At 73.6% G+C, this 57,671-nt stretch carries 45 protein-coding genes and 1 pseudogene (2 of these 46 only partly in view); 22 read left to right on the top strand and 24 right to left on the bottom strand.

Going from position 1 to position 57,671, the window contains the following annotated elements; all coding sequences use genetic code 11:
* The 12 genes and pseudogenes from ACH4D3_RS20955 to fxsT (ACH4D3_RS20900) form a co-directional block, all read left to right on the top strand.
* A protein-coding gene (locus ACH4D3_RS20955; protein ID WP_398324023.1) for a trypsin-like peptidase domain-containing protein crosses the window boundary here: on the top strand, positions 1 to 2,205 show its 3' portion. 51 nt of this gene lie to the left of the window's left edge; 2,205 of the gene's 2,256 nt are visible here — the last part of the coding sequence; its start codon lies beyond the left edge, outside the window; it ends in the stop codon at positions 2,203 to 2,205.
* A 169-nt stretch (positions 2,206 to 2,374) separates the two neighbouring features.
* Positions 2,375 to 3,397: an AAA family ATPase gene (locus ACH4D3_RS20950; protein ID WP_398324021.1), complete on the top strand. Its 1,023-nt coding sequence runs from the start codon at positions 2,375 to 2,377 to the stop codon at positions 3,395 to 3,397.
* A gap of 103 nt (positions 3,398 to 3,500) precedes the next feature.
* Entirely contained in the window at positions 3,501 to 6,794 is a 3,294-nt protein-coding gene (locus ACH4D3_RS20945) for an SAV_2336 N-terminal domain-related protein (RefSeq protein ID WP_398324359.1), read from the top strand.
* 40 nt (positions 6,795 to 6,834) lie between these two features.
* Positions 6,835 to 7,029, top strand: coding sequence for an FxSxx-COOH cyclophane-containing RiPP peptide (gene fxsA / locus ACH4D3_RS20940; RefSeq protein WP_398324019.1), 195 nt, complete (start codon positions 6,835 to 6,837; stop codon positions 7,027 to 7,029).
* A 183-nt stretch (positions 7,030 to 7,212) separates the two neighbouring features.
* Positions 7,213 to 8,388, top strand: a pseudogene (locus ACH4D3_RS20935) (FxsB family cyclophane-forming radical SAM/SPASM peptide maturase); the annotation flags it as partial.
* Between the two features lie 389 nt (positions 8,389 to 8,777).
* On the top strand, positions 8,778 to 10,451 hold the full coding sequence (locus tag ACH4D3_RS20930; RefSeq protein WP_398324017.1) for an aKG-HExxH-type peptide beta-hydroxylase: 1,674 nt from the start codon (positions 8,778 to 8,780) through the stop codon (positions 10,449 to 10,451).
* A 128-nt stretch (positions 10,452 to 10,579) separates the two neighbouring features.
* Complete coding sequence (fxsT, locus tag ACH4D3_RS20925) at positions 10,580 to 13,603, top strand: FxSxx-COOH system tetratricopeptide repeat protein (RefSeq protein ID WP_398324015.1); 3,024 nt, start codon at positions 10,580 to 10,582, stop codon at positions 13,601 to 13,603.
* 131 nt (positions 13,604 to 13,734) lie between these two features.
* Positions 13,735 to 14,154 carry a CU044_2847 family protein gene (locus ACH4D3_RS20920; RefSeq protein WP_398324013.1) on the top strand — a complete coding sequence of 140 codons (420 nt, stop codon included), beginning with the start codon at positions 13,735 to 13,737 and terminating at the stop codon, positions 14,152 to 14,154.
* Positions 14,151 to 15,092, top strand: coding sequence for an AAA family ATPase (locus tag ACH4D3_RS20915; protein ID WP_398324011.1), 942 nt, complete (start codon positions 14,151 to 14,153; stop codon positions 15,090 to 15,092). Before ACH4D3_RS20920 ends, ACH4D3_RS20915 begins: the two co-directional genes overlap by 4 nt.
* Before the next feature lie 5 nt (positions 15,093 to 15,097).
* A complete protein-coding gene (locus ACH4D3_RS20910; RefSeq protein ID WP_398324009.1) occupies positions 15,098 to 17,008 on the top strand; it encodes a magnesium chelatase in 1,911 nt (636 codons plus the stop codon).
* Positions 17,001 to 18,323 (top strand): CHAT domain-containing protein, encoded by a 1,323-nt coding sequence (locus ACH4D3_RS20905; RefSeq protein WP_398324007.1) that lies wholly within the window; start codon positions 17,001 to 17,003, stop codon positions 18,321 to 18,323. The genes ACH4D3_RS20910 and ACH4D3_RS20905 overlap by 8 nt, the downstream gene beginning before the upstream one ends.
* A complete protein-coding gene (gene fxsT / locus ACH4D3_RS20900) occupies positions 18,320 to 21,766 on the top strand; it encodes an FxSxx-COOH system tetratricopeptide repeat protein (RefSeq protein ID WP_398324005.1) in 3,447 nt (1,148 codons plus the stop codon). Before ACH4D3_RS20905 ends, fxsT (ACH4D3_RS20900) begins: the two co-directional genes overlap by 4 nt.
* A gap of 97 nt (positions 21,767 to 21,863) precedes the next feature.
* Here fxsT (ACH4D3_RS20900) and ACH4D3_RS20895 read toward each other — a convergent pair whose 3' ends face one another.
* The 4 genes from ACH4D3_RS20895 to ACH4D3_RS20880 all read right to left on the bottom strand — a co-directional run bounded on the left by ACH4D3_RS20895 (position 21,864) and on the right by ACH4D3_RS20880 (position 28,645).
* The gene (locus tag ACH4D3_RS20895; protein ID WP_398324003.1) at positions 21,864 to 25,682 is read right to left on the bottom strand and encodes a multifunctional oxoglutarate decarboxylase/oxoglutarate dehydrogenase thiamine pyrophosphate-binding subunit/dihydrolipoyllysine-residue succinyltransferase subunit; all 3,819 of its coding nucleotides are present in this window, start codon (positions 25,680 to 25,682) and stop codon (positions 21,864 to 21,866) included.
* Positions 25,683 to 25,962: 280 nt separating this feature from the next.
* Complete coding sequence (locus ACH4D3_RS20890; RefSeq protein ID WP_398324001.1) at positions 25,963 to 27,087, bottom strand: sensor histidine kinase; 1,125 nt, start codon at positions 27,085 to 27,087, stop codon at positions 25,963 to 25,965.
* The gene (locus tag ACH4D3_RS20885) at positions 27,084 to 27,818 is read right to left on the bottom strand and encodes a response regulator transcription factor (protein ID WP_003973686.1); all 735 of its coding nucleotides are present in this window, start codon (positions 27,816 to 27,818) and stop codon (positions 27,084 to 27,086) included. The genes ACH4D3_RS20890 and ACH4D3_RS20885 overlap by 4 nt, the downstream gene beginning before the upstream one ends.
* Before the next feature lie 113 nt (positions 27,819 to 27,931).
* Complete coding sequence (locus ACH4D3_RS20880; protein ID WP_398323999.1) at positions 27,932 to 28,645, bottom strand: spermidine synthase; 714 nt, start codon at positions 28,643 to 28,645, stop codon at positions 27,932 to 27,934.
* Between the two features lie 193 nt (positions 28,646 to 28,838).
* Between ACH4D3_RS20880 and lon the strand changes: the two genes are divergently transcribed.
* Complete coding sequence (gene lon, locus ACH4D3_RS20875; RefSeq protein WP_398323997.1) at positions 28,839 to 31,262, top strand: endopeptidase La; 2,424 nt, start codon at positions 28,839 to 28,841, stop codon at positions 31,260 to 31,262.
* Between the two features lie 82 nt (positions 31,263 to 31,344).
* Here lon and ACH4D3_RS20870 read toward each other — a convergent pair whose 3' ends face one another.
* On the bottom strand, positions 31,345 to 32,172 hold the full coding sequence (locus ACH4D3_RS20870) for a lysozyme (RefSeq protein WP_398323995.1): 828 nt from the start codon (positions 32,170 to 32,172) through the stop codon (positions 31,345 to 31,347).
* A 248-nt stretch (positions 32,173 to 32,420) separates the two neighbouring features.
* On the opposite strand from ACH4D3_RS20870, the gene ACH4D3_RS20865 reads away from it, so the two are divergent.
* Complete coding sequence (locus ACH4D3_RS20865; protein WP_398323993.1) at positions 32,421 to 32,915, top strand: MarR family winged helix-turn-helix transcriptional regulator; 495 nt, start codon at positions 32,421 to 32,423, stop codon at positions 32,913 to 32,915.
* Positions 32,916 to 32,936: 21 nt separating this feature from the next.
* Here the strand turns inward: ACH4D3_RS20865 and ACH4D3_RS20860 are convergent, their stop codons facing one another.
* Positions 32,937 to 33,728 carry a protein phosphatase 2C domain-containing protein gene (locus tag ACH4D3_RS20860; protein WP_398323991.1) on the bottom strand — a complete coding sequence of 264 codons (792 nt, stop codon included), beginning with the start codon at positions 33,726 to 33,728 and terminating at the stop codon, positions 32,937 to 32,939.
* A gap of 453 nt (positions 33,729 to 34,181) precedes the next feature.
* On the opposite strand from ACH4D3_RS20860, the gene ACH4D3_RS20855 reads away from it, so the two are divergent.
* Genes ACH4D3_RS20855 through ACH4D3_RS20835 form a run of 5 tightly spaced genes read left to right on the top strand, consistent with a single transcriptional unit; the run spans position 34,182 to position 40,128 of the window.
* A complete protein-coding gene (locus tag ACH4D3_RS20855) occupies positions 34,182 to 37,199 on the top strand; it encodes a nitrate- and nitrite sensing domain-containing protein (protein ID WP_398323989.1) in 3,018 nt (1,005 codons plus the stop codon).
* Positions 37,196 to 37,699 (top strand): roadblock/LC7 domain-containing protein, encoded by a 504-nt coding sequence (locus tag ACH4D3_RS20850; protein WP_398323987.1) that lies wholly within the window; start codon positions 37,196 to 37,198, stop codon positions 37,697 to 37,699. Before ACH4D3_RS20855 ends, ACH4D3_RS20850 begins: the two co-directional genes overlap by 4 nt.
* Positions 37,696 to 38,148, top strand: coding sequence for a DUF742 domain-containing protein (locus ACH4D3_RS20845; protein ID WP_398323985.1), 453 nt, complete (start codon positions 37,696 to 37,698; stop codon positions 38,146 to 38,148). The genes ACH4D3_RS20850 and ACH4D3_RS20845 overlap by 4 nt, the downstream gene beginning before the upstream one ends.
* Positions 38,129 to 38,770, top strand: a complete 642-nt coding sequence (locus tag ACH4D3_RS20840) for a GTP-binding protein (RefSeq protein WP_398323983.1) — start codon at positions 38,129 to 38,131, stop codon at positions 38,768 to 38,770. The genes ACH4D3_RS20845 and ACH4D3_RS20840 overlap by 20 nt, the downstream gene beginning before the upstream one ends.
* 44 nt (positions 38,771 to 38,814) lie before the next feature.
* Positions 38,815 to 40,128, top strand: a complete 1,314-nt coding sequence (locus ACH4D3_RS20835; protein WP_398323981.1) for a styrene monooxygenase/indole monooxygenase family protein — start codon at positions 38,815 to 38,817, stop codon at positions 40,126 to 40,128.
* On the opposite strand, the gene ACH4D3_RS20830 is transcribed toward ACH4D3_RS20835, so the two are convergent.
* The 4 genes from ACH4D3_RS20830 to ACH4D3_RS20815 all read right to left on the bottom strand — a co-directional run bounded on the left by ACH4D3_RS20830 (position 40,041) and on the right by ACH4D3_RS20815 (position 43,298).
* Positions 40,041 to 41,186 (bottom strand): NlpC/P60 family protein, encoded by a 1,146-nt coding sequence (locus ACH4D3_RS20830; RefSeq protein WP_398323979.1) that lies wholly within the window; start codon positions 41,184 to 41,186, stop codon positions 40,041 to 40,043. The genes ACH4D3_RS20835 and ACH4D3_RS20830 overlap by 88 nt on opposite strands.
* A gap of 103 nt (positions 41,187 to 41,289) precedes the next feature.
* Entirely contained in the window at positions 41,290 to 41,613 is a 324-nt protein-coding gene (locus ACH4D3_RS20825; RefSeq protein ID WP_398323977.1) for a hypothetical protein, read from the bottom strand.
* 30 nt (positions 41,614 to 41,643) lie between these two features.
* On the bottom strand, positions 41,644 to 42,297 hold the full coding sequence (locus ACH4D3_RS20820) for a TetR/AcrR family transcriptional regulator (RefSeq protein WP_398323975.1): 654 nt from the start codon (positions 42,295 to 42,297) through the stop codon (positions 41,644 to 41,646).
* A 62-nt stretch (positions 42,298 to 42,359) separates the two neighbouring features.
* Complete coding sequence (locus tag ACH4D3_RS20815) at positions 42,360 to 43,298, bottom strand: diiron oxygenase (RefSeq protein WP_398323973.1); 939 nt, start codon at positions 43,296 to 43,298, stop codon at positions 42,360 to 42,362.
* 236 nt (positions 43,299 to 43,534) lie between these two features.
* Between ACH4D3_RS20815 and ACH4D3_RS20810 the strand changes: the two genes are divergently transcribed.
* Positions 43,535 to 44,134, top strand: a complete 600-nt coding sequence (locus ACH4D3_RS20810) for a Uma2 family endonuclease (RefSeq protein WP_398323971.1) — start codon at positions 43,535 to 43,537, stop codon at positions 44,132 to 44,134.
* Here the strand turns inward: ACH4D3_RS20810 and ACH4D3_RS20805 are convergent.
* The 6 genes from ACH4D3_RS20805 to ACH4D3_RS20780 all read right to left on the bottom strand — a co-directional run bounded on the left by ACH4D3_RS20805 (position 44,109) and on the right by ACH4D3_RS20780 (position 50,282).
* Positions 44,109 to 45,599, bottom strand: coding sequence for a penicillin-binding transpeptidase domain-containing protein (locus tag ACH4D3_RS20805; RefSeq protein WP_398323969.1), 1,491 nt, complete (start codon positions 45,597 to 45,599; stop codon positions 44,109 to 44,111). The genes ACH4D3_RS20810 and ACH4D3_RS20805 overlap by 26 nt on opposite strands.
* Positions 45,596 to 46,957 (bottom strand): FtsW/RodA/SpoVE family cell cycle protein, encoded by a 1,362-nt coding sequence (locus tag ACH4D3_RS20800; protein WP_398323967.1) that lies wholly within the window; start codon positions 46,955 to 46,957, stop codon positions 45,596 to 45,598. Before ACH4D3_RS20800 ends, ACH4D3_RS20805 begins: the two co-directional genes overlap by 4 nt.
* A 43-nt stretch (positions 46,958 to 47,000) precedes the next feature.
* Entirely contained in the window at positions 47,001 to 47,495 is a 495-nt protein-coding gene (locus ACH4D3_RS20795; RefSeq protein WP_398323965.1) for an SH3 domain-containing protein, read from the bottom strand.
* A gap of 107 nt (positions 47,496 to 47,602) precedes the next feature.
* A complete protein-coding gene (locus ACH4D3_RS20790) occupies positions 47,603 to 48,847 on the bottom strand; it encodes an ATP-binding protein (protein ID WP_398323963.1) in 1,245 nt (414 codons plus the stop codon).
* 7 nt (positions 48,848 to 48,854) lie between these two features.
* Positions 48,855 to 49,649 (bottom strand): hypothetical protein, encoded by a 795-nt coding sequence (locus ACH4D3_RS20785; RefSeq protein ID WP_398323961.1) that lies wholly within the window; start codon positions 49,647 to 49,649, stop codon positions 48,855 to 48,857.
* Positions 49,650 to 49,775: 126 nt separating this feature from the next.
* On the bottom strand, positions 49,776 to 50,282 hold the full coding sequence (locus ACH4D3_RS20780) for a dual specificity protein phosphatase family protein (RefSeq protein WP_398323959.1): 507 nt from the start codon (positions 50,280 to 50,282) through the stop codon (positions 49,776 to 49,778).
* Between the two features lie 108 nt (positions 50,283 to 50,390).
* Between ACH4D3_RS20780 and ACH4D3_RS20775 the strand changes: the two genes are divergently transcribed.
* Positions 50,391 to 51,194: an NERD domain-containing protein gene (locus ACH4D3_RS20775; protein ID WP_398323957.1), complete on the top strand. Its 804-nt coding sequence runs from the start codon at positions 50,391 to 50,393 to the stop codon at positions 51,192 to 51,194.
* A gap of 44 nt (positions 51,195 to 51,238) precedes the next feature.
* Here the strand turns inward: ACH4D3_RS20775 and ligD are convergent, their stop codons facing one another.
* Entirely contained in the window at positions 51,239 to 52,120 is an 882-nt protein-coding gene (ligD, locus tag ACH4D3_RS20770; protein WP_398323955.1) for a non-homologous end-joining DNA ligase, read from the bottom strand.
* A 66-nt stretch (positions 52,121 to 52,186) separates the two neighbouring features.
* Between ligD and ACH4D3_RS20765 the strand changes: the two genes are divergently transcribed.
* Entirely contained in the window at positions 52,187 to 53,245 is a 1,059-nt protein-coding gene (locus tag ACH4D3_RS20765; RefSeq protein ID WP_398323953.1) for a Ku protein, read from the top strand.
* A gap of 11 nt (positions 53,246 to 53,256) precedes the next feature.
* On the opposite strand, the gene ACH4D3_RS20760 is transcribed toward ACH4D3_RS20765, so the two are convergent.
* From ACH4D3_RS20760 to ACH4D3_RS20730, 7 genes are all read right to left on the bottom strand, one after another.
* Complete coding sequence (locus ACH4D3_RS20760; RefSeq protein WP_398323951.1) at positions 53,257 to 54,078, bottom strand: hypothetical protein; 822 nt, start codon at positions 54,076 to 54,078, stop codon at positions 53,257 to 53,259.
* The gene (locus ACH4D3_RS20755) at positions 54,065 to 54,763 is read right to left on the bottom strand and encodes an ABC transporter ATP-binding protein (RefSeq protein WP_398323949.1); all 699 of its coding nucleotides are present in this window, start codon (positions 54,761 to 54,763) and stop codon (positions 54,065 to 54,067) included. Before ACH4D3_RS20755 ends, ACH4D3_RS20760 begins: the two co-directional genes overlap by 14 nt.
* Complete coding sequence (locus ACH4D3_RS20750; RefSeq protein ID WP_398323947.1) at positions 54,678 to 55,424, bottom strand: TetR/AcrR family transcriptional regulator; 747 nt, start codon at positions 55,422 to 55,424, stop codon at positions 54,678 to 54,680. The genes ACH4D3_RS20755 and ACH4D3_RS20750 overlap by 86 nt, the downstream gene beginning before the upstream one ends.
* A 22-nt stretch (positions 55,425 to 55,446) precedes the next feature.
* Positions 55,447 to 56,061: a hypothetical protein gene (locus tag ACH4D3_RS20745; RefSeq protein WP_398323946.1), complete on the bottom strand. Its 615-nt coding sequence runs from the start codon at positions 56,059 to 56,061 to the stop codon at positions 55,447 to 55,449.
* A gap of 240 nt (positions 56,062 to 56,301) precedes the next feature.
* A complete protein-coding gene (locus tag ACH4D3_RS20740; RefSeq protein ID WP_398323944.1) occupies positions 56,302 to 57,048 on the bottom strand; it encodes a DUF4142 domain-containing protein in 747 nt (248 codons plus the stop codon).
* A 106-nt stretch (positions 57,049 to 57,154) separates the two neighbouring features.
* The gene (locus ACH4D3_RS20735; RefSeq protein WP_398323942.1) at positions 57,155 to 57,589 is read right to left on the bottom strand and encodes a PPOX class F420-dependent oxidoreductase; all 435 of its coding nucleotides are present in this window, start codon (positions 57,587 to 57,589) and stop codon (positions 57,155 to 57,157) included.
* Positions 57,590 to 57,668: 79 nt separating this feature from the next.
* Positions 57,669 to 57,671, bottom strand: partial view of a DUF3152 domain-containing protein gene (locus ACH4D3_RS20730; RefSeq protein ID WP_398323940.1) — the end only. Its footprint extends 909 nt past the window's final position; 3 of the gene's 912 nt are visible here — the last part of the coding sequence; its start codon lies off the right edge, out of view; its stop codon occupies positions 57,669 to 57,671.

Here is a 57,671-nt window from a genome sequence, read left to right as displayed (position 1 = left end):
CGTGCGCTGCGTGGCCTCGTCATGGCGGCGACGGTTCGCATTCATCGGCCGGACGCCGGGTATGCCCTGGACGAACCCGCGACGTTCCTCGGAAGCGGCTACTTCGTCGCCCCGAGCTGGGTTCTGACCTGCGCACACGTGGCATGCGGCGGTGAGGGGGGCGAGGTCGTGGTGGTGTACGAGCCCGCACCGGGCCGCGGCATGTCCGCGGTCTCGGGCCACGTGGCGGCGGCCCTTCCCGAGGGCGCCGGATCCGTGCCCGGCAACTGGCCCGCCCCGGACCTCGCGCTGGTGCGGCTGAGCGAGCCGGTCGACCACGAGTGCGTGTACCTCTCCGAGCGCCCGGCGGCCTACTTCGGCGAGGGCAAGGTCCTGTACGCGGGCTGGACGGTGGTCGACGGACGGCTGAGGATGCTCGACGGCACCCTCACCGTGCAGGGCACCATCGGCGGCTGGAACGCGGACGTCCAGATGCGGCTGGGGGACAACGACCTCCCGGACGGCGTCTCCGGCGGCCCCGTGATCGATCCGGAGCGCGGCGAGGTCATCGGCGTACTGAAGTCGCGTTCCGACCACGCGCGCGGGGGCACCTCCACCGGGCTGGAACAACTGCGGACGCTGCCCGTGCCCGCCGGAGAGCTGACGACCGAACCCGACGACCTGTACCAGGCGGTGGTGCACGCCCACGACCGCTACCACCGCGACCGGCAGCGCCATCCGGACGCGCGCCGTCACACCTGGGCCGACGTGCAGGGCCGGCTCGGGTCCCGGCCCGGTCAGACGCTGAGCCCCGACGAGCGCGTCCAGTTGCTCGGACGCCTCGCGGACCTGCCGCCGCCCGCCAGCACCCGTTCCCTGCTGGACCTCCTCGACTCCCTGCAGGACTTCGAGGCACCGGCTCCGCTGCCCGCCCCGCGCGGCTGGCGCGACGGACTCGGTGCCCTGTACGAGTACGCGCGCGACGACGGCGCCCTCTACCTGGTGCTCGACTACGCGGTGCACGCCATGACCGCGGACCGCCCGTTCCTCGCGCCCAGTACGCCGGCCGCCGAGGAGGCCCTGTGGGCCGGGATCTGGCAGGCCGCCCAGCGGCTCGGTCCCGGCCGCCGGAGTGCCCTGGTCGAACGGCGGATGGCCAGGATGACGGCGCGCCGGCCCGCCCCGGGCCCGGTCGGCGGACCGCGCGGGGCGCCCGCCGGCGGTCCGGAACGGTCGGCGGCCGGGCAGTCGTCCGTGCTGGTGGAGATCGTGCGGCGGGGCTGGGAGCCGGACCGCTGCGACTGGTCGGTCTTCGTCGTGCGCTCCGACGGAGAGGCGAAGCGGCTCAAGGAGGTCCAGCGCGTCCCGCTGGCCGACCTGCCCACCCATCTGTCCGCACCGCTCAAGGAGGCGTTCCGGCAGTGCGACACGCCGGGCCGGCCGGCGGTTCTGCAGGTGGCTACGGAGCACTCACTGCTGGCACTCGACGTGGACGAATGGCGGCTCGGTCCCGAGGACGAGCGACTCGGCACACAGCGCCCGGTCGTCCTGCGCTGCTCCGACCGCGACCAGCTGACCGAGAACGGCGAGAACTCCGGGTACGGTGCGAACTCCGGGTACGGCGAGAACTCCGGATACGGCGCGTACCCCGGATACGGCGCGTACGGCGGGAACGGTGAAGGCGGCGGAATCGGCCGGAGCCGTGGGACCGAAGCAGGCGGCGGGCAGCCGGCGGCCGCTCAGGACGCCGACCACCGCCTGGACATCGACGAGGAACGCAGAGCCCGCTGGCGCTGGCTGCACGCCCACCCGGTGACGGCCGCGGTCCTGGACTGCGACGACGGGCTGCGCAAACCGGTGCCGCCCGTCGAGGAGTTGCGGGGCCTGTCGCACGGCACGGTTCCGGTGCTGTGCCGCTTCGACGCCCGCGTCGGCGAGGGCGACGCGGAGGGCCTTGCCCGGCTCGTGCGCGGCGGCTTCGGCGTGGCGCTGTGGCGCCGTGGGTACGGGCTGCCGGAGACGGTCTGCGGCGAGTTCCACCGCGGCACCCTGGACCAGATCGCGGGCCCGGCCGGAGCCCACCGACTGCCCGAGGCGGTGCGCGACCTGCGCCACAGACTGCGGTCGGGACGGCCGGAGACCTTCTGGGCCCACGGCATAGCGCTGCTGTACGACGACCCGCACCAGCCCCTGCCCGGCGCGGGCGACCTGCTGGAGGCGCCTTGACCGCGGCCCGCGCGGGTCCGCGTCGACCGCGCGCTCATGCGTTTCAACTCCCCTTGACGAGGCACCCCTTGGGCGATGTGCCTCTTACCAGTCCCGTTCAGGATCGATACCGTGATGGACGCCCCACGACGACAGCGCCCCCCGGACGAGTGACGACGAGGATTGGATCATGAGCGAATCCAGCGAGTGGCTCATCTACCGGGGCGCCGGCGAACCCCACGACGGCATCGACCGCCTTCCCGACCCGCCCCCGTGGCGGGACTTCACCAGCCGGGACGCGGCGGATTCCGGCGACGGGTCCGAGGACCGCAGGCTCGGCGCCCACCGGCACCTGGCCGAACTGCACCGGCCGGGCGCCGAGGAACTCGAGATGATCAACGCCGCGCTGTACCTGCGCCGGCCGCTCCTCGTCACCGGCAGCCCCGGCGCGGGCAAGAGCACCCTGGCCCACTCGGTGGCGTACGAACTGGGCCTGGGCAACGTACTGCGCTGGTCCATCGTCAGCCGCTCCGAACTCCAGGACGGCCTCTACCACTACGACGCCATCGCCCGTCTGCAGGACGTGCAGATCGCCGCGCAGGCGGACAACGGCCCGGGGTCCGGGACGCCGGGCGCGGTCGACGGCATCGGCGGTTACATCCGGCTCGGCCCCCTCGGCACCGCGCTGCTGCCCTCCGACCAGCCGCGCGTCCTGCTCATCGACGAGCTGGACAAGAGCGACATCGACCTGCCCAACGACCTCCTGAACGTACTGGAGGAGGGCGAGTTCGCCATCCCGGAACTGGAACGCATCGCGGACCGGCTGCCGGACCGCACGGCCGAGGTGCTCACCGCGGACGGCGTGAAGGTGCCGGTGCGCGACGGCCGCGTGCGCTGCCGCGCCTTCCCGTTCGTGGTGCTCACCAGCAACGGCGAACGCGACTTCCCGGCCCCGCTGATGCGGCGCTGCATCCACCTGGAGCTCGGTCGCCCCGACCACAACCGGCTCGCCACCTTCGTACGGGCCCACCTGGGCGACGAGGCGGCACGCGCGGGCGACGACCTCGTCACCCGGTTCCTGGAGCGGTCCCGCAGCGAGCTGCTGGCCACGGACCAGTTGCTCAACGCGATATACCTCACCGACGCCGCCGCCACGCCCAGCCGCGACCGCCTGGCCGACCTGCTCATCCAGCGGCTCGATCGTCCGAGGTGACGCGATGCCCGACGAGACGGCGCGCCACGGTCCCGGCCACCACCGCACCCCCGGCGGCCCCGGCGGCGAGGGTTCCGAGAGTTCCGAGGCAGGGCGCGCCGCCGTGCCCGCCGACGACCCGCTCGCCCGGCTCGTCCTGAGGCTGCGGGAGATCGGCCTGGATCCGGACGCCGAGCAGCTCTGCGACGCGCTCTGGCTGGCCCGCTGGACCCGCTCCGCCGACGCCACGGACGCTCCGCCCGCCCCGAACGCCCGCGCGGCGCCCCCGGTGGGCCGGCCGCCCGCCGGACCCCCGGCACTGCCACCGGACCGGACCCGGCCGCCCGAGCCGGAGCCGCCCGCCGCACCGGCCGCCCGCCGCGTGGCCCTCTACCCGCTGCCGCCCGGCGACGGGCCCGGTGCGCACGGCGCCGGCCCGGCCCGCGCACTGCCGGTGGGTGTGCCCGCCGCCCCCGTGCTGCCCGCGCCGCTCGAACTCCAGCGAGCCCTGCGCCCCTTGCAGGGGTACCGGAGCCCGGCCACCCCCCTGCGGTCCGAGCTCGACGAGGTCGGGACCGCGGAGGTGAGCGCCCGGGCCGGCGGACTGATCCTGCCCGTCCGCCGGTACCTGTCCCGCCGGGACGCCCGGCTGCAACTGGTGCTGGACGCCTCCTCCTCGATGCGCGTGTGGGGCCGGCTGTTCGCCGAACTGGCCCAGGTCTTCAGCCGGCTGGGCGCCTTCTCGGACGTCCAGGTCAGCCATCTGCACCAGGGGCCCGACGGGGGTCCGGCCGTCAGCCGCAGCGCCGACCCGTACGGTGCGCCGCTGCACGCCGCCGACCGGCTCAGCGATCCGACCGGACGCCGGATCGTCGTCCTGGTCAGCGACTGCGCCGGCCCGCTGTGGCACGGCGGCCACGCCCACCGGCTGCTCCACCACCTGTCCCGGCAGGGCCCCGTCGTCGTGCTCCAGCCGCTGCCGCAGCGCATGTGGAACCGCACCCGGCTGCCCGTCACCTTCGGTGGCCTGTCGCGCGGTGACACCCTGGGCGGCGGCGCCGTGCTGCGGGTGCGCACGGCCTCCGGCGCCGCCGCCGAGGCCCGCCGCGGTGCGCTGGCCGTCCCCGTACTGCCGCCGGAGCCGGTGGCCCTCGGGTCGTGGGCCCGGCTGCTGGCCGGTGCCGGTCCGGTGCCCGGCGCCGTGGGCTGGGTGCGTGCCGACCAGCCGCCCGCCGCGGCCGCCCGCCCGGACCGCCGCCGCACACCGCTGGAACGGGTCAGCCGATTCAGCGCCGGAGCGTCTCCGGCCGCCGCGCGCCTGGCCGTCTACCTCGCGGCGACCCCGCTCTGCCTCCCGGTGATGCAGCTGGTCCAGCGGACGATGCTGCCCGGTTCCGGCCCGTCCGAACTCGCCGAGGTCCTGGTCGGCGGCCTGGTCAGCCGGGTCCGCGCGGACCACGGCGGGGACGGCTCCCAGTGGTACGACATCGACCCCGAGGTGCGCGAGGCCCTGCTGTCCCGGCTCGGGCGGGACGAGGCCATGCTGGTCCTCAAGCACTGCTCGGAGTACATCGAACAGCACTTCGGCAAGGGCGGCCCCAACTTCCCGGCGCTCGCGCTGGCCCAGCTCGGCGACGGCGGTCCAGGACGCCCGCACCCGCACCCCTCCGGCGCCGAACCCGGGTACCCGGGCGAGAGCGGCGGCGACGCCGGGACCGCCCCGGTCCCGCAGCCCTTCGCGGAGGTCGCGGCCCGGATCCTGGAGCGGTTCATGCCGTTGCCCGACCAGTTCGCGACGTACGACAGCCGCACCGGCCCGCAGGTCGCCGCGGAGCGGCCCACGCACCGGGCGGTCGTCCGGGCGCGCGCCCTGCTCGCCCGGTTCGACGGCGAAGGCATGGTCCAGGACGTCATCGACGCCGTGCAGCTGCTGCGCGGCGCCACCGAGCAGGAACGGCCGCCCGGCGCCGACCCCGAACTGTGGGGCGAGTACGCGCGCTGCACCCTGCGGCTGTGGGAGGTGCAGGGCGGGGCCGCGCTGCTGCGGGAGGCCACCGGAGCCGCGGAACGGGCCGCCGCGTCGCCGCACGCCCTGCGCGAACGCGCCGTCCTCGCACGCGTACTGCACGCCGCCGCCACCGACGCGCGACGGCGCGGAGACCGGTCCGGCGCGCTCGACCTGCTGCGCCGCGCCGACCGGGAGTACGCGGTCGCCTGCGCGGCACCCGGCCTGGACGAGGGGGAGGCGCTGCGGCTCACCCTGGAACGGGTCGCCTCCCTGGAGACCCAGTGGCGCCTGGGCGGCGACAGCGCCCTCCTGCAGAGTGCCGTCGGCATGCTGGAGGCGTTCGCCGACGCCTGGCCCGACCGCGGCGACCGCCCCTTCGAGTTGCTGCTGGCCCACGGCCGCACCCTGCTGCGCCTGTCGGAGGTGACGGCGGACCCGGTCCAGGTCCGGCAGTACGCGGAGCAGTCGGCGCGGTCGCTGCGCCGGGGACTGGACTCCGGCCCGGCACCGGACACCAACGAGTCCGTCCGGGACCGGGTCCGGGTGCTCCTCGACCTCGTCGACGCGCTGCTGTCGGCGGGCGGCCCGCTGGACGACGCCCAGGCCAGGACCGACGAGGCCCTCGGAGTGGTCCGCGAGCAGGGGCAGCGCGCGGCGCTGCTGGTCCGCGCCGGGCGGGTGGCCGTCGCACGCTACGCCGAGTCGGGGGAGCCGCCCGAACTGCACGGGGCCGCCGACCGATTCGCACAGGCGGCGCACTGGATGTCCCGGGACGCGCCCGCGCACGCGGACGTGCTCGCCGAGTGGGGCGGCGTACTGCTCCGGCTGGCCACGCTGGAGCCCGCCGACCGGCGCCAGGGCCAGTTGTCCCGCGCGATACGGGTGCTGCGGGACTGCCGGATGGAGACCCCGGCGGGCAGTCGGCGCGTCGCCCACCGGCTGCTGCTCCTCGGGCAGGCGCTCATGGTCCGGTACCAGGCGCGCGGCGACCGGGTCGACCTCCGGGAGGCGGAGCATCTCTTCGGGCTCGCCGCGGCGGACGCGGAGGACCCGTTGCTGGCGGCACGCTGCCGACTGGAGCTCGGGCAGGCCCAGTTCGAGGCGTTCCAGAGCCTGGGCCGCGCGGCGCGCCTGGACGTGGCGGTCGACGCCTTCCGGGCGGCCGCCGAGTCGGCCCGACGGGCCGAGGAGGAGGCCGAAACCGAGCGCCGGCGCCAAGAAGCCGTGGAGCTGGCCGCACAGGCGCACCACTGGCGGGGTATGTCCTTCGAGGCGGCCGTGCGGCCCCGCGCGGCCAGGGAGGCCTACGCGGCGGCGCGGGCGCAGTGGGACCGGTTGCCGGACGACCGGCTGGCCACGGGGGAGCCGACCGCACGGCAGACGGCACAGCGGCTCGCCGACCTGGAGTGAGGGCGGAACAGCGGCGCGGAGCGCGGGAGAGGAACGGGGCATGGACATACGGGACGAGGCCGGGGCGGAGCAGGCGACCGAGGGCGCCGGGGAGCCACTGCCGGATCTGCTGGAACTGGACCTCGCGCAGCTGGGCACCATCGAACATCCGGTGCTGCGCGAGGTGCTGGGGGAACTGAGGGCGCGGGCCGCGGAGCCGAGCGAGATGCTGTGGGGCTTCGACAACTCCTTCTGACCGGCGGGCGCGGTCATCCGGGCGCATGAAGACATGTGAATAGGACAACTTTCGCGGCGCCGAGTTTCGGGCACCCGCCGCGCCGGGAATGCGGCTTCGTGCGGCACGGTGCCGTGGCGCCGACTCGCGGCGACGCCGGCGGACCGTTACGGCATGGGGGGTGCTGGAGTGTCGGAACAGGCCATGACCGGTCCGGCTCCGGTCGTACCCGGTCGGCGGGCCGGACCCGAAGAACCCTTTCCCTTCCGGCAGTTCATCGTCAAGATGCACGGCCGCTGCAACCTCGCGTGCACCTACTGCTACCTCTACGAGGGCCCCGACAGCGGTTGGCGGGACCGTCCCGCGGCCGCCTCCGCCGCCGTCCTGGACCGCACCGCCACCCGCATCGCCGAGCACGCCGACCGGCACGCGCTGCGTGACCTCGCCCTGGTGCTGCACGGGGGCGAACCGCTGCTCGCGGGGGCCGGTCCGCTCGCCGAGGTCACCGGGCGGGTACGGGAGCTCGTCCCGCGAGGATGTCAGGTCCACGCCACCGTGCAGACCAACGCCACCCTGCTCACCGAGGAACGCCTCGCCGTCCTGGCCGACGCCGGTATCCGCGTCGGCATCAGCCTCGACGGAGGCACCGCCGCCCACAACCGACGGCGGGTGGACCACGCCGGCCGCCCGTCCTGGCCCGCGGCGGCACGGGGAGCCCGCCTGATCGCCGAGCGCTTCCCCACGTCGTACGCGGGGCTCCTGACCGTCGTCGACCCGACGCTGGACCCGGTCGAGACGTACGAGTCGCTGCTCGGCCTGCGCCCGCCCGCGCTGGACCTGCTGCTGCCGCACGGCAACTGGACCGCGCCGCCGCCGGGCCGGACCGGCGTCCGGTACGGCGACTGGCTGTGCGCCGTCTTCGACCGCTGGTGGTCCGCCGGGCGGCGGGAGGTCCGGGTGCGGCTCTTCGAGGAGTGCGTGGCGCTCCTGCTGGGGCTGCCCGCGGCCACCGAGGCGCTGGGGCTCACGCCGTTCGACGCGGTCGTGGTGGAGACCGACGGGTCGATCGAGCAGGTCGACTCCCTCAAATCGGCGTACCCCGGCGCGGCGCGCACCGGCCTCGACGTGTTCCGCCACACCTTCGACGACGCGCTGCGGCACCCGGGCGTGGCCGCCCGGCAGGCCGGGCCCGCGTCGCTCGCGGGGGAGTGCCGGGCCTGCCCGCTGCTGCGGGTCTGCGGGGGCGGGCACTACGCGCACCGCTACCGCGCCGGGCACGGCTTCCGGAACCCGTCCGTGTACTGCGCGGACCTCCAGCGCTTCATCCGCCACGTGTCCTCGCGGCTCACCGCCGCCACGGGGGGACCGACTCCGGGCGGGCCGGTTACGACCGGCGCGCCGGAGAGCGGTCCCTCCGGGAGCGGTCCGGCCGCGACCGGTCCGTCCGCGACGGCCCCGGACTCGGCTGGACCGTACGCCATCGGCCCGGGGTCAGTCGGTCCGGTGGCAATCGTTCCAGCGCCAGCCGGTTCCGCCGCCACCGGCGGCCCAGCGCAATCCGGGCCGGCTTCGGCTGGTTCGTCGGCGACCGGCCTGGCGTCGGCTGGTTCCTCCGCCGTCGGACCGGCGTCGGCCGGGCCGACCGCGACCACTCCAGCACCCGCTGGGCCGGTGACGGCCGGTTCGGGTGTCTCGGGCAGTCCCGCGTCGGCGGGCGTCAGTGGTTGGGCTGCCGCCGGGACGGGCCCGGCCGGAGGGGGTGCTTCGTGATGTTTCCAGCCGTTCCCGAGCGGGCCCTTCTCGAACTCGCCCGGACCGAGGGCGGATCCGACACCCTGACGCTCCTCGTGCGGGACCAGGACACGCGACGGCTGCTCCTGCTGCGCGCGGTGCTCGACGCGGCCGAGTCGGCGGAGCGGTCCGTCTGCACCGCCGCGCAGAAGGCGAGGCTGCGCGCGGACTGGGCGCTGCTGACCGAGGCGGACCGGCTCCCGGCGCCGGGAGCGCCGACCCCGGAGCACCGGCCCGGCCGCGCGGCAACGCGCAGCGACCACGACGCCCGGCCCGGTGCGTGGAGTACCCGGGCGGCCGCCGAAGCCGATACTCCGCCCGGTGCGCGGCGTACCAGCGCCGACGCCGATGCTCCGCCCGGTGTGTGGACCCGGGCCGCCGGTGAAGACGAAGCCCCGACCGGTGCGTGGAGGAGCCGGGCGGGAGCCGGTGCGGTTCCGGCCGGTGGCGACGCGCGGTTCGCGAACCCGGCGCGTGCCCGCCTGTTCCATCCGCTCACCGGCCCCTGGGCACGCTCCTGTCTGCGCGGCCTCGACGCCGCCCCGGGGCCCGCGGGCGGCGAGCGGGAGCGGCGGCTGCGGCGCGACCTCGCGCACTTCAGCGCGATCGCCGCGGTGGTCGCCGCCGGTGCCGGAATCCCGTTCAGCACCCGGCTCACCGCCCGCGCCGGAGTCCTCGCCCTCCCCTCGCTCGGCGCCCTGCACACGGCCCGGTCCGGTGACGTGCCCGTCGACGTCACCTGCGCCGAAGGCCGGCTGGTCCTGCGCCAGGCCGACGCCCCCGACGTGACCGTCCACCTGGAGAGCGGCGTCGGCGCCTGGTCCGGCGCCCTCGCCTGGACGCCCGCCCACGCGCTCCCCGGCCTCACCCCGACGGCACCGCCCCTGCCGCTCGACGACCTCGACCCGTACCGCGAACTGCCCGACGGCCCCGGCCACGGCGACCTGCGCACACCGCTCGCACTCGACGACGCGGAACGCAAACGGTGGCTCCAGGCCTGGTCCGGCACGGCCCTCGCGCTCCGCGCGGGCGGCGCGCAACGCCTGGCCGAAGCGGGCGCGCTGCTGCGCTGCCTCGTCCCGCTGGAGACGCCGCCCGAGGTCGGCACCGGCCGCGGCAGTTGCAGCGCCACGCGCCGCGAGGCGTTCGGCGCCCTCCTCAGCAGCACCCCGCCCGACCCCGTGACCCTCGCCGCCACCCTCGTGCACGAGCTGCAGCACGCCAAACTCGCCGCCCTCAGCGACCTGGTGACCCTGCACCGGGCAGGTCCCGCGGCGCGGTACTTCGCCCCCTGGCGCGCCGATCCCCGGCCCTACGACGGCCTGCTCCAGGGCACGTACTCGCACCTCGCGCTGGCCGCGTTCCACCAGCGCCGGGCGCTCGTCGGCGGGCTGCCGGACCGGGACTGGGCGTGGGCCCAGCACGCGCGCTACCGCGCCCAGGTCGGGGCCGCCCTGCCCGCCCTCGTCGGCTCGCCCGACCTCACCGTGCGAGGACGCCGGTTCGTCGACGAGATGGCCGCCACCCACGAACGGATGGCGGAACACCCCGCGCCCAGGGGCCACGTCGCCCGCGCACAGGCGTACGTGGCCGCCGCGCGCACCCTGTGGACCCGGCGGCACGCCTCCACGCTCCCGCCCTCTAACGGATGAATGCCCACGCGCGGCGCCCGGGTACGGAAAGATCGTCCGTACAGGGGGTGTTGCCGTCGGTCGGCGGACTTACGCGCGACGCTCCGGGGTCCTAGGATTTTGTGGTACTACGTGCTGGAGGCCACTGCATGTCTGGAGCTCGCAAGCCGGTCGAGACGGCCGAGAGGGGGACCGCCAGGCAGACGGTCACGATCCATTTCGCAGGCTTCAACCGCGCCTGGGCGGCCTGGATCGGGGACCGGCTGGAGCGGCGCGGCGTACGGGTGGTGCCGCTGCGCTGGGACTCCCCGGCCGATGTCCCGCTGGTGGACCTGCTGCGCGACCTGACGCTCGCCGAGGGCCGGGTCCTCATCATCGTCAGCGAGTGGTACTTCCAGCTCGGACCGCGCACCCACGAGGAGTGGAACGCGGCCCTGCGCGAGATCGTCGCCCCCGATCCCTCCCGGTTCGCGGCCGTGTCGGTCACCACGGCGGCGGTCCCGGCCGCCGCGGCCGTACTGGCACCGGTCGCCCTGACCAACATGGGCGCCGAGGAGGCGGAGCGCCGCCTGCTGGACCGGCTCGACCTGTCGCCCGAGGCGCTCGCCGAGACCCCGGCGGAGTCACGGCGCGCGCCGCGGTTCCCGGCGGCGATGCCGGACGTGTGGGGCGTGGTGCCGCGGCGCAACACCCGATTCACCGGCCGCGAGCCGCTGTTCAACGAGGCCTACCACCTCCTCCAGAGCGCCGAGTCCGGCGCCGGCGTGCTGACCCTGCACGGCATGTCCGGGGTGGGCAAGACCCAGTTCGCCGCCGAGTACGCGCACCGTTTCGGGTCCGAGTACGACGTGGTCTGGTGGGTGAACGCGGAGAAGCGCGTCACCTACCGGCGGCAACTGGCCGAACTGGCCCCGAAACTGAACCTGCGGACCGGTCAGGAGTACGGTGAGCGGCTGCGCGCCGTACGCGACGCGCTCCGTCGCGGGGAGCCCTACTCCAGGTGGTTGCTGGTCCTCGACGGGGCGGACGAGCCGGACCAGATCTGGGACCTGCTGCCCACCGGCCCCGGACACGTCATCGTCACCTCGCGCAACCCCGAGTGGAGCGAGCACAACAGCAAGCTGCTCGAAGTCCGGGTCTATCCCCGCGACGAGTCGGTCGCGTTCATCCGCCGCCGCGCCCCCCGCCTGTCGGAGGCGGACGCCGACCAACTGGCCGAGGCGCTGGGCGACCTGCCGCTGCTGCTCGACCAGACGGCGGGCTGGCTGAACGACTCCGACCTGTCGGTCGACGAGTACATCGCCCTGCTGGAGGGCGGTATCGACAGCGATGTGGTGAAGGTGTCGGCGGACTTCCCGCTGGCCTTCCAGACCGCCTGGTCGATACTGCTGAACAAACTCCGGGAGACCGTCCCGGAGTCCGTCGACCTGCTGCGCCTGTGCACCTTCTTCGCGCCGGGTTTCATCCCGGTACGCCTGCTGAAGGAAATGCCCGTCGACGAGCTGCCCGAGCAGCTCGCCGGGCTGCTCAACGACCCGCTGCTGTGGAACAAGGCGATCAACCAGCTGCGCACCTACTCGGTGGTCCGGCTGGAGTCCCACGAGGCGTCCCTCGACGAACCGGTGTCCGCCGGGGAATCGCTCTACCTGCACCGCATGGTCCACCAGATCGTGCACAAGGACATGCCGGACGCCGACCGCGGCGAGTTCATCGACGTCGTACGGCGGGCCCTCGCCGCGGCCGATCCGGGCCGGCCGACCGAAACCCGGCTGTGGCCCGGCTACGCGGAGATCGTGCCGCACCTGAAGTACGCGGACGTCCTCAAGAGCAAGGACACGAAGGTCCAGCGCATGGTCCTGAACTGCCTGCGCTACATGTACTTCTCCGGCGAGTACCGGGCCGGCATCAAACTCGGCGAGCGGGCCCTCACCGCCTGGCGCCGGCTCCTCGGTCCGACCCACGCGCGGATCTGGGAGCTGACCCACCACTACACCAACCTGCTGCGGGTCATGGGCGACTACGCCCGCACCGAGGCCCTCAGCCGCGACGCGGTCGAGCACCTCAAAGAGGAACGCGGACCGCAGGACCTCGACCACCTGCGCGCCGCCGCGGGCCTGGGCGGCGACCTGCGCGGCCTCGCCCGCTACGACGAGGCCCTGGAACTCTCCCAATGGGTCCTGGCGGCCTACCGCGAACTCCTCGGCGACCAGGACTCCCGGACCCTGAACGCGCAGAACAACCTGGGTGTCTCCCTGCGCCATCTCGGCCGCTACGAGGAGGCGCTGGAGACCGACCGGAGCACCATGGAGGCCCGCCGCCAACTGCTGCGCGCCCGCCATCCGTGGGCGCTCAGCTCCGAGATCTCGTACGCCACCGACCTGCGCCTGCTGGGCCGCTACGCCGACGCCGAGTCCCTCCAGGCGAAGAACGTGCGCGAGAACCGCATCGTGATGGGCTCGGACAACCCGCAGACCCTCAAGGCCGAGTACAACCTGGCGCTGAGCCGGTACCGCCTCGGCGAGCGGGCACCTCGCGGCGAGGAGCCGGGAACGATGCTGAGCAGTGTTCTGGAGCGCGGAGAACGGGTACTGGGCGAGACCCATCCGCACACGCTGATCTTCGCGACCGGCCAGAGCTGCTACGCCCGCGAACACGGCGACATCGACCAGGCCCGCGAGCTCAGCGAGGCGGTCGTCGCCCGCTACGAGATGATGCTTCCCGCGGGTCACCCGTACATCGCCGGGTCCCGCGCCAACCAGGCACTGATCCTGCGCAACGTCGGTGAACGCGAGCACGGCCACGTCCTGGTCGAACAGGCGCTGGCCGAGATGACGCAGGCCGTCGGCGAGAGCCACCCCTGGACCGTCGGCTGCGCCCTGAACGCCTCCGCGCTGCGGAATCTGGTGGGCGACACCGAGGGGGCCGCCGAACTCAGCCGGGACACGGCGGCGCGGGCCATCGAGTCGCTCGGGCGGACGCACCCGCTCACGCTGTCGACCCGTATCGCGTACGCGGCGGACCTGCGCGGCCTGCGGGACCGCCGGCAGGCGGAGAAGGTCGAGCAGGAGGCCCTGTCCGACCTCGACGCGACCCTGGGCAGCAAGCACACGCACACCGTCTCCGCCCGTTCCCGCAACCGTCCGTACTGGGACTTCGAGCCCCAGACCCCCTGACATCGCGAAGGACGAGACCGGTCGGTCACGTTCGTTGCCCCGGGGCGCATAACCCCCCGCGCCCCGGGGAAGAACACGGGTCCACTCAACACACCTGTAACACACACGAGTTGGGCCAGGGGGAGCGTGTGGTGATCTTATTGGGTCCCGTGCCGGAAGGCGCGGACGGGCCCATACCGGTCGAGGTCGACGCGCGCCTCGACCCGTCCGCCGCCGACGGGCTCGACCTCGTCTTCGGCGACGAGGAGACCCGGGACGGCGCCGGACAGCGGGTCGTCCGGGTGGCCCGGGACGTCTACACCGACGGGCTGGACCTCGCCCGCAGATGCGCCGCCCAGGCCGTACGGCGCTTCGGCGAGCTGCAGGAGGGGCTGCGGCCGGACGAGATCGAGATGCAGCTCGCCATCAAGATCGACGCCGGGGTGGCCACCCTCGTCAAGAGCGGGGCCGAGGCCCAGCTCCAGATCACGCTCCGCTGGCAGACCGCCCCCGCTCCCTCTCCCGCCCCCGACGGTCACAGGACCGGCGCGGCGGACGGGGCCGGTTCGTGAGCGGCGCGGTGCCGGGGCCGCGCATCCTGCCGTACTCCCGTGTCGTTGCCCAGGACGAGCTCAAGCTGGCGCTGGAGCTCCACCACGTCGTCCCCCGCATCGGCGGCGTGCTGATGGCCGGACCGCGCGGCACCGCCAAGTCGACCCTCGTACGGGCCTTCGCGCTGATGGCCCACGGTGAGCTGCCGGTCACCCTGCCCATCAACGCCACCGACGACCGCGTCGTCGGCGGCTGGGACCTGGACGCGCTCATCCGGGGCGAGACCCGGCCGCAACCCGGGCTGCTGGAGGACGCGGCGGACAAGGGCCTGCTCTACGTCGACGAGGTCAACCTCCTCGACGACCACCTCGTGGACATCATTCTGGACGTCGCCGCCACCGGAGTCCTGTCCGTGCAGCGCGAGGGGCTGGACACCGCCAAGTACCTGTCGTTCGGGCTGGTCGGCACCATGAACCCGGAAGAGGGCGGGCTGCGGCCCCAACTGCTGGACCGCTTCGGGCTGATGGTCACCGCCGAGACCCTGGACGCGACGGCGCGGCACCGGCTGCTGCGCACCGTGCTGGACTTCGAGCAGGAACTCGGGCGCGAGGACTCCGCGTGGCTCTCCGCCGCCCGGCGGGACGACGCGCGCACCCGGGACCGGCTGACGGCCGCCCGGCGCCGGGTGCGTGACGTAGATGTCCCCGACCAGATCCTGGAGCTGTGCGCCCGGGTCGCGGAACGGACCGAGGCGGTGGGCCAGCGGGGGGAGATCGTGGCCGTGCTGGCGGCCCGGGCACTCGCGGCCCTGGAGGACGCGGACCGGGTGACCCCCGGGCATCTGCGGCGGATCCTGCCGATGGCCCTGCGGCACCGGCGGCCGGAAGCGGTGCACGGCGACACCTTCGACTGGGAGCCGGACGACGAGGCCCGTCTCCAGGACCTCTTCGAGGTCTGACCGGGATGCCAGCCGCCCCGTACGACGACCCGGCGCACCGGCTCGGCCTCGCACTGGTCTGCGCGGCGGCCGATCCGGCCCTCTCCGGGATCCTGCTCCTCGACCTGGATCCCCGGCTCGTCGACCCGGTCGCCCGGCTGTTCGGCGCCGTCCTCGCCGGAGCCGCCGAACCGGCGCGCCCGCCGCTCGTACTGGGTGCCTCGGACCGGGACGAGGACCTGTGGACCCGTACCAGGATCCGCGGCGGCGAGCACGGCATCACCGTCCGCACCGATCCCGGCCCCCTGACCGAGGGGGACGACGCCGACGGTGCGCCGCCGTTGGTCGTGGTGCCCGACCTCGCACGGTTGAGCGTCGCCGGGATGCGCGCCGCGGTGCAGCTGCTCGGCGCCGACGTCGTGACCGTCGAACGCGGTGGACCGCGCCGGACGGTCCGGCCCCGGGCCCGCTGGCTGGCCGTCTGCCGCAGCGCCGACGTGGGACGGGTCAGCCGGCACCTGCTGGACCGGTTCGCCGTACGGCTGTCGGCGGTGGGGCTGCGGCCGCCCGGTGTGCGCGAGGCACTCGCGGAACCAGGACCCGTACCGCGGCTGGGGGCGGCGGGCGAGGGGGAGGCGCGCGAGGAACTGTTCGCGGGGCTCCCGGCCGCCTGGCGTTCGGCGGCCGAAGGAGGCATCCGGCCCGTGCCCGTCGGCGACGCGGCGATCGACCGGGCACGGGAGCTGCTTGGACCCGACGCCGGGGTCCGCCGGGAGCTGGCGCTCCTGCGGCTCGCCCGCACCCTGGCGGCGCTCGACGGCCGCCCGTCGGCCTCGGCCGACGACAGCGACGCCGCGGCCCGGCTCATCGGGGTGGCCGTGCCGCAGAGCGCGCCGGGCCGCCCGGAGAGCGACCCGGAGCCGTCCGGTCCGGCGCCGGAACCGACGGGCCCGCCCGGCACCCTCCCGGAACGTCGCACCGCCGGCGGGGACGGACGACTCCGGACGCGCGAGGGCGACCGGGGGCTGCTGGACACCGGACCCGCCGAGGGAATCGGCACCGCACCCGGCGCCGCGCCCGCCCCGGCCGAGGGGATCCCCTACCCGGAGGACGAGCCGGCCGCGGCGTGGGACGCCGTGCCGTTGAGCGGTCCCCGGCGGCGCACCACCGGGCCGGTCTCCACCCGGGGCACCGTGATCGGCACCCGCCGTGCCACGGACCTGCGGGACATCGCCCACGTCCGCACGGTGCGCGAGGCCGCCGTGCACCAGCGGGCCCGGGGCACCGACCGGTTCACCGTCGCCCCCGTCGATCTGCACAGCAACGTGCGCGCCGCCGCCCCCGAGCGGGTCCTGGTACTGCTCCTGGACCACACCTGCCGGGGCGGGACCGGGGACGGAAACTGGCCGGAGGTCCTCGCCCCCTTCCTGCAGTGGGCGTACACGAGCCGGGCCGCGGTCCAGGTGATCGAGGTCGGCGCGGCGGACGCGGCCGACGAGCTGCGCGCGGGGTCCTTCACGGCCCGCGGCGTCCTGGACCCCCGGGTGCCGGGCGCGCTGAACCGGCGGGCGGGCCGGGCGACGCCCCTCGCCCACGGAGTCGAACTCGCGGCCCAGGCGCTGCGCAGGCTGCTGCGCCGACAGGGCGCAGGCCCGGCGGAGGCGTGGCTGGTGGTGGTGACCGACGGCCGCGGCAACGTCCCGCTGCGGGCCAGCCACACCGGACGTCTCGCGGGCCCGGTGGCCGCCGCGGGGGTCGAGGACGCGGTGGAGGCCGCCGCCCGGATCGGCGCCATGGACCGGACACGGCTGCACGTGGCGGTCGTCGACCCGGGCCGGGAACCGTACGGCGACCTGCCGTACGTCCTCGCCGACCGGCTCGGGGCGATCGTCGTCGACGGGCGTCAAGCGCCCGGGGCGGAGGCCGCCGGTGAGTGATCCGCGCCGAGGGACCCCCAGACTCCCGGGCAACGGCACCGCCGGACTCCGGGCGGCCCTGCCGGGACTGAAGGCCGTGGCCCGCCGTCCAGCCGCTACGGTGCTGAACCTGCGCCGCGCCCCGGAGCCGCCCGCCGGACTCGGCGGAACCGACGCTCGGCCCGGTGCCCGCCTGGAGGACGGCTTCGCCGTGCTGCGCGTCCTGCGCGCGGACGGGGCCGACGGGCTGCCGGGCTACCGGCTGCAGGGCTGGTGCGGCGACCTGTCGGTGAACTGCGCGGCCGGACCCACCCGCAGGCCCGCTCCCGCCGTCAGCCTCGCCCGGCTGCGGCAGGACGGCGACGGGCACTACCCCTCGGAGGTGCTGCGGGGCATCCGCCTGTGGTCGGACAACCAGTACGAACTCGCCGGCTGGATCAACCGGATCCGTGCCCGGCACGGCGACCGCCTGCGGCTGGTCGTGTGGGACGACACCGGATACGACCTGCCCTGGGAGCTGCTCCTGCTGCCCGGGGACGCCGGGGCCGGCCTGGCGGGCGGCCCGTTGGGGGCGCTGGTCGCCGTGGCCCGCTGGACCACCGTGCGCGATCTCGGTCAGGGCGGCCTGCCCGCCGAGACCGGGGACTGCCACGGCCGGGTGCTCGGCTACCTCCACCAGGACATGGCGGACGACGGCCGTGTCTTCACCTCGTACGCGCACCGGCTGCACCCGCGCATGACGCCCTTCCTCAGAGACCTCGACAGCCAGGACGACCGCACCGGACTGGTCTACCTGGGCTGTCACGGCACCTACGGCGAGGCCGTGCCGGGCCTCACGCTCGGTGATCGCACCTGGGCCGAGCTGAACGGCGAGCCGATGTCGGTGCTGCGCCGGGACGGCTCGCTGGTCTGCCTCAACGCCTGCGACTCCGGCCGGTTCGTGGACAACCGGGCCCAGGGGGAGGAGGCGCTGCGCGGATTCGCGGAGCTGTTCCTGCGCAAGGGCGCGGGCGGCTGCATCGTCAGCTCCGGGAAGGTCGGTGACCTGGAGGCCCGGGCGATGGCGCGGCGCCTGGTGCGCGAGGTGGCCGAGCAGCCCCGCCGCCCGGTGGTGCGGACACTGCGGGACTTCCGGGTGCGGGCCCTGGAGGAGTTCGGGTCCCTGGCGGAGCTGCCCCGGGTCCGCAACGATGACGGACAGGTCGACGTCGTCGGCCAGAAACGGGTACTGCGGCTCCTGTACGCGTTCATGTTCCACTACTACGGGCATCCGGGAACGGCGCTGCGGCTCACCGCGGTGGACGTGCTCAGCACCGAGGGGGGAGGCGGCCGGTGAGCGCCGCCGGACGGCCGGCCGGGCAACCGCTGCTGATCGAGCCCGTCGTCGCGTGGCCCCGGCAGGCGGAGGCGGGCGCCGACTACCTCGTCACCGTCGATCTGCGCGGCCCCCTCCCCTCCGCGGACGGCGCGCCGGACCAGTGGCCCCACCCCGAGGAGGAGTTCACCTTCACCGTCACCCTGGACGGCGCCCCGCACCTGGACTGCTCCGCCCTGGGCGAACCGAACGTCGTCCTGCACCGCTTCGGCGGCACCTACGGACCCGCGCGGTTCCGGGTCTGTGCGGGCACGGACCTCGGACCCGCTTCGCTCTGGCTGACCGTCAGCAACCAGTGGGGCGTGCCGGTCCGCAAGGCGGAGCTGCGCTGCGAGATCCACGCGGCCACCGGCGCCGCGGCCGCACCGGCCCGGGGCGGACCGACGCCCCCGAACGTCCCCCGGACGCCCCTGCCCCGCCCGTCCCCGGCCACCGTGCGTCCCGACCCGGACCGGCAGCCGGTCTCGATCAGCTTCGCCGGTCTCGACCGGGCCTGGGCGGCCTGGATCGGGGACCGGCTGGAGCGGCGCGGGGTGCGGGTGGTGCCGCTGCGCCTGGGTTCCCCGGCCGAGGTCCCCCCGGCGGCCCTGCTGCGCGACCTGACCCTCGCGCCCGGGCGGGCCCTGCTGGTCCTGAACGCCCCCTACTTCGGTGACGGCACGCACTCGTACGAGGAGTGGAACGCGGTTCTGCGCGAGGTCGTCGCCCCCGACCCGGACCGGTTCGCGGCCGTGTCGGTCACCGGGGCCACGCTCCCCTCGGAGGTCTCCCTGCTGGCGCCCGTCGCCCTCCACGGCCTGAGTGCCGAGGAGGCCGAGCGGCGCCTGCTGGAGCGGCTCGGCCTGCCGTCCGAACCGGTGACCGAGGACGCCGAGGCCGGGACCGGGCCGCGGTTTCCGGCGGACGCGCCGGGCGTGTGGGGCGCCGTGCCGCGTCGCAACCGCCGTTTCACCGGCCGTGAGGCCCTGCTGGACGAGATCCACGACCTGCTGGGCGGTGCGCGGCCGGACACGGGAATGCTGACGCTGCACGGCATGTCCGGGGTGGGCAAGACGCAGCTCGCCGCCGAGTACGCGCACCGGCTCGGGCCCGAGTACGACGTGGTCTGGTGGGTCAACGCGCAGGACCGGGCCGACTGCCGCCGCCAACTGGCCGACCTCGCCCCCAGACTGGGCCTGCGGACCGGCCAGGAGTACGGGGAGCGGCTGCGCGCGGTGCGGGACGCGCTGCGCCGCGGCGAGCCCTGCTCCCGGTGGCTGCTGGTCCTGGACGGTGCCGACGAGCCCGAGGAGATCGAGGACCTGGTGCCGAGGGGCCCGGGACACGTCCTGGTCTCCTCGCGGAACCCGGAGTGGAGCCGCCACGGCAGCGGGCTGCTGGAGGTCCCCGTGTACACCCGCGACGAGTCGATCGCCTTCATCCGCCGTCGCGCGCCCGGTCCCACACCGGCCGAGGCCGACCGGATCGCCGAGGCCCTGGGCGACCTGCCGCTGCTGCTCGCCCAGACGGTGGGCTGGCTGAACGACTCGGACCGCTCGGTCGACGAGTACCTGGCCCTGCTGGCGGACGGCGACAGTACGGAGGGCGACGCGCGGAACGCGGCGGAGGACTTCCCGCCGGCCTTCCGGACGGCCTGGTCGATCCTGCTGGCCGAACTGCGCGCGAGAGCCCCGGAGTCCGTCGTCCTGCTCCGGCTGTGCACCTTCTTCGCGCCGGGCCTCGTCCCCGTCCACCTGCTGCGGAGCATGCCGCACGACGGGCTGCCCGACTCCGTGGCCGGACTGCTGAGCGACACCCGGCGCTGGGACCGGGCCCTCGGCCACCTGCGCAGGCACTCCCTCGTCCGGGTGGAACCGGACCCGGCGGAACCGGAGCGCGAGCACCTGTACGTGCACCGGGTCGTGCACCAGATGGCGCACAAGGCCATGCCGGAAGAGGTCCGGCGCGAACTCGTCGACGTCGTACGGCGGGCCCTGGCCGCGGCCGGGCGCGGCCGGCCCTCGGCCCCCGAACAGTGGCCCAGGTACGCCGAGATCGTGCCGCACCTCAAGTACGCCGACGTCCTCGCGACCACCGACGAGGCCGTGCAGACGCTGGTCCTCGACTGCCTGCGCTACCTGTACCTGTCGGGCGAGTACGGACCGGGCGTCCGGCTCGGCGGCCACGCCACCCGGATCTGGCGTTCGCTCCTCGGCGACCAGCACCCCCTCGTCTGGGAACTGACCTACCACTACGCCAACCTGCTGCGCGCCGCCGGAGACTTCCACCGCACGATGGAGATCGAGCGGGCGGCCGTCCGGCACCTGAGCGAGCAGCGGGGGGAACGCGACCCCGACCTGCTGCGGGCACTCGGCGGACTGGCCGCGGACCTGCGCGGCCTCGGGCACTACGCGGAGGCCCTGGACATTTCGCGGCGGGTGCACGGCACGTACCGCGAACTCCTCGGCGACCAGGACACCCGCACCCTGAACGCACGGAACAACGTGGCCGTCTCGCTGCGGCTGCTGGGCCGCTACGAGGACGCCCTGAGCGTCGACCTGCCCACCCTCCGGGAGCGCCGCCGGCTGCTCGGGGACCGGCACCCGTGGACGCTGAGTTCCGACACGACGTGCGCCGTCGACCTCCGGCTGCTCGGCCGCCACGAGGAGGCCCTGTCGAGGCAGGACGCCAACTGGCGGCTGGTGCGCGAGACGCTGGGCGCCCACCACCGGCAGACTCTGCTCGCCGCGCACAACCTCGCGCTGTGCCACCACGCCGTGGGCGACACCGACGAGGCGGCCCACCACGTCGGCCGGGCACTGGAGCTGGCGGAGCGGGTGCTCGGCGACAGCGACCCGCTGGTGCTGATGCTCCTCGCCGGCCGGAGCTGCCTCGCCCGGGAGCAGGGAGACCTCGGCCCGGCCCGGGGGCTGAGCGAGCGCGTCGTCGGCCGCTACGAGGAGACGCTCACCGCAGGTCACCCCTACGCCGCGGGCGCCCGCGCCAACCACGCCCTGCTGCTGCACCGGGCGGGCGAGCACGACCGCGCACCTGCCCTCGCCGCCGCCGCGCTGGCCGACATGGACGCCGTCGTGGGGCACGACCACCCCTGGACGCTGGGCTGCGCGCTCAACGCGGCGATCCTGCACGGGGACGCCGGAGACGCGGAGCGTGCCCTCACCCTGAGCCGGGACACGGCCGACACCGCGGCGCGCGTCCTCGGCCCCGCCCATCCGTTCACGCTCTTCGCGGGGGTGGCCCTCGCGGCCGCACTGCGCGTGCGGGGGCGGCGCGGGCAGGCCGACGCGGTGCACAGTCAGGCCCTGGAGGGCCTGGTCGCCGCCCTCGGCCCCCAGCACCCGCGCACCCTGTCCGCCCGTGCCGGGCGCGCTCCGTTCTGGGACTTCGAACCCCAGCGCACCTGACCGGGCGTCCGCCTGCGCCGGGGACGCCGAAGGGCCCGGCCCCGGGGAGTTCCGGAGCCGGGCCCTGCACGGTGCGGCCGTGGCAGGCGTCAGAGGCTCACGCCTCGAACACCTCACGCACCAGCTGCTCCTGCTCGGCCTGGTGCCGCTTGGCGGAGCCGACGGCCGGGGACGAGCCGTGCGGGCGCGAGATGCGGCGCAGGCGCTCGCCGTGCGGGACGTCGGCGCCGACCGCCAGGTCCAGGTGGTCGATCAGGTTGAGCGCGATGAACGGCCAGGCACCCTGGTTCGCCGGCTCCTCCTGGGCCCACAGGTACTTCTCGGCGTTCGGGTACTTGGCGATCTCCGCCTGGAGCTCGGCACCCGGCAGCGGGTACAGGCGCTCGATGCGGATGATGGCCGTGTCCGTCAGGCCGCGCTTCTTCCGCTCGGCGTCCAGGTCGTAGTAGACCTTGCCGGCGGTGAAGACGACCTTCTTGACGGCGGCCGGGTCGACCGAGTCGTCGCCGATGACCGGGCGGAACTGGCCCGTCGTGAACTCCTCCGCCTTCGAGGCCGCCGCCTTCAGGCGCAGCATCGACTTCGGGGTGAAGACCACCAGCGGCTTGTGGTGCGGGTTGTGCACCTGCCACCGCAGGAGGTGGAAGTAGTTCGACGGCAGGGTCGGCATCGCGACCGTCATGTTGTTCTGCGCGCACAGCTGCAGGAACCGCTCGGGGCGGGCCGAGGAGTGGTCCGGGCCCTGGCCCTCGTAGCCGTGCGGGAGCAGGAGGGTGACGCCGGAGGTCTGGTTCCACTTCTGCTCGGCCGAGGAGATGAACTCGTCCACGACCGTCTGCGCGCCGTTGACGAAGTCGCCGAACTGCGCCTCCCACATCACCAGCGCGTCCGGGCGGGCCAGCGAGTAGCCGTACTCGAAGCCCATCACCGCGTACTCGGAGAGCAGCGAGTTGTAGACGTTGTACCGGGACTGGTCCTCGGACAGGTAGAGCAGCGGCGTGAACTCGTCGCCGGTCTCCCGGTCGATGACGACCGCGTGGCGCTGGCCGAAGGTGCCGCGCTGCGAGTCCTGGCCGGTCAGCCGGACCGGCACGCCGTCCAGGAGGAGGGAGCCGACGGCGAGGGTCTCGCCCATGCCCCAGTCGATCGTGCCGTCCTCGACCATCGCCGCACGGCGCTGCAGCTGCGGCAGCAGGCGCGGGTGCACGGTGATGTGGTCGGGGATGTTGACCTGGGACTCGGCGATGCGCTTGACGGTCTCGGCGCTGATCGCGGTGTTCACGGCGACCGGGAACTCCGCCTGCGGCTCCGAGGGCTCCGCGGACGCCGGCTGGGAGACGGCCTCGCGGACCTCGGTGAAGACCTTCTCCAGCTGGCCCTGGTAGTCCTGCAGCGCCTGCTCGGCCTCTTCCAGGGTGATGTCGCCGCGACCGATGAGGGACTCGGTGTACAGCTTGCGCACCGAGCGCTTCTTGTCGATCAGGTCGTACATCAGCGGCTGGGTGAAGGCCGGGTTGTCGGTCTCGTTGTGACCGCGGCGGCGGTAGCAGATGAGGTCGATCACCACGTCCTTGTTGAACGCCTGGCGGAACTCGAAGGCGAGCCGCGCGACGCGGACCACGGCCTCCGGGTCGTCGCCGTTCACGTGGAAGATCGGGGCCTCGATCATGCGGGCCACGTCGGTCGCGTACATCGAGGAGCGCGACGACTCCGGGGCGGCGGTGAAGCCGACCTGGTTGTTGATGACGACGTGGACCGTGCCGCCGGTGCGGTAGCCGCGCAGCTGCGACATGTTCAGGGTCTCGGCCACCACGCCCTGGCCCGCGAAGGCCGCGTCGCCGTGGATCGCCACCGGCAGGACGGTGAAGTCCGTGCCGCCCTTGTTGATGATGTCCTGCTTGGCGCGCGAGACGCCCTCCAGGACCGGGTCCACCGCCTCCAGGTGCGAGGGGTTGGCGACCAGCGAGACCGCGATCTGCTCGCCGTCCAGGCCGGTGAAGGTGCCCTCGGCGCCCAGGTGGTACTTCACGTCGCCGGAGCCGTGCATCGACTTCGGGTCGAGATTGCCCTCGAACTCGCGGAAGATCTGCGCGTACGACTTGCCGACCACGTTGGCCAGCACGTTCAGCCGGCCGCGGTGGGCCATGCCGATGACGACCTCGTCCAGGCGGGACTCGGCGGCCGAGTCGATGACCGCGTCGAGCAGCGGGATGACGGACTCGCCGCCCTCCAGGGAGAACCGCTTCTGGCCGACGTACTTGGTCTGCAGGAACGTCTCGAACGCCTCGGCGGCGTTCAGGCGGCGCAGGATGCGCAGCTGCTCCTCGCGCTCCGGCTTGGTGTGCGAGCGCTCGATGCGGTCCTGGATCCACTTGCGCTGCTTCGGGTCCTGGATGTGCATGAACTCGATGCCGGTGGTGCGGCAGTACGAGTCGCGCAGCACGCCGAGGATGTCGCGCAGCTTCATCAGGGACTTGCCGGCGAAGCCGCCGACCGCGAACTCGCGCTCCAGGTCCCACAGGGTGAGCCCGTGCTCGGTGATGTCCAGGTCGGGGTGCTTGCGCTGCTGGTACTCCAGCGGGTCGGTGTCGGCCATGACGTGGCCGCGCACCCGGTAGGAGTGGATCAGCTCGAAGACGCGGGCGGCCTTGGTGACGTCGTCGTCGTGCGAGGCGTCGATGTCCTTGAGCCAGCGGACCGGCTCGTAGGGGATGCGCAGCGCCTTGAAGATCTCGTCGTAGAAGCCGTTCTCGCCGAGCAGCAGGTTGGCGACCTGGCGCAGGAACTCGCCGGAGGCGGCGCCCTGGATGACCCGGTGGTCGTAGGTCGACGTGAGCGTCATGACCTTCGAGATGCCGAGCTTGTTCAGGGTGTCCTGGCTGGTGCCCTGGAACTCCGCCGGGTAGTCCATGGAGCCGACGCCCAGGATGACCGACTGGCCGGGCATCAGGCGCGGCACGGAGTGGACGGTGCCGAGGCCGCCGGGGTTGGTCAGGGAGACCGTGACGCCGGTGAAGTCGTCCATCGTCAGCTTGTTGTCGCGGGCGCGACGGACGATGTCCTCGTAGGCCTGCCAGAACTCGAAGAAGTTCAGCGTCTCGGCCTTCTTGATCGCCGCGACGACCAGCTGGCGGTCGCCGTTGGGCTTGACCAGGTCGATGGCGAGGCCGAGGTTGATGTGGGCCGGCTTGACCAGGGTCGGCTTGCCGTCCTTCTCGCCGAACGAGTGGTTCATCGTCGGCATGGCCTTGATGGCCTGCACCATCGCGTAGCCGATCAGGTGCGTGAAGGAGATCTTCCCGCCCCGGGCGCGCTTGAGGTGGTTGTTGATGACGATGCGGTTGTCGAACAGCAGCTTCACCGGGACCGCGCGCACGGACGTGGCCGTGGGCAGCTCCAGCGAGGCGTTCATGTTCTTCGCGACCGCGGCGGCCGGGCCGCGCAGGGTCACCAGCTCCGGGCCCTCGGGGGCGGCACCGGCGTCCTTGGCGGGCGCGGCGGCCTTCGCCTGCGGCTTGGCGGCGGGCTTGGCCGGCGCGGCAGCGGGCTTGGTGGCCGGAGCGGCCGGCGCCGCCGGGGCGGCAGCGGCGGGCTTCGCGGGGGCGGGCGCCGGGGCGGCGGCCTGCGGCTGCGCCGGGGCCTGCGCCTGCGGGGCGGGGGCGGCCGGTGGCGTGCTGCCGGCATCCGTGGTCACGGCGCCGGAGGCGGTCGGGGTCGCCGCCGCTCCGGGCTTGTAGTCGGCGAAGAAGTCCCACCAGGCTCGGTCCACGGAGTTCGGGTCCTGGAGGTACTGCTGATAGATCTCGTCGACGAGCCACTCATTGGCACCGAACGCGGCCGCGGGGTTCTTTCCCGCGGTGCCCGCTTGGTCGGTGTCGGTCGAGATGCTCGAGTTACTGGGGGACTGTGGCGACACGGCGAGAACCGCCCTCTTCCGCTTCACAAGATGGTGGACAGCGGGAATCAAGGCTACGCCTACCGGCCCCGGAAGGTCAGACTGGGCCCGTTCATCGTCGCGTAAGTCACATTGCAGACTGCGTTTCGGCGCTGGAAATGGCGGGAAACAAGCGAGGTTCTGCTGCGTGCGGGATCGGGAGACCGGGACCCGGCGCCTCTCCGACGCGGGCCTGTGCCTGATCACACGTGTCCGCCAGCGCGGATGCAGTGGATCTTGACGCTCCGCTTCGAACCCTACGTCAACCGGACGTCGACGGCAGGCCCGGAAGAGTGATGAGAATCCGGCAGCCCCGCTCGGATTCGGCCACTCCGATCCGGCCGCCGTGCAGATCCACCGCCCAGCGCGCGATCGCGAGGCCCAGACCGGTGCCCCCGTCGCTGCCCGGACCGTGCGGCCGCGACACCGAACCGCGGTTGAACCGCTCGAACACCCGGCGCCACTCCGAGCGCGGGATGCCCGGTCCTTCGTCGAGAACTTCCAGCTCAAGCGATTCCGGCAGCTCGCCGCGGCGCGCCCGGACCGTCACCCGGCCGTGCGGCGGGCTGTGCTTGACGGCGTTGTCGATCAGGTTGGCGACGACCTGGTGGATGCGCTCGGGGTCGGCGTGCGCGGTCAGCTCCGGCGGGAAGACGTCCAGGGCCAGATGCACGTCGGTGCGGGAGTGGCTGCCGGACCCCGAGGCGATGCCCGCGCGCGCGGAGGCGACCATGTTGGCCTCCTTCAGTACGCCCGACAGGTACGGCCACACCTCGAAGCGCCGCTTGCGCAGCGGTATGACGCCGTTGTCCAGGCGGGAGAGGTCGAGCAGCGTCTCCACCAGCCGGCCGAGCCGCTCGGTCTGCCCGAGCGCGGTGCGCATGGTCTCCGGGTCGGCCTCGGTGACGCCGTCGACGATGTTCTCCAGCACCGCGCGCAGGCCCGCGATCGGGGTGCGCAGCTCGTGCGAGACGTTCGCCACCAACTCCTTGCGCTGGAGGTCCTGGGCCTCCAGGTCGTCGGCCATGCGATTGATGGTGACGGCCAGGGCGCCCAGCTCGTCCCGGCGGTTCTCCCGCACCCGGCGGGTGTAGTCGCCGTGCGAGATGGACCGGGCCACCGCGTTCATCTCGTCCAGCGGCGCGGTCAGCGAGTGCGCCACGAACTGCGTGATCAGCAGCGTGGCGATCATCGAGAAGACCGTGATGAACCGCAGCTCCGTCTTGGTGTGCACCGCTATCACCGACAGGCCGGTGGTGATCAGCACCGACGTGACGACCAGCGCGCCCAGCTTGGTCTTGATCGAGAACGGGCGTACGCCACCCCAGGGATCCCCGGTTCTCCGGGGGCCGGGGTTCCTCCGTGCGGCTTCCCGTCCCCGGCTCATGGCGTCGGTGTCTCCAACGCGTAGCCCACGCCGTGCACGGTACGGATGCGCTCGGCGCCGATCTTCCGGCGCAGCGCCTTGATGTGGCTGTCCACGGTCCGGGTGCCCGAGGCGTCGGCCCAGTCCCACACCTCGGCGAGCAGCTGCTCGCGGGAGAGCACCGCCCGCGGGGTGTTCGCCAGGCAGACCAGCAGGTCGAACTCGGTCGGCGTGAGGTGCACGTCCTCGCTGCGCACCCGCACCCGGCGCTGGGCGTGGTCGATCTCCAGCTCGCCCAGGCGCAGGATGCCGCTGCGCGGCGTCGAGGCGGCCACCACGGCCCGCTCGACCCGCCGCAGCAGCACGTGCACGCGGGCGGCCAGCTCGCGCATCGAGAACGGCTTGGTCATGTAGTCGTCGGCGCCCACGCCGAGGCCGACCAGCATGTCCGTCTCGTCGTCGCGCGCCGTGAGCATCAGCACCGGCACCGGCCGCTGGGCCTGCACGCGCCGGCAGACCTCCAGGCCGTCGAAGCCGGGCAGCATGATGTCGAGGATCAGCAGGTCGGGCTGCCAAGCCTCGGCGGTGTCGACGGCGGACGGACCGTCGCCCGCCGTTTGCACCAGGAACCCTTCGGCGCGCAGACGGGTCGCGATGGCGTCCACGATCGTCTGATCGTCCTCGACCACCAGCACCCGGCGCTGGGCGCCCTGGGTGGCCGTGCCGTTGTGGGAGGTCTGTGTCTGCTCCATCGCCCGCCCCTGAGGTGTGCTTTCCGGAATCCGTGGGGTGATCCCATGACTGCGCTCGACGCTTGAATGATCCGCGTCAGGGCAGCAGCGTACGGGGAGTCACCGCGGCTTTGCTATCCAGGCCCGACGCCGATGTGAACGACGTCCGGAACGCCCCGGGCAACGGGGATCTCTTCGGTACGCACCTGCTGGAAACCGGCATTACGCAAGGTTTCTTCGAATTCCGGAGAGGGCTGCGCGGACCATACGGCAAGCACCCCGCCGGGCCTCAACAGCCGTGCGCAGCCCGCCAGTCCGGACGGCGCGTACAGCCCGTCGTTGCCCTCGGTGACGGTCCAGCCGGGTCCGTTGTCGATGTCCAGACACAGGGCGTCGTACGTGTCGGATGTCTCATTGACGTACTCGACCAGGTCCGCCTCGACGATCTCCGTGCGCGGGTCGGCCAGCGCCTCGGCGGAGAGCGCGCCCAGCGGTCCGGCGCGGTGCCAGTCGATGACGGCGCCCTCGCGCTCGACGACCGCGATCCTGCCCCAGCGGGGGTCGGCGGCCGCGTGTGCGAGGGAGAAGCCGACCCCGAGACCGCCGATGAGCAGGTGCGGAGCGGTCCGCCCGCCGGAGGCGGCCAGCGCGTCGGCCGCCGCGTCGACCAGGCGCCGCTCCGAGCGCCCGTCGGAGGTGTCCATCAGGAAGCAGCCGTTCGCGATGATCTGCAGCAACGTTCCGTGCCGGCGCAGGACCACCTCGCCGTACGGACCCTCGCGGCGGTCCAGCACCTCGGGCGCGTCGGGGAAGTCCGCGTCGGGGGAGTCGTGGGTAGTGAGGGGCATCGGCCCATCCTGGCACCCGCCCGGCGGAGGAATGCCCGCCGGTACGACGGTGCTGTCACCGGAGGCGGGACGTAAGAGGCGGGACGTACCCCCTCGGGACTTGATCGCTCAGAGCGAACACACCCGGGGGAACAATCCGGGGCTCCCTTTCATTGAGTCGATGTAACTCAACTTGACTGCCGAAGGGGAGATCATGGCTGCTGAGTCCGCCGCCTTCACACCGCTCACCCTGCCCGTGCTGCCGCTCGACGACGAAGTGGTCCTGCCCGGCATGGTCGTCCCCCTGGACCTGAGCGACGCCGAGGTACGGGCCGCGGTGGAGGCCGCCCAGGCCGCCGCCAGGTCCGAGCCCGGCAAGCCCCGCGTGCTGCTCGTCCCGCGCATCGACGGCGCCCACGCCGCCACCGGCGTGCTCGGCACCGTCGAGCAGGTCGGCCGCCTGGCCGACGGCGACCCCGGCGCCCTGATCCGCGGCCGGGGCCGGGTGCGCATCGGCGCCGGCACCACCGGTCCCGGCGCCGCGCTCTGGGTCGAGGGCACCCGGGTCGACGAGACCGTCCCCGAGCCGCTGCCCGGCCAGGTCGCCGAGCTGGTGAAGGAGTACAAGGCGCTCGCCACCGCGTGGCTGCGCAAGCGCGGCGCCTGGCAGGTCGTCGACCGGGTCCAGGCTATTGACGACGTGTCCGCGCTCGCCGACAACTCCGGCTACTCGCCGTTCCTGACCACCGAGCAGAAGGTCGAGCTGCTGGAGACCACCGACCCGGTGGCCCGTCTCAAGCTCGCCACCCAGCAGCTGCGCGACCACCTCGCCGAGCAGGACGTCGCCGAGACCATCGCCAAGGACGTCCAGGAGGGCGTCGACAAGCAGCAGCGGGAGTTCCTGCTGCGCCGCCAGCTCGACGCGGTCCGCAAGGAGCTGCGCGAGATCAACGGCGAGCAGGAGGGTGAGGAGTCCGACGACTACCGCGCCCGGGTGGAGGCCGCAGACCTGCCCGAGAAGGTCCGCGAGGCCGCGCTCAAGGAGGTCGACAAGCTGGAGCGGTCCTCCGACCAGTCGCCCGAGGGCTCCTGGATCCGCACCTGGCTCGACACGGTCCTGGAGATGCCGTGGAGCGAGCGCACCGAGGACGCCTACGACATCCAGGGCGCCCAGGCGGTGCTCGACGCCGAGCACGCGGGCCTGGAGGACGTGAAGGAGCGCATCACCGAGTACCTGGCCGTGCGCAAGCGGCGCGGCGACCGTGGCCTCGGCGTGGTCGGCGGCCGGCGCGGCGGTGCCGTACTGGCCCTGGTCGGCCCGCCCGGCGTCGGCAAGACCAGCCTCGGCGAGTCCGTCGCCCACGCGATGGGCCGCAAGTTCGTCCGCGTCGCCCTCGGCGGCGTCCGCGACGAGGCCGAGATCCGCGGCCACCGGCGTACCTACGTCGGCGCGCTGCCCGGCCGGATCGTGCGGGCGATCAAGGAGGCGGGGTCCATGAACCCGGTCGTCCTGCTCGACGAGATCGACAAGGTGGGCTCCGACTTCCGGGGCGACCCGGCCGCGGCCTTGCTGGAGGTCCTCGACCCGGCCCAGAACCACACCTTCCGGGACCACTACCTGGAGGTCGAGCTGGACCTTTCCGACGTGGTCTTCCTGGCCACCGCCAACGTCCTGGAAGCCATCCCGGAGGCCCTGCTCGACCGCATGGAGCTGGTCCGCCTGGACGGCTACACGGAGGACGAGAAGGTCGTCATCGCCCGTGACCACCTGCTCCCGCGCCAGCTGGAGCGGGCCGGACTGGACGCGGACGAGGTCACCGTCGACGAGGGCGCGCTGCGCAAGCTGGCGGGTGAGTACACCCGCGAGGCGGGCGTGCGCACCCTGGAGCGGGCCATCGCGCGGCTGCTGCGCAAGGTGGCGGCCCAGCACGAACTGGGCGAGCGGGAGCTGCCGTTCACCGTCACCGAGGCCGACCTGCGCGGTCTCGTCGGCCGGCCGCACCACGTGCCCGAGTCCGCCCAGGACCCGGCCGAGCGGCGCACCGCGGTGCCCGGCGTGGCCACCGGCCTCGCGGTCACCGGCGCGGGCGGCGACGTCCTGTACGTCGAGGCCTCGCTGGCCGACCCGGAGACGGGCGCGGCCGGACTGACCCTGACCGGTCAGCTGGGCGACGTGATGAAGGAGTCGGCGCAGATCGCGCTGAGCTTCCTGCGCAGTCACGGCGCCGAGCTGGAGCTGCCGGTGGGCGACCTCAAGGACCGGGGAGCGCACATCCACTTCCCGGCGGGCGCGGTCCCCAAGGACGGCCCGAGCGCCGGCGTCACCATGACCACGGCCCTCGCCTCGCTCCTGTCCGGCCGGCTGGTGCGCACCGACGTGGCGATGACCGGCGAGGTCTCGCTGACCGGGCGGGTGCTGCCGATCGGCGGGGTCAAGCAGAAGCTGCTCGCCGCGCACCGGGCGGGGATCACCACGGTGATCATCCCCAAGCGCAACGAGCCCGACCTGGACGACGTCCCGGCCCAGGTGCTGGACAAGCTCGACGTCCACGCCGTCACCGACGTCCGCCAGGTGCTGGAACTGGCGCTCGCACCGGCGACCAACGGTGCGCGGCCGGAGGTTCCGGTCGCGGCGTGACGGACGCGACCGGATGAGGAAAGGGGGGAAGGCCCGGGTTCTTGAAAAGGAACCCGGGCCTTCCCTGTGCCGCTGGGGCCCGTCAGCCGTTGGCGAGCGCCTGGACGCGGTCCAGCGCGCCGTTGAACTTGTTGTGGTCGCCGACCGTCGGGCCGGACGACGTGTACTGCCACATCGTGTAGTAGCCCCAGCCGGCCGGCAGCGTGCCCACCGTCGAGGCGTAGCGGGCGACCCACAGCGGGTTGTTCGAGGCGAAGCCGCCGTAGTTGCCGGTGCACTGGGTCCACCAGCTGGTCGCCGTGTAGATCACGGCGTCCCGGCCGGTACGGGCCTTGTACGTGTTCAGGAAGTCCCGGATCCAGGAGACCATCCCGCTCTGCGACTTGCCGTAGCAGGTGGCGCCGTACGGGTTCCACTCGATGTCGAGCGCGCCCGGCAGTGTCTTGCCGTCCTTGGACCAGCCGCCGCCGTGGTCGACGAAGTAGTTGGCCTGGGTGGCGCCGCTCGTGGTGTCCGGGGTGGCGAAGTGGTAGGCGCCCCGGATCATGCCGACGTTGTAGGAGCCGTTGTACTGCTGGGCGAAGTAGGGGTTCGTGTAGTACGTCCCCTCGGTGGCCTTGGCGTAGGCCCACTTGACGCCGCTGTTCCACAGGGTCGACCAGGCGACGTTGCCCTGGTGGCTGGAGACGTCGACGCCCTCCGTCTGGGCCGCGCGGCCCGGGACGGGGGTGCCGTGCTCGCCGTCGTGGGCCGCGACGCCCATGCCCATGTGGGCGGAGCCGCGGGCCGGGACGTCCGCGGACGACGCGGCGTCGGCGGGAAGGGTGAACACGAGGGAGAACGCGGCGAGCAGGATCCCGGTGACGGCGAACCGCCGTCCGCGGGCCGATCCGGATCTGTGCACGAGCATGACGTGCCTCCGATGGCTCGGTGGTGCTCCGTGGGGGATGCGCGAGTGGGGAGAACCCCTGGATGGCGTAGGGATGGCGTGCGCATGCCATCAGGAGGTCCGGTGAAGACTCTACGCACGTAGAAACGGCGGGTGGAAGAGGACCGGGAGCCGCCGTTGGTCTAAGCCTGCGAAATACTTGGCGAGCTGCGGCGATGGCGGCCCGTGGCGGAAACTTTCAGGACCGGAAAATCGAGGCAGGGGCTGACGTGCACGAAGACGGGAACGGCGACGGTCGCGGAGGCGAATCCCACCTGTCCGGCAGTGGTGTGAACCAACCGGAGTTCCTGGCCCTGGAGCGGGAGTTGACCGTCCTGCTGCGGCGGGCCCGGGCCAACCAGGGCGAGATGGCCCGGGAGGTCCACCCCGACCTGGAGTCGTCCGCGTACGGCCTGCTCGTCCGGCTCGGCGAGTGCGGCGGCCAGCGCGCCACCGACCTCGCCGCCTTCATCGGCGTCGGCAAGGCCACCATGTCCCGCCAGTTGCGCGCGCTGGAGGAGCTCGGGCTCGTCGCCCGCGAGCCCGACCCCGCCGACGGCCGGGCCTGGCTGGTCACCCTGACCCCGGAGGGCCAGGAACGCGTCGGCCGGGTCCGGGAGGCCCGCCGCGCCCGGTACGCCCGCCGGCTCGCCGGCTGGGACCCGCGCGAGGTGACGGAACTGGCCCGGCTGCTGCACGAACTCAACCGGGGGATGGAGAAGTAGTACCGGCGCCGTCCGTCCGTCTCACAACTCGGCGTAGACCACCGTCGCGTCGTCGTGCGTCTTGCTGCGCCCGAGGAACGCCCGCCCGTCCGCCGCGTCCGCGCGCTCCAGCTCCCGCACCCGGTCCACCAGCGCCTGCGCGCCCTGCTTGCGGACCAGGGCCAGGCAATCCGCCCAGTCGCCCTCCCCGAACTTCTCCACCCACCGCGCGGCCCCGTCCGTGAGCGCCGCCAGCGTGCGCACCTCGCCGCGCGGGAGCACCCCCGTCACGGCGCGGGCCGCCACGGCGGGGTCGGCCGCGGCCGTGAAGAAGCCGCCCTCCTTGTTGCGCAGCCCGGCGTCGATCACCGCGTCGCTCACGAGGGCCGAGCGGGGCAGCCGGGCCAGCCGGTCGTCCAGGACAGGGGTGAGGGTGCCGTCGGGAGCCTCCAGCAGGAGCGCGGAGTCGGACAGGACCAGGTACTCGACGGCGGCCGCGGACCAGCGCGCGAGGACCACGGTTGCCTGCGGCGTGCGCGGGTGAGAAAGGTCACAGGTTTCCGCGTGTGCCGCCGCGGTACGCGCGACGGCGCGGGACAGGGCCTCGGCGAGGGGGAGATCCGGGAGTGAAACGGTCAGTTCGGTCAGCGCCCCGCCCAGGCGCGCCGTGAACCAGGGCACGGAATGCAGACACCCCGTCGCGGTCCGTGGCGGCGTCACGCCGTCAAGGACGACGAGTGAACCACCCTGTCCCGAGGCGGGTAGTCCGACGCTCGCGAAGTCCTCGTTGGGCTGGTCGGCGAGGCCTGGTTCCGAGACGAGTTCCGTACGCATCCGGCCAGTCTGCACGACCCCTTCACAGCGTTCGCAAAAGGCTGGCACCTTCCTCGCGTTCTCCCGGAATCGAGGCGGCGGCGCAGGTCAGGCGCCGGATTTGGGGTGGAATTCCAAGATCGGGCGGCGCGTGGCGGCACATAGTGCCACCGCCCGTCGCAGACGTCCAACCGGCTCGCCGGGCTGCCGGGCGGCACGCGCCGGGGGAACTTGCTCCCCAACTCCCCTCCGGGGTTCACTCCTTCGGGTGGCGGGTCGGATGATGCGCGCTCACCGCCCACCGGCACTGGGAGGGTCGGGAACCGGTGGGGGGACTGCCCCGCTCACGCGGTCTCCCCGCCCGACGCGCTGCCGGCGGCCGGGGAACAGCCCAGCGCCCGGCAGTGGGTGCACGCGCCCCCGGCCGGCCAGTTGACGGAGCGCCACCCGGGCCCACGGGTACACGAGTCAGGAATGCGAGCACCGGTGCAGAAGACGCGGCCTCGTCGCACAGGCAAGCAGGCGGCCCCCGCGGGGAGCGCGGAGCGCACCCCCGGCACCTCCACCCCTCCGCAGCCGCCGGAGGCTCCCGTCGGCAAGGGCCGTGCCACCCACGTACGCAACCGACTCATCGTCGCGGTGGCCGTCGTGGCAGCCGCCGTCGCCGGGGCCGGAGCCCCCTCGGTCGTGGCCGCCTCCGGGCAACTGCACGACTCCCAGAAGCTGGTGACGCTCGCCGAGCAGACCCAGGGCGCGCTGACCCTCGCCCACTCCCTCGCCGACGAGCGCGACGAGGTCACCCCCTACATCGCGGCCGGCCGCCCCAAGTCGAAGGCGCCCTCCGAGCAGCGCGGCGCCCGCGTCGACCGCCAGGTGGAGGAACTGCGCACCGACACCGACACGCCCGCCTCCCTGCGCGAGGACCTCGACGCCGTCGCCGCGCTGCGCCGCGCCGCCCTCACCGGCAAGAGCACCGCGCTGGAAGCCCACCAGGCGTACTCGGAGGCGATCACCGAACTCCACGCCCTGGCCGAGAAGCTGGCCGAGGAGATGCCGCCCCGCGCGGGCTCCGGCGCGTACGCGCTGGCCGAGCTGGACACCGCCGTCCAGCAGGCCGCCGCCACCCGCGGCCTGCTGCTGGCGGCCCTGAACGTGCCGAGCAGCACCGAGACCGTCATCGACCCGGTCACCGGCCTGCCCACCGAGACGACCACCTCCTCGGACGCCGACGCCGAACAGCGCGACGCCCTCGCCGCCGCGGCCCAGCAGGCCCGGGTGCGCTCCGAAGCGGCCCTCGCCGACTTCCGCGAGGGCGCCCCCAAGGAGGCGCGCGGCAGTTTCGACGCCACGGTCGCCGGGCCCGAGGTCAACTCCGCCGAGAAGTACCTCGCCGGCCTCACCGACGAGCCGACGCTCTCCGACGGCGACCTGCGCACCAGCACCAAGCGGCTGGAAGCCGCCCTCTCCGCCCGCGTGGACGCGATGCGCGGCGCGGAGTCCGCCCTGTACGAGAAGCGCGTCGAGGCCCTGGAGCAGTTGCGCGACGACGACGTCACCGCGCTGGAGATCCGGATCGCCGTCCTCGGCGCCCTGATCCTGCTCACCGTCGGCATCGCCACCGCCCTGGCCCGCACCCTCACCCGCCCGCTGTCGGTGCTGCGCCGCGGCTCGGCCCGGCTGGCCGAGGCGGAGGACCCGACGACCGAGGAGGCGGTCGCCTTCACCGGCCGCAACGACGAGTTCGCGCAGGTCGTCCGCTCCGTCAACGCCCTGCACACGCACGCCGCCACACTCGCCGGACGGGTCGCCACGCTGGAGTCCGACCGCAAGCACCTGGTCGGCCAGCGGCAGAAGATGGCCGACGCCCGCGAGGAACTGCGCGCCGAACTCGCCGAGTCCGCCGCCCAGCTGGACGTGGTGCGCAAGAGCATCGGCTCCACCTTCGTCAACCTCGCGCTGCGCACCCTGGGCCTGGTCGAGCGGCAACTCGCCGTCATCGAGAGCCTGGAGGAGCGCGAGCAGGACCCGGACCGCCTCGCCACCCTGTTCAAGCTCGACCACTTCGCCACGGTCATGCGCCGGCACAGCGAGAACCTCCTCGTCCTGGCCGGCACCGAGCACGTCCAGCACAGCGCCACGCCGGTGCCGCTGGTCGACGTGGTCCGCGCCGCGGTCAGCGAGATCGAGCGGTACGAGCGGGTGCGCATCGCCGCGCTGCCGCCGCACGCCCACGTGGCCGGGTTCGCCGCCGACGACCTCTCCCACCTGCTGGCCGAGCTGATGGAGAACGCCACCTCCTTCTCGCCGCCGGACCTGCCCGTCGAGGTCTCCGGCTGGCTCCTGGAGAACGGCGAGGTGATGCTCTCCGTCCAGGACGAGGGCATCGGCATGGCCACCGAACGCCTCCAGCGGCTCAACGCCCGCCTCACCGACTTCGACCCGGACGCGCCGTACGACCAGGAGGGCGAGGACGGTCTGGGGCTCGGCCTCTACGTCGTCGCCCGGCTCGCCCACCGGCACGGGGCGCGGGTACGGCTGCGGGAGCAGAAGCAGGGCGGGGTCGCCGCCGTCGTCGTCCTGCCGAGCCCGCTGCTGGCCGCCGCCCCGCCGGCCGCGCTGGCCCCGACCGTGCCGGTGTCCGACGGCACCGGCACCTTCTCCCTGCCCGGCGCCGACGCGGAGGCCAACTCCAACGTCCTGCACGGTCGGGCGGAGAAGACGGAGAAGGCTCACAAGGCTGACCAGGCGGGCAAGCCTGAGAAGGCCGACCAGGCGGAAGAAGGCGCCGGGGAGGAGCCGGGCCGCCCGGATCCCGAGCCCGGCGTCGACCCGCTGGTCGCCTCGGCGGAGGAAGCCGTACGCCGTGCGGAGGCGGACGCGTCCCACGTGGACGCCTCGGGGACTCCGGAACCGGACGAGCGCGAAGAGCCGGCCGGGGAGGTGGCCCCGGAACCCGCGGGGGAGGCGGTGCCCGCCCAGGACGATCCCGCACCCGGCAGCGACCTCCCCGACGACGCCACGATGGCCCTCTTCCTCCCGGCCGTCGCGGAACCGGAGACCCGGCCGGAGACCGTCCCCGATCCCTACGCCATCGGCCCCGACGCCCACGACCGCGCACCGGACACGGGCCATGTACCGGACACGGGGGATGTACCGGACACGGACCACGTACCGGACACGGTCGAGGCGAGGGGCGGGCAGCAGGAACCGGCTCCGTCCACGCCGGCCGAACCGGTCACCGACAAGGGCCTGCCCAAGCGGACCCCGCAGCTCACCACCCCCGCCGCGGTGCCGCGTCCGCGCACCGCGGGTTCCGTCGACGCCGACGCGCTCCGTCGGCGCCTGGGCGGATTCCGCCGCGGGGCGGAGGCCGGCCGCCGGGACGTCGAGGCGGAGATCGCCGACCGCACCGGGCGGAACCCGGCGCCGGACGCCGGGGCGGACACAACCGAAGAAGCCACGGGGGGCACCGTCGAGGAGGCAAGCAGTTGACCGCTCCCAGTACGTTCGGACTCAGCAGTGAAGCCCGCAATCTCCACTGGCTGCTGACCAACCTCGTCGAGGAGGTGCCCGGCATCCGGTCGGTCGCCGTGGTCTCCTCCGACGGGCTGCTGCTCCTGTCCTCGGACCCCGGCCGCAACGAGGAGGCCCGGCAGGCCCGCGAGACGCCCCGGGCGGGCCCGCGCGGCTCCGCCGCCGACCTGGCCACCGTCGTCTCCGGCGTGGGCAGCCTGACCGTCGGCGCCGCCCGGCTGATCGACTTCGGCCCGGTGAAGCACACGATGGTCGCCATGGACGAGGGCAGCCTGTTCGTGATGTCGATCAGCGACGGCTCGCTGCTCGGCGTGCACGGCTCGGCGGAGTGCGACATGAGCGTCGTGGCGTACCACATGGCCCTCTTCGTCGGCCGCGCCGGCCACGTCCTGACCCCCGAACTCCGCACCGAGCTGCGGAAGTCCCTGGAGTCCGAGCCGACGGGGAGCGCCCGATGAGCAGCAGTCCCGAGAAGCCCGGGAAGAACGGCCGGGGGCAGCTCCCCGTCCGCGGCGCCGACCGCAAACCGGCCCGCGTACGCCCCTACTCGCTCACCGGCGGCCGGACCCGCTTCGGTCACGTGCTGCTCGTCGAGACGTTCGTCGGCGCCACGGCCGGCACCGCCGCGCTCGAAGCCGCCGAGGAGCGCAAGGAGTTGACCAACGGCGGCCTGACCTCCCGGGTGATGCCGGAGATGCGGGCCATCGTCGAACTGTGCCGCCGGATGCGTACGGTGGCCGAGATCGCCGCGCTGCTGAAGATGCCGCTCGGCGTGGTCCGGGTGCTCCTCAGCGACCTGGCGGACCAGGGAAAGATCCGTGTGTACGGCACCGGGACCGGCCACGGCACGGGCCGCCCGGACCGCGCTCTGCTCGAAAGGGTGCTCAGTGGACTCCGTCGTCTCTGACGCCGCCGCGTTCGGCGTCCCCCCGCTCGTCGACACCGACGGGCCCGTGCAGCCCTGGCAGACCGATCCCACCCGCGCGCCGGTCGCCACGAAGATCGTCGTCGCGGGAGGTTTCGGGGTCGGCAAGACCACGCTGGTCACCGCCGTCTCGGAGATCACGCCCCTGCAGACCGAGGCGCTGATGACCGAGGCGAGCGAGGAGACCGACGACCTCACCGCCACCCCGGGCAAGCTCACCACCACCGTGGCCATGGACTTCGGCCGCCTCACGCTCGACGACGACCTGGTGCTGTACCTGTTCGGCACCCCGGGCCAGCAGCGGTTCTGGTTCATGTGGGACGACCTGGTGCGCGGCGCGATCGGTGCCGTCGTGCTGGCCGACACGCGCCGCCTGAAGGACTGCTGGCCGGCCCTCGACTACTTCGAGAGCTGCGGACTGCCGTACGTCGTCGCGGTCAACCACTTCGACGGCAGCGAGCTGTTCGAGGCGGAGGACGTGCGGGAGGCGTTGACGATCCCGGCGCACATACCTGTCATGATCATGGACGCGCGCCGTCGGATCTCGGCCATCGAGACCCTGTTGTCCCTCGTGGGCCACGCGCTCGACGAAACACCCGAGTAGACGAACTCTCGATCAGACGCCCTCGACCAGGAGACGGAAACCGCATGCGGAAGATACTCGTCGTCGGAGCCGGCCAGTCCGGCCTCCAGCTCGCCCTCGGCCTGCAGTCGCACGGCTACGAGGTCACCCTGATGTCCAACCGGACCGCGGACGAGATCCGCACCGGCCGGGTCATGTCGACGCAGTGCATGTTCCACACGGCACTCCAGCACGAGCGCGATCTCCAGCTGAACTTCTGGGAGTCCCAGGCCCCGAAGATCGAGGGACTCGGCGTCTCGGTGGGAGCCCCCGGCTCCTTCGACCCGGGCCCCTCGCAGCGCGCGATCGACTGGCTGGGCCGCCTCGACGGCTTCGCGCAGTCGGTCGACCAGCGGGTGAAGATGGCAGGCTGGATGGAGACCTTCGCCCAGCGCGGCGGCCAGCTGGTCATCCACGGGGCGGCCGTCGGCGACCTGGACTACTTCTCCCGCGCCTACGACCTCGTCCTGGTCTCGGCGGGCAAGGGCGAGCTGGTCCAGATGTTCGGCCGGGACCCGGAGCGGTCGCCGTACAGCGAGCCGCAGCGCGCCCTCGCCGTCGCCTACGTGCACGGGATGGGCCCGCGTCCCGAGCACCCGGAGACGGAGGCCGTGCGCTGCAACCTGGTGCCCGGCGTCGGAGAGCTGTTCGTCATGCCGACGTTCACCACCTCGGGCCGTGCCGACATCCTGTTCCTGGAGGGCATACCCGGCGGCCCGCTCGACGTCTTCAAGGACGTCAAGGACCCGGCGGAGCACCTCTCCCTGACCCTGGAACTCATGGAGAAGTACGTTCCCTGGGAGTACGCGCGAGCCACCAAGGTCGAACTGACCGACGCCGGCGGCACCCTGGCCGGGCGGTACGCCCCCACCGTCCGCAACCCGGTCGGCCGCCTCCCCGGCGGTGGTCTCGTCCTCGGCGTGGCCGACGTGGTGGTCGCCAACGACCCGATCACCGGCCAGGGCTCCAACTCCGCGTCCAAGTGCGCGGCCTCCTACCTCGCCTCGATCGTCGAGCACGGCGACCAGGAGTTCGACGAGGCCTGGATGCGGCAGACCTTCGACCGCTACTGGGAGACCGCCCAGCACGTCACCAAGTGGACGAACGCCATGCTGGCCCCGCCGCCGGAGCACATCCTGAACCTGATCGGAGCCGGTACACAGCTCCAGCCGGTCGCCGACCGCTTCGCCAACGGCTTCAACGACCCGGCCGACTTCGAGAACTTCTTCTACGAGCCGGCGAAGACCGAGGGCTACCTGGCCGAACTCTCGGCCGCCGCGGGCGCGTACCCCGCGTCCGGCCCGTCCGTCGCCCCCAGGGGGAGCCGCGGTGGCGTGTAGCGCCGTACCGGCTCCCCGCCGGGGTCGGGGCGGACGGCGCCCAGCACCGGATTGGCGGCGATCGGCGACACCTTGACGTCGGCGCCGGGGCGGGGGGCCTGGACGACCATGCCGTCCCCGAGGTACATCGCCACGTGGGTGGCCTCGGGGAAGTACACGACCAGGTCACCGGGGCGCAGTTCGTCCAGGGGCACGTGGTCGAGGCGGGCCCACTGCTCCTGGCTGGTGCGCGGGATCGGCGTCCCGGCCCGCTGCCAGGCCACGGAGGTCAGCCCCGAGCAGTCGTACGACGCCGGGCCCTCGGCGCCCCACTCGTACGGCTTGCCGAGCTGCTCCACCGCGAAGCGCACCGCGCTCTCGCCCCCGGCGGACGGCTTGGCGTCGTCGCCGAGCGCGCCGGACGCCAGGAACCGCTCCTGCTCCCCGGCGATCCCGCTCTTCTCCAGCTCCGCCACGGCGGCCAGCTGCTCGGGGGTGAGGGAGGCGAGCAGCTCCTCGACGGCGCGCAGGCGTTCGCGCACGCCGTCCCGCTCCCGCTCCTGGCGCTCGGCGAGGGCGGCCTGCCGGGCCAGGGCCTCCCGGGAGCGCCGGGACAGCTCCTGAGCCTTCTTCTCGTCCCCCGTCAGGCGGCCCACGGTCTCGACCCGTTCCCGGGCCAGCCGGCCGATCACATGCCCCTGGTCGACCGCGTGCTGCGGGTCGCGGGCCAGCAGCAGCCGCAGGTAGGGGGAGAGGTCGCTGCTGCTCTGGTACTGCTGCCGGGCCAGCCGCCCGGCCGCGCCCCGGCTGTCGTGCAGCGACGTCCGGGTCCGGGCCAGCTCGGCGTCCAGCCGCCGCACCTCGGCGCGCTGCTTGTTCAGGCGCTCCTCGGTGCCGTTGTAGGTCTCGGCGGCCGCCTCGGCCTCCCGGTAGAGCCGCTGAAGGTCCGTCAGCAGCCCGGCCACGGTGCGGTCGTCGGCCGCGCCGGGTGCCGGTTCGGCCGCGGCGGGCGCGGGCGCGAGGACGATCCCGGCCGCCACCGCCGCCGTACACACCAGACGCAGAAGCCTTCCTGACACGCCATCACCTCCGCTGCGGGGCGGCGGGTCCGCTCCGCACGGTGAGCATGTGGCGGGCCGGCGGGCTCCGCGCGCCGAGTGTGCGCGGATCGGCGCAACGGGGTCACCCGTCCGCGTCGTCCGGCTTGCCACCCGGCGTGGCGTCTGGATCGGCGGCCGCCGGGCGCTCCGGTTTCGACCAGGGCCACTTCCGGCCGGTGCCCTTCCTGCCCGAGGGGTCGTACGTGTACTTCCACCGGGCGAACCGCAGCCCGCCCCGGGAGTCCCGGGGCACCCGCCGGTACACGAGCACGGTGGGCGGGCCGCCGTCCGGGTCGGGTACTGGGATGCGGTACGTCTTCGGCGGGTGGCCGGTCATCCCGACCAGGACGGGCAGCACGCGCCCGTCCATGGGGCCGCCCTCGAAGGGGGTGTCTTCGCTCTTCACGGGACCAGTGTCGGTGATCGGCGTCCGGTGTCAGAGGTCCGCCGCCAGCGCCTCGACCAGCGCCGCGGTCTGCGGGTCGCGGCGGGCGGTGACCGTCAGTACGGCGAGGAACTGCTCCACCAGCCAGTCCCGCAGCTCGTCGAAGGGCGGCTGCTTGTCCTCGTCCAGCCAGATCAGCGAGGCCGCCTCCACCGCCGTGATCCACATCCGGACGGTCATCCGCAGCCGGGGGCCGGGCTCGGCGACGTCCAGGTGGCGCATGATGTGGTCGGCGGCGGCCCGGCGTACGCCGTCCACGATGCCCGAGGTCTGCGAGGTCTCGACCACGCTGCCGCCGCGCAGCAGCGCGCTGAAGCCGGTGTCGTGCTCGTCGACGAAGGTGAGATAGCGGTCCAGGGCGCGGGAGAGCCGGGCCAGCAGCGGGCCCTCGCGGGGCTCGTCGAAGCAGAGCCGCAGCTCGTCGGCGGCGGAGCTCAGCGCGGCCTCGTACAGCTGCTGCTTGCCGCCGGGGAAGTACCGGTACACCAGCGGCCGCGAGACCCCCGCCTGCTCGGCGACGTCGTCCAGGGAGACCTCCTCCGGGGGCCGGTGCGCGAAGAGGGCGAGCGCCGCCTCCAGCAGCTGGACGCGGCGCTCCTCCACGCTGAGGCGGCGGTAGGCGGGGGTGGGGGCCTGCGGGGTCATGAACCGCAGCGTAACCCGCACGAGCGGGCGCCCACCCACGCCGGCGAGGCGGACCGGCCGGACTAGGCCAACAGGCCCGAGGACCGCCACAGCCTGCGGCCGACGCCGCGCAGGACGCCGATGTCGTCCAGGAAGTCGGTCAGGCGCTTCGCGCCGGTCTGCATGATCTCCTTGCGGTGGCCGCTGGCCTGGACCTGGGCCAGGGCCTCCTGCTTGTCCAGGCCGACGTTCGAGTAGACCTCGGGGTTGATGAAGGCCTTGGAGAAGACGCGGGCGAACTCGCCGGAGGTGACCCGGGTGAACTCCTGGGACCACTTCGGGGCCGTCACCATCTGCCGGCGCAGCTCCTCACGGGCGTACCGCACGTGCCGGGCCTCCTCGACGACGTGGATGCGCGTGACGCCCCGGATCAGCGGCTGGATCCGCTCGTCCGGGAAGGTCAGCCGCTGCATCCAGTCCAGGACCTCCTCGCCGAGCAGTGTGGCGGTGAAGGAGCCGGGGGTGGTGGAGATCGTCTTGAACAGGCGTCCCAGGTGCTGGTGGACCGGGCTCACCGGGTACCAGGGGGTCTCCCCGCGGGATATCAGCCGGGCGAACATCTTCGAGTGCCGGCACTCGTCCTCGATCTCGGTGAGCGCGTAGCGCACGTGGGCGCTCGTCGCCGCCTTGTCGTAGATGTGCCGGACCAGCAGCTGCATGAGGATCAGCTCGAACCAGATGCCGAGCGAGGCGAGCGCGGCGGCCTCGTGCTGGGACAGCGCGATGCGCTGCTCCTCGCTCATCCGCTGCCACATCGGCGTGTCGTACAGCGACACCAGCTCCGGCGGCCAGAACCACTTGCCGTCCTCGAACGGCGCGTCCCAGTCCAGCTCCTTGTCCGGGTCGAAGGAGTGCTTGGCGGACGAGTCGAGCAGCCGTTCGGCCACCTGCTCCCGGTCCTTGAGCAGGCCGAGCGCGTCGCGCAGGCCCTCGAGCGCGTCGGCTTCCGTCAGGGTCGTCATGGCTGTGTCCCACCTCGTCGAACGTGTCGTGTTACCCGCGGTCACTCCAGCGTGCTGCGTCTTATGAGACTGCGTGTCAGTAAGCTCGTCAATCCCCTGCGCGGAACTTGTTGACCGCGAGTAAAGGTGGTGCGCCGTCAATGTCTCGGCGCGGGACCGCTCGATGGAGCGCTCCGCCGGCGTTCGTCCTGGGTACGCTGGCCGTGTCCGTCAGACTCCGCTACATGGGAGCGATCATGAGCGCCGCACGTGACTACGGGCTGGACGACGACTACGAGTGGCCCCGTCCGCCGGAGGGCGGCTGGACGGCGGACGACCTCGACGAGCTTCCGAACCTGCCTCCGCACACGGAGCTGATCGACGGGAGCCTTGTTTTCGTGAGTCCGCAGACCGCTTTTCACATGCGTACGATCCGCTTGCTGGACCGCGCCCTCAGCGACCAGGCGCCGGACGAATTCGAGATCTACCGCGAGTTCACGGTGACGCTCAACGACCGGAACCGTCCGGAGCCCGACGTGCTGGTGGCCCGGGCCGGTGCGGACCTGGGACCCAAGCAGACTCGTCTCCTCCACGGTGACGTTCTTCTGGCCGTTGAGGTGGTCTCCGAGGACTCGATTGACAGAGACCGGGAGACCAAGCCCCGCAAGTACGCAGCTGCGGGCATTACGCACTACTGGCGGATCGAGCAGAACAACGGACTGCCCGTGGTCTACGTGTACGAACTGGAGTCGACGGCGAAGACCTACGTGCCCACTGGCATCTTCCACAACCGCCTCAAACTCACTGTCCCCTTCCTCATCGACATCGACCTCACCGCCGTGAACCGTCGCCGATAGCCCCGCCCTCACCCCCGAGAACCGCCTCCATCACCGCCCGTGCGATCGGCGCCGCCAGTCCGCCCCCGCTGATGCCCTCCCGGTCGGAGGCCGAGCCCTCGACCACCACCGCGACCGCGACCTTCGGCTCCACGTCGGCGGCGCCCCGCGCCCAGGAGATGAACCACGCGTACGGCGTGCCCGAGTTGCCCACGCCGTGCTGGGCGGTGCCGGTCTTGCCGCCGACGGTGGCGCCGGGGATCGCGGCCTTCGCGCCGGTGCCGTTGTCCACCACGCCGGTCATCAGCTCCTTGAGCAGCGCGGCCGTCGAGGGGCGCATCACCTCGCGGGAAGGGCGTGACCCGGCCGCCGCCACCAGGCTGCCGCCCGCCCGCAGCGTGCGTTCCACCAGGTACGGCGCGCGCACCTGGCCGCCGCCCGCCACCGCCGCCGCCACCATCGCCATCTGCAGCGGCGTCGCCCGGGTGTTGTACTGGCCGATCGACGACAGGCCGAGCTGCGCCCGGTCCACGCTGGTGTCGAAGGTGCTCCGGGCGACCGGGAAGGGGACCCGCAGCCCCTCGTCGTTGAAGCCGAAGGCCTCCGCCATCGCCGTCATGCCGCGCACGCCCACGTCCACGCCGAGCTTGGCGAACACCGTGTTGCAGGACCACTCGAACGCCTCCCGCAGCGAGGCGTTCCGGCACCCGTCGGCCTCGTTCGTGAGCTTCGTCCGCGTCCCGGGCAGGGTGTACGGGTCGGGGGAGCGGGTCGGCGCGTCCAGGTCGCGGATCACGCCCGCGTCCAGCGCCGCCGCCGCGGTGACCACCTTGAACGTCGAACCCGGCGGATAGGTCCGGCTCACCGCCCGGTTGAGCATCGGCTTGTCCGGGTCGGCGTTCAGCCGGTTCCAGACACGGGTGGCGGCCGCGCTGTTGCCGGAGAGCAACTGCGGGTCGTAGGAGGGGGTGGAGACCAGGGCCAGGACGCGGCCCGTGGCCGGCTCGATCGCGGCCACCGCCCCCTTGCGCCCGCCCAGCCCGTCGTACGCCGCCCGCTGCGCGGCCCCGTCGATCGTCGTCACGACGTCGCCGCCCGGGTTGTGGGCGCCCGTGACGTCGTTCCACAGCGGCAGCGGCGCGAGCATCGGGTCGGCGCCGGACAGCAGGCCGTCCTCGGCGTGCTCCAGGAGCGTCGTCCCGTACGCCTGGGAGGCGAAGCCGGTGATCGGCGCGTACATCGGCCCCTCGGCGTAGGTCCGCTCGAAGCGCAGGTGCTCACCGGTGTCCCGGGAGCCGGTGACCGCCCTGCCGCCGACCAGGATGTCGCCGCGCGGCTGCTGGTAGCGGGCGATGTCGGGACGGCGGTTGGCCGGGTTGTCGTCGTATTCCGGCTTCTGGACGATCTGCACCCGGGCCGCGTTGACCACCAGGGCGACCAGCAGCAGGGCGCAGAAGACGGCGGCGTGCCGGATGTTCCGGGTCACGAGGGCGTCCCGCGCCGGGCCGCGTGGCTGACCCGGATCAGCAGCGCCACGATCGCCCAGTTGGTGACGACCGACGACCCGCCCTGCGCCAGGAACGGCATCGCCATGCCGGTCAGCGGGATCAGCCCCGTCACCCCGCCCGCGATGACGAACACCTGGAGCGCCACGATCGAGGAGAGCCCGACCGCGAGCAGCCGGCCGAAGGGGTCGCGGGCGGCCAGCCCCGCCCGGTAGCCGCGCTCCACCAGCAGCCCGTACAGCAGGAAGACGGCGGTCAGGCCGAGGAAGCCCAGCTCCTCACCGGCCGTCGCCAGGATGAAGTCCGACTTGACGGCGAAACCGATCAGGACCGAGTGGCCGAGGCCGAGACCGGTGCCGGTCACCCCGCCCGCCGCGAAGGCGAAGAGGGACTGGGCCAGCTGGTTCGGGCCGTGGCCCGCCTCGATGGACGCGAAGGGGTGCAGCCAGTCCTCCACCCTGGTGTGCACGTGCGGCTCCAGCCAGCCCACGGCGACCGCGCCCAGCGAGGCCAGCAGCAGCCCGACGGCGATCCAGCCGGTGCGGCCGGTGGCGACGTAGAGCAGGACCACGAACAGGCCGAAGAAGAGGAGCGAGGTGCCCAGGTCCCGTTCCAGGACCAGGACGCCGACGCTGACCAGCCACACCGCCAGGATCGGGCCGAGCACCCGGCCGGTGGGCAGTTGCAGCCGCCACACCCGGCGGCCCGCGTAGGCCAGCGCGCTGCGGTTGGCGGCCAGGTAGGCGGCGAAGAACACCGCGAGCAGCACCTTCGCGAACTCGCCGGGCTGGATGGAGAAGCCCTCGATCCGGATCCAGATGCGGGCGCCGTTCACCGCCGGGAAGAAGATCGGCACGGTGAGCAGGGCGAGCGCCGCCGCGACGCACACGTAGGCGTAGCGCTGCAGCACCCGGTGGTCGCGCAGGAGCAGGACGACCACGATGAACAGCGCGACACCCAGCGTCGACCACACCAGCTGGGTCGGGGCCGCCCGGTCGTCCGGCGTCTCCAGGTCGAGCCGGTAGATCAGCACCAGGCCGAGCCCGTTGAGCAGCACCCCGATGGGCAGCAGCAGCGGATCGGCGTACGGGGCGCGCAGCCGTACCGCCAGGTGGGCGAGGAGCGCGAGCACCCCGAGCCCGGCGCCGTAACCGGCGGCGCCGGGGGGAAGGGCGTCGTGCCGGGCGAGGCCGACGTTGCAGTAGCCGAAGACCGACAGCAGGACGGCCATGAGGATGAGCGCGAGTTCGATGCCCCGGCGCCGGGGGAGCCGGGCGACGGGAGCGGGGGTGTCCGCCTGTGCCACGGTGATCCCGGTTCCGGTTCCGGCCTTGGTCATGTCCGGAACTTACCCAAATGATGCGGTGTGCACGGCGTCCGGCTCAGCACCAGCGCGGCGCGGGGCCGATGTTGTCGATGTACCGGGCCGCGCCCCAGGCCCAGGTGCCGTCCGTGAGGAGGTACCACAACGGGTTGCCCTTGACCTTGGAGCCGGGCGTCTTGCAGTAGATGGAGACGACCTCGCCCCGGCGGGCGTATCGGATGACGTCCGCGCCACGGCTCGGCGAGGTGCGCAGGGCGAGCCGGTCGGCCGTCACGACGCCCCGGTAGCGGCCCTGCTCCTGGCGGCCGTCGCTCCCGCCCCACGCGTCGCCGCCGTTTCCTCCCCCGTTTCCTCCGCTGCCTCCACCCCCGTTTCCTCCACCGCCGTTTCCGCCGCCGGTGACGGCGGACGTGGAGCCGGCGCCGCCGCCCCACTCGTCGTTCGCGGCTGCGGGCGTGACGGCGACGGCGGTGGCGAGCGCGCCGGCCGCGAGGGCGGTGGCGAGGCCGCGGACCAGGGGCGAACGCGAGGCCGGTGCGGACAGTGGCGACATGGGAGTACCTCCCGGGAGCGAACGGGTCTTCAGCTGACTAACCGCCACATTAGGAGCGCCCGGCAGACGCCGCCCGCCGCACTGAGCCATCGGGGAAGACGCCGTGGTCAGGGCTGCTGAGGCAGCGTCAGCCGGGCCAGCGCCCCGCCGTCCGGCGGGTTGGTGAACTCCAGCCGCGCCCCGAGCACCTCGGCCTGCCCCAGCGCGATCGTCAGCCCCAGGCCGTGCCCCTTCGTCCCGCCCTCGGTGCGAAAGCGCTGCGGCCCGTGCGCGAGCAGGTACTCCGGATAGCCGTCCCCGTGGTCCCGCACGGTGATCACCGCACCGTCCACGCTCAGCACCACCGGCGCCCGTCCGTGCCGGTGCGCGTTCGCGACCAGGTTGCCCAGCACCCGCTCCAGCCGCCGCCGGTCGGTCTCCACCCACGCGTCCCGTACGACGTCCACGCGCGTGTCCGTGCCCGAGCCCCGAAGGACCCGCCGGACCAGCGCGCCCAGCTGCTCCGGCTCCGTCGCCGGCCGCTCCCGCCCGCTCTCCAGCCGGGAGATCTCCAGCAGGTCCTCGGTGAGCGTGCGCAGCGCCGCCACCCGGTCCCGCACCAGCTCGGTGGGGCGGCCCGGCGGCAGCAGCTCGGCCGCCGCGTGCAGACCGGTGAGCGGGGTGCGCAGCTCGTGCGCCACATCCGCGGTGAACCGCTGCTCGGCGAGCAGCTTGCCCTGCAGCGACGACGCCATGGAGTCCAGCGCGGCGGCGACCGACGCCACCTCGTCCTGCGGGCGGGTCGGATCCTGCGCGCGCGGATCGCCGACCCGCGCGTCGAGGTCGCCGGCGCTGATCCGCCGCGCCACCCGGGCCGTGGTGTGCAGCCGCCGCGTCACCCGCGTCACCGCGAACGCGCCGACCAGCAGCGTCGCCCCGATCGCCAGCGCCGACGACCACACGAGCGTGCCGTCCAGGCCGTCGATGGTGGCCCGGCCCTGCGAGTGGTCGACCCGCACCGCCAGCGCCCGGCCGCCGTCGGCGGGCCCCGCCGCCCACATCGTGGGGCGCCCCGCGTACTGGGCGAGCATCGTGCCGCGCCGGCCCGAGAGGGCCAGCTCGCGCAGCGGCCGCGGCAGCCCCGCCGGGTCGATGCCCGCCCCGCGCCGTAGCGGGTCCCCCGCCTCGTAGGACTCCGTCGCCTCGCCCAGCCGGGACAGGGCCGCGTCACGGGCCTGGCCGACGGTCCGGTTGGTCACCGAGACGTGCACCAGGACGCCGAGCAGCGCGGCGAGCCCGCAGCACATCACGGTGATGAAGACGGCCGCCTTCACGGCCAGCGGCCCGGTCCACCGGGGGAGCACGAGCCTCACCGGGCGCTCACCGGGCGCCCGCCGAGGGCGACGCGGGTGGTGCGGCCGAGCGCGACACGGAGGGTGACGGCGAGGCGGAAGGACGCGTGGTGTGCCGTCCGCCGTCGTCGGTGCGCAGCATCTCGTCGCTGGTCAGCAGCATGGCCCGCTGGTCGGCGTCCCAGGTCCACTGCAGGCGGTACTCGTACCCGGCGACCTCCGAGGGCGAGCGGACGATCACCGTCCGCCCGGCCAGCTCGACCGCGCTCACGGCGTCCTCGTAGGACATGACCCGCACGAGCCGGTCCTTCTCGACGGTGTAGACCCGCACGGCGGTCAGCTGGTCCGGCAGCAGCCGGAAACCCAGCGTCATCTCGGGACGCCCGTCACCGGTCAGATCGCGGTAGTACGGCCGCAGCACCGGGCAGCCGCCTGCCTCGTCACCGGCGCCGTCCGTGCCGCAGTCCGCCATCCGCACCGACGTCTCGTGGTACCGCGCCTTCGCGCCCGCGTAGTCCTCCGGGTGCGCGGCGATCTCGGCCCGCACCGCGGCCACCGGGTCCGCCCCGCGGATGTCGCCACCGGGCACGGCGACGCCCTTCACCGGCGCGTGCTCCACCTCGCCGATGTCGTACGCAGGGCTGGACGCCGGGGTGAGGCCGGGCCACAGCCGGGCCGGGGCGCGGGCGGCGGGCGTCGCCCCGGCACCCTCGAGGCCGCCGGTGTCCCCGCAGGCCGCCAGCACACCGGTCGCCGCGGTCGCCAGGAGCAGCGCGAGGGCGGCGGGGACGCGGGCGGGGTACCCGCGGCGGCTCGGGAGCACTGCACTCCTGGGGTTCGGTGATCGGCGTCGGCGGTCCCGCACGGCCGCGGGCGGCACCGCGGGCATCGCGGCACCGCACGCGACGCCGTACGGAAGGCCATTTTGCGTGCGTACGGGCCCGCCGGGCTACTCGGCCAGTTCCTCCAGCAGCCGCACGGTGGCCAGGCCGGTCCGCAGATAGGACACGAACAGGTCGTTGTGCAGCGCCCACGGCGAGCGCCGGGCCCGGATCAGCCGGACCGCCTCCTCGGCGCCGCTGCCCCGGCGCATCAGGGTGTGCGCGACGACCAGACCGGAGCGGTTGTACCCGTGATAGCAGCGGACGAGGACCTTACGGCCCCCGTCCAGCGCCTCGTCCGCGGCCCGGGCCAACCGGATCACCCCGGCGAGCTGGGTGCCGTCCAGGGGCCCGTCCGGGATCGGCCACACATGGTGCTCGACACCCTCGTCCGGCCCGTGTCCGGGCAGCCGCAGCAACGTCTGCACGAGGTCGAACTCGTCCCGCACCACGGCGAACTCCAGCCGCCCCGCCGTCCGCCGGAACTCGTGCCCGCCCATCCACAGGCCCGGCACGATCTCGTCCCACGGCCGGTCCGGGGCCGGTACGTCCGGACCTTTCCCACGGGTACGCACAGCCACCTCCCGGTCCCGCCCAGGGTCTGCCCAACTCATCCCGAAGGCAACCGGGTTCTTGCCCCGGCGGCGCCCCGCCTGGTCCCATGGACGGGGGTGGTGATGGGCATGGACGGACTGCGCGTCGTGCCGACCCGGCGCCACGGCCGGGAACGGCTCTACGTCTGCCTCCCGGACGGCGGGAACGTCGCCTGGTACGACCGCGAGGAGGCCCGCGTCAACCTGCTCAGCGACGACCGCAGGGCCGAGGTCCTCCAGGCCCTGCGCCCCTTCGTCACCGGCCCGGTCACGGTCGGCCCGCCGCCGGTCCCGACCCCGGCCGAGCTGGCCCGGCTCTCCCTCCACCCGGACGACGACCTCGCCCCCAACCGGCCCGGCGAGGCCCTCCTGATCGCCCTGGAACGCGACCCGGGACCGGCCCACCGGCTGCGCCCCGACCCGCGCCGCCGGGCGCTGGCCGCCGAGCAGGCGACCGGGGCCGCCCTCGACCGTCTCGACGGCGCCGGCCTGCACACCCTGCACTCCCTCCCGCTGCCCGGCGGCGACCGCGTCCACCACCTGCTGATCGGGCCCGGTGGTCTCTTCGCCCTCCACGTGCTGCCCGCCCGCGGACAACGGGTGCGGGTCACCGACCCGCTGGTGGCACTGGGCCGCCGCACTCCCCACCCCCTGCTGCACCGGGTCCGCGCCGACGCCGACCGGGCCTCCCACGCCCTGACGGCCGAGGTCCGCCCGGTGCTCGTCCTCGTCGGTCCGGCACACGTGACCGTCACCGCCCCGCCCCGCCCGGTGCGCGTCCTCACGGACCGAGAGCTGCCGGACCTGGCCCGGACGGGCGGGGTGCTGAAACCGGCGGACGTGGAGGCCCTGCACGCCCTGGCCCGGGACCGGGCCACCTGGCAGCGCCTCTGAGGGCCCGGCCGCGTCCGGGGCCCGGCTGCGTCCGAGGGCCCGGCTCAGGGCAGCGGTGCCGCCCGCCGCCGCTCGAACAGCGGTGCCAGCAGGTCGCCGCGGTCCCGCACCCGCGGCCCCACGTCCGGGGTCAGGAAGACGAACCGCTCCGCCCGCCCGCACCCGGCGACCTCCTCCCACGTCACCGGCGTGGAGACCGCGGGCACGCCGCGGGCACGCACGGTGTACGGGGCGGCCGTGGTCTTGCGCGCGGCGTTCTGACTCCAGTCCACGAACACCTTCCCCGGCCGCAGGCTGCGCGTCATCCGGTGCACCACCAGCTTCGGCAGCGCCCGCTCCGCCTCCACGGCGAGCCCCTTCGCGTACTCCGACACCCGCTCCGAGGACGCGCCCCGCACCCCGGCCAGCAGGTGCAGCCCCTTGGCCCCGGAGGTCTTGGCGTACGCCTCGATCCCGTCCGCCGCCAGCCGCTCCCGCAGCCACAGCGCGACCTCGCAGCACTGCACCACGGTCGCGGGCGGTCCCGGGTCCAGGTCGAACACCAGCCGGTCGGCCTCGCCGGGGTCGTCCACGGTCCACTGGTGGGTGTGGAACTCGGTCACCAGGTTCGCCGCCCACATCAGGCTCGCCAGGTCCTGCACCAGCACCATCCGGGCCGGGCCCTCCGAGCGGGGCACCTCGGCCGTGGTGACCCAGTCGGGCGTACCCGGCGGCACGTTCTTGGTGAAGAACACCTGGCCGTCCGGGCCGTCCGGATAGCGCAGGAAGGAGACCGCGCGGTCCCGCAGGTGCGGCAGCAGCACCTCGGCGGTCGTCGCGTAGTAGTGCAGCAGCTCGCCCTTGGTGAGCCCGGCCGCGGGATACAGCACCTTGTCCAGGTTGCTGAGGGCCACCCGCCGCCCCTCCACTTCCGTCATCGGCGCCATACCATGAGAATCTCACGAAATCATGACAAAACGCCCGACAGGGAACCGGCAGGAAAGGTGCTGCACGTGCGATCCATCTGGAACGGCGCCATCTCCTTCGGCCTGGTCAGCATCCCGATCAAGCTGGTGAACGCGACCGAGAGCCACTCGGTCTCCTTCCGGCAGATCCACACCGAGGACGGCGGCCGGATCCGCTACCGCAAGGTGTGCGAACTGGAGGACCGCGAGGTCACCCAGGCCGAGATCGGCAAGGCCTACGAGGACGCCGACGGTTCGATGATCCCGATCACCGACGAGGACCTGTCCCAGCTGCCGATCCCGACGGCCCGCACGATCGAGATCGTCGCCTTCGTGCCCGAGGACCGCATCGATCCGCTCCAGATGGGCTCCGCCTACTACCTCGCGGCGAGCGGCGCCCCGGCCGCCAAGCCGTACACGCTGCTGCGCGAGGCGCTCAAGCGCAGCAACCGGGTGGCGATCGCCAAGTTCGCGCTGCGCGGCCGGGAGCGCCTGGGCATGCTCCGGGTCGTCGGCGACGCCATCGCGATGCACGGCCTGCTGTGGCCGGACGAGGTGCGGGCCCCCGAGGGCGTCGCCCCGGAGGCCGGGGTCACCGTGCGCGACCAGGAACTGGACCTCGCGGACGCCCTCATGGACACCCTCGGTGAGATCGACCTGGACGACCTGCACGACGAGTACCGGGAGGCCGTCGAGGAGGTCGTCGCCGCCAAGGCCTCCGGCGAGCGGCCCCCGGAGGCCCGCGAGGAGGCGGCGCCCGGGAAGGTGCTCGACCTGATGGCGGCGCTGGAGAGCAGCGTGCGGGCGGCACGGGAGTCCCGGGACGGTGAGGAGGCCGGGGCGGCCGAGGAGGCGCAGGTCAGGTCCCTGCCGCAGCGCAAGACCTCGTCCCGGCGCACCCCGAAGGAGACCGGCGGCAAGAAGTCGACGTCGACGGCCGCGAAGAAGACCGCGGCCAAGAAGACGGCCGCGAAGAAGACGGCGGCCGGCAGGACGACGGAGCCGAAGAAGTCGGCGTCCTCGGCCGCCCGCAAGCCGGCGGCGAAGAAGTCGGCGACGGAGAAGCCGGCGGCCAAGAAGGCCGCTTCCCGCAAGCGAAGCGCGTGACCCGCGCGACCTCACGCGAGTGGCGGCCGCTTCTTCTCACGCCTGCGTTTGTCCCCGGTCCGCACCCGGAAGATGACCAGCCCCACCGCGCTGAACCCGGCCGCCCAGGCCAGGCCCAGGCCGAGGTGCCCCCACAGCGCGGTGTCCGCGAACGAGGCGCCCGCCGCGAACTGCATGGGGCCGAAGGACGGGAACCACTGCAGGACCGGCTCGTTGGCGAGCGGGTTGCCCAGCGGGTTCTGCAGGAACGTGTCCATCAGCCCGCCCATGATGATCAGGAAGAAGCCCTCCAGGTCCCGCTTGACCAGCACCCCGAGGAGGAGCCCGAGACCGCCGTAGGCGAGCGCGATGACGGTGAACCCGGCCAGCACGGCGAACCAGGCGGCTGCCGCCGGACGCCAGAAGAACAGCACCGCCAGCGCGGTGTAGAGGGCGATGCCGGTGGCGACCGCGGCGACGGCGAGGGTCTTGGCGCCGATGAGGGTGGACTGCCGGTACCCGGCGAAGACCAGCCGGCGGTCGAACGCGAGCGATCTGCGCACCGCGTCGAAGACCACGAAGCCGGCGATCATCGTGACGCCGTTGAGCCCGGCGGTGATGAGGGTGAGGTGGCCGCCGTCGACGTGCAGCACCTCGCCGGTGGCGTACAGCTTGAAGTCCAGGGGCTCCCCGCCCGCCATCGCGTCCATCACGAGATACCAGACGGGCACGAACACCAGGAGCAGCAGCCAGGCGAGCCGGTTGCGGGTCTGGTCGCGCACCGAGAAGCGCAGCGCGGTGGGGAACTGCCCGTACAGCGGGCCCGGGCGGGCCGCCTGCTCAGGCGTCGACATGACGGTGCTCCCTCCCGGCCGCCTGCCGTGCGGTGAGGCGGCCGTCGGCCAGGTCGGCCAGCAGGTCGAACCGGTCCTGTTCGAAGACGAGATGGGTGATGACCACGACGGCCTTGCCGCGGGCGCGCAGGTCCTCGACCAGGTCCCAGAAGCGCAGGTACGTCTCCCAGTCGAAGCCCTGGTACGGCTCGTCGAGGAGCAGCACCTCGGGGTCGTGCAGCAGGGCCAGGGTGAGGTTGAGCTTCTGCCGGGTCCCGCCGGACAGCTCGCCGGCCGGGGTGTGCTCGTACCGCTCGTAGCCCAGGGCCCGGACCAGTTCCCGGCCGCGGTCCGGACCGGGCAGGCGGTGCGCGGCCGCGAAGTAGCGCAGGTGCTGCTCGACGGTGAGGCTGTCGCTCAGCACCGGGTCCTGGGGGCAGTGGCCGAGCGTGCCGGACAGGGAGACCTCGCCGCGGTCCAGGGCGAGGGTGCCGGCCAGCGCCTTGAGCAGGGTGGACTTTCCGGCGCCGTTCTCCCCGACGACGGCGACCAGCTGCCCGGGGGCGACGGTGAGGTCGGCGCCGCGCAGGACGCGGTGGCCGCCGTACGCCTTGTGCAGGTCACGGGCGCGGAGGACGGGGGTTGGGGCGTGCCGCGCCGGTGCTGTGGGTGGTGCGGGCGGTACGGGTGCGGGGTCGGTCGGCATGCGGGTCACCTGGGCCTTCCTGTGCTTCCGGAGGTGACGCGTTCAGTCCGCCCGTGTAGAGGTCGAGCACCTCGGGGGCCCAGCGGGCCATGCCGTCGGCCGACAGGGGGTCGGTGCCGAGGACCTCGCCGATGCGGTCGCGCAGCAGGAACACGGCCAGGTCGTTGGCGAGCAGCAGGGCGGCGCGGACCGCCGGGTCCCGGCCCGGTGCGGCGAGGCCGGCCGCCGCCAGCCCGTCCAGGGCGGCGCGGCTCACCTCGTAGAGGCGGCCGAACAGCAGCCGTCCGGCGTCCGTGTCGCTCAGCAGCAGGCGGCGCAGATAGCCGGGCAGGGGGGAGCCGGCCGGGAGGTGGCGGGTGAAGGCCGCGCTCAGGGATGCCGCCCCGGCGCCGGAGTCGAAGGCCCGGGCGGCCTCCGCGCCGTCGTCGCCGCCGGTCAGCTCGCCGAGCATGGCCTCGAAGACGGCCACGACGTACTGGTCGACCTCCTGGCGCAGCCCGTCCTTCGAACCGAAGTGGTGCACCACGAGACCGGGCGACACACCGGCCGCCGTCGCGATCCGCCGTACGGTCACCGAGTCCGGGCCGTGAGCGGCGAACAGGGCGAGGGCCTCGTCGCGGATGAGGGCCCGGGTGGTCCGGTCCTCCGGGATTGAACGCATGTACAGCAGATTAAACAGGCGTTCAGTCGCTTGTCCAGGGGGAGGCGGATGCCCGGGGTATCGCGGAGGGGGCGGGCTGGAAGTCGGCGGGGCCGGCGGTGGCGGAACCGGTCGGAGAAAGGGACTCCGCCAGGGACTCCGTGAGGGGGTCCGTGGGGGAGCCGACGTCGGAGTCCGCCGGGGGCAGGGCGGGGCTTTCCTCCAGCTTCTGCCCGATCGTTTCGGCGGGGCCGCCGCCCGGGGTCGCCGGGCCGGTGGTCAGCTGCGACCACGCGGTCACGGCGAGCGCGACCGCGGCCGCCGTGCCGAGCACCCGGCCCGTGCGCCGCAGCCGGGCCCGCCCGTCCAGCTCGCGCCAGGCCGGTCCGGCCCACGCGTCCTCCCGGTGCCACGTCTCGCCGACGGTCTCGTGGGCGCGGGCGGGGCGGCCGGGGCGGCCGGAAGGGCCGGGGCGGTCGGCGGGAGGCTCCGGCTGTCGGCCGGGTGCCCGGTCCCGTGCGGCGGGTTCCCGGGGGGCGGAGGCGTGGATGGCGCGCTCGTCGTCCTCCAGGAACAGTCGCCAGACGTACTCGGGCACGGCCGGCGCGTCGTCCGGTCCATCCGGGGTGTCGCCGCCGCCCGGTCCGGAAGCGGTCATGGTCCCGCTCCTCCTGTCGTCGGCCCCGGACGGACGCGGGCGGGAGGAGGGGAACGGCCGCCCACCACCGGCTCCGGCGCCGGATGGTCATGGCCCGGCGGACACCGTCGGCCGCCACCTGCTGAGAACGTGCGCGACCGGCGGCCCGTTCCCCCTGCCGCCGGTCGTGACTGGGTCGTAATCGTGCCCGCGCGGGTTCTCGCGCCGCGCACCGCACCAAGGGCCCCCGCCCCCGGGTCCTCAGGGCGCCGCCGGGGACGGAGTGGGCGTCGGGGAGGCGGTGCTCACGTTCAGGTCGGGGCGCGGCCTGAGCACCAGTACCCGCTCACCCGGCTGCGGCGGGGGCGGGGTGACCTTCTCCCTCGGCAGCTTCGCCGGGCCCGTCTGTTTGAAGGTGACGTCGTCGTACGCGACCAGCCCGGTCTTCTCCAGCACCGTGATGTGGTCCAGGACGGTGTCGTTGGCCAGGTCCGCCAGCTGCCGCACGAGGGTGTTCTTGGTGGAGGCCCGGATCTTGGCGATGGCCGGGAAGATCTGACCGTGGGTCACCCGCATGATGTTGACCGCCGAGGAGTCGAACTCCTTGCCGCTCTTGGCGTCCACGGCGGCCACGAAGCCCTCCTGCTGCGGGGAGGCCCGGTTGGGCAGCGTGATGCCCAGCTCGGGGGAGATCTCGCGGCACATCGCGTCGAGTCCGGCGTGCCCGACGACCAGGTGCTCCCCGGCCGTCTTCATCGCCTTCGTGGTACCGCGCTCCATCACCATCTCGCCCAGCGGGTACTCCCACAGTCCGGCGGCGCGGACCTTCACCACGAAGTCGCGGTCGGCCTCGGTGAGCGGACCGAACTTCGTACTGGCCACCACCCGGTTCTGGTTGCCGTCGGCCTTGTCCAGACCGAGCACGGCCGGGAAGGCCAGCGCGGTGAGGGTCAGGGTCATCGCACCGAACAGGACGACGACTCCGATCCTGCTGCGGGACAGGCGCATGGTGCCTCCAAGGGCGACGCGACACGGGTACGCCAGGAGGTACGCAAGCGGCGGGCGGATCCTTCACCGCTCCGGCACAAAACTTGGCCGGGTCGCCGCCGTGCCCTCAGCCGATGTCGGCGCCGTACACGCGCTCGACCGTGATGGTGAGCAGCACCCGGCGGTCGGACACCATCGTCGCCCGGTACTCGTCCCAGTCCGGGTGCTCCCCGGCCGCGGCGCGGTAGTACTCCACCAGCGCCTCGACCTCCGGTCCGTGCGGGTCGGCCCCCGGACCGGTGAGGGTGGCGACGCCCTCGGCGGTGGCCCAGGACCTGCCGTCCGGGGCGGTCACCTCCAGGGTGGCCCGCGGGTCCCGGCGCAGGTTCGCCGTCTTGGCCAGGCCCTCGCGGGTGGAGACCCGGATGACGCCCGCGTCGGGGTCGTAGGCGGGCATCACGGGCGAGAGCTGCGGGCGGCCGTCCGACTTGATCGTCGCCAGCACGCCGAGCCGGCTCTCGGCCAGCAGGGCACGGGGATCGAAGCGCGGTGTGGTGGTCATGGACCGATCATCACCCCCCGCCCCGGGGCCTGTCCCGCGAACCGTCCGCCGAACGCACCGCGCCGACCCGGGGACGGACTCA

The sequence above is a fragment of the Streptomyces sp. NPDC018026 genome, assembly GCF_044327745.1.
Taxonomy (GTDB): Bacteria; Actinomycetota; Actinomycetes; order Streptomycetales; family Streptomycetaceae; genus Streptomyces; species Streptomyces rubrogriseus.
Note: the sequence above shows the minus strand (reverse complement) of the source record. Positions and strands in the feature narration are given on the sequence as shown.

What these genes read in the sequence shown, in the direction of transcription:
- fxsA (WP_398324019.1), top strand. Translation starts at nt 6,835, where the DNA reads ATGGACATACGGGACGAGGCCGGGGCGGAGCAGGCGACCGAGGGCGCC.
- ACH4D3_RS20755 (WP_398323949.1), bottom strand. Translation starts at nt 54,763, where the DNA reads ATGCCGACCGACCCCGCACCCGTACCGCCCGCACCACCCACAGCACCG.
- ACH4D3_RS20740 (WP_398323944.1), bottom strand. Translation starts at nt 57,048, where the DNA reads ATGCGCCTGTCCCGCAGCAGGATCGGAGTCGTCGTCCTGTTCGGTGCG.
- ACH4D3_RS20810 (WP_398323971.1), top strand. Translation starts at nt 43,535, where the DNA reads ATGAGCGCCGCACGTGACTACGGGCTGGACGACGACTACGAGTGGCCC.
- ACH4D3_RS20890 (WP_398324001.1), bottom strand. Translation starts at nt 27,087, where the DNA reads ATGAGCCGGGGACGGGAAGCCGCACGGAGGAACCCCGGCCCCCGGAGA.
- fxsT (WP_398324015.1), top strand. Translation starts at nt 10,580, where the DNA reads ATGTCTGGAGCTCGCAAGCCGGTCGAGACGGCCGAGAGGGGGACCGCC.
- ACH4D3_RS20760 (WP_398323951.1), bottom strand. Translation starts at nt 54,078, where the DNA reads ATGTCGACGCCTGAGCAGGCGGCCCGCCCGGGCCCGCTGTACGGGCAG.
- ACH4D3_RS20855 (WP_398323989.1), top strand. Translation starts at nt 34,182, where the DNA reads ATGCGAGCACCGGTGCAGAAGACGCGGCCTCGTCGCACAGGCAAGCAG.
- ACH4D3_RS20845 (WP_398323985.1), top strand. Translation starts at nt 37,696, where the DNA reads ATGAGCAGCAGTCCCGAGAAGCCCGGGAAGAACGGCCGGGGGCAGCTC.
- ACH4D3_RS20930 (WP_398324017.1), top strand. Translation starts at nt 8,778, where the DNA reads ATGTTTCCAGCCGTTCCCGAGCGGGCCCTTCTCGAACTCGCCCGGACC.
- ACH4D3_RS20750 (WP_398323947.1), bottom strand. Translation starts at nt 55,424, where the DNA reads ATGCGTTCAATCCCGGAGGACCGGACCACCCGGGCCCTCATCCGCGAC.
- ACH4D3_RS20745 (WP_398323946.1), bottom strand. Translation starts at nt 56,061, where the DNA reads ATGACCGCTTCCGGACCGGGCGGCGGCGACACCCCGGATGGACCGGAC.
- ACH4D3_RS20815 (WP_398323973.1), bottom strand. Translation starts at nt 43,298, where the DNA reads ATGACGACCCTGACGGAAGCCGACGCGCTCGAGGGCCTGCGCGACGCG.
- ACH4D3_RS20820 (WP_398323975.1), bottom strand. Translation starts at nt 42,297, where the DNA reads ATGACCCCGCAGGCCCCCACCCCCGCCTACCGCCGCCTCAGCGTGGAG.
- ACH4D3_RS20800 (WP_398323967.1), bottom strand. Translation starts at nt 46,957, where the DNA reads ATGACCAAGGCCGGAACCGGAACCGGGATCACCGTGGCACAGGCGGAC.
- ACH4D3_RS20870 (WP_398323995.1), bottom strand. Translation starts at nt 32,172, where the DNA reads ATGCTCGTGCACAGATCCGGATCGGCCCGCGGACGGCGGTTCGCCGTC.
- ACH4D3_RS20735 (WP_398323942.1), bottom strand. Translation starts at nt 57,589, where the DNA reads ATGACCACCACACCGCGCTTCGATCCCCGTGCCCTGCTGGCCGAGAGC.
- ligD (WP_398323955.1), bottom strand. Translation starts at nt 52,120, where the DNA reads ATGGCGCCGATGACGGAAGTGGAGGGGCGGCGGGTGGCCCTCAGCAAC.
- ACH4D3_RS20880 (WP_398323999.1), bottom strand. Translation starts at nt 28,645, where the DNA reads ATGCCCCTCACTACCCACGACTCCCCCGACGCGGACTTCCCCGACGCG.
- ACH4D3_RS20775 (WP_398323957.1), top strand. Translation starts at nt 50,391, where the DNA reads ATGGACGGACTGCGCGTCGTGCCGACCCGGCGCCACGGCCGGGAACGG.
- ACH4D3_RS20835 (WP_398323981.1), top strand. Translation starts at nt 38,815, where the DNA reads ATGCGGAAGATACTCGTCGTCGGAGCCGGCCAGTCCGGCCTCCAGCTC.
- ACH4D3_RS20910 (WP_398324009.1), top strand. Translation starts at nt 15,098, where the DNA reads ATGCCAGCCGCCCCGTACGACGACCCGGCGCACCGGCTCGGCCTCGCA.
- ACH4D3_RS20885 (WP_003973686.1), bottom strand. Translation starts at nt 27,818, where the DNA reads ATGGAGCAGACACAGACCTCCCACAACGGCACGGCCACCCAGGGCGCC.
- ACH4D3_RS20795 (WP_398323965.1), bottom strand. Translation starts at nt 47,495, where the DNA reads ATGTCGCCACTGTCCGCACCGGCCTCGCGTTCGCCCCTGGTCCGCGGC.
- ACH4D3_RS20950 (WP_398324021.1), top strand. Translation starts at nt 2,375, where the DNA reads ATGAGCGAATCCAGCGAGTGGCTCATCTACCGGGGCGCCGGCGAACCC.
- ACH4D3_RS20860 (WP_398323991.1), bottom strand. Translation starts at nt 33,728, where the DNA reads ATGCGTACGGAACTCGTCTCGGAACCAGGCCTCGCCGACCAGCCCAAC.
- lon (WP_398323997.1), top strand. Translation starts at nt 28,839, where the DNA reads ATGGCTGCTGAGTCCGCCGCCTTCACACCGCTCACCCTGCCCGTGCTG.